The organism is Aestuariimicrobium sp. G57 (assembly GCF_050110855.1).
GTDB lineage: Bacteria > Actinomycetota > Actinomycetes > Propionibacteriales > Propionibacteriaceae > Aestuariimicrobium.
On record NZ_JBNINW010000003.1, the window covers coordinates 301,442 to 358,374 of the forward strand.

The following is a 56,933-nucleotide window of genomic DNA, read 5'->3' on the forward strand; positions in this document are numbered from 1 at the left end:
TGTGGTGCCCGAGAGGGTGGTGCCCGCGCCCCCCCCCTGTGGGGGGGCGGCCCCAAGGTCGGTGGCGGCATAGCGCGACTGCAGGCCCGAGGCGCTGGCGGCGCCGAACAGGGCCAGGCCCAGGAACAGCACGGCCAGCAGCCGGGCCTGCACACCCAGCAGGATCAGCACCGCCCCCAGCGCCCCGAGGCCGAACCCCAGGCCGAGCGCGGTGCGTCGTCCACGGCGGTGGGCCAGCCGCGACAGTGGGAACGCGAGCAGGCCCGCCCCGAGCACCGTCGCGGTCTGCGCGAAGCCGGCGATCTCGGTGCTGCCCGAGATCTCTTCGACCAGCAGCGCGCCGACGGCGACGCCAGACGCGATACCGATGCCCGAGAGCAGCTGGGCCATCGCCAGCCGCCACTGGTTCGGCTTGTAGGCCGGGTCAACGGGCGCGCCCACGACCGTCTCTGCCGCCACCTGGTGAGTCACGCCACTCCTTCCTGCCGCAGGGCTGCTGCCGTCAATTCTTCCTGCTCGCGCAGGTGGTCGGCCAGCCTTTTACCGGGGTAGTGGCATTCAACGCGGTGGTCGCCGTCAATGTGCACCGGCGGGGCCTCGGCGGCGCACAGGTCGGTCGCCAGTGGGCAGCGGGTGCGGAACCGGCAGCCACTGGGCGGGTTCATCGGCGAAGGGATCTCGCCCTTGAGCAGCACCCGCTTGCCCCGCTGCGACGGGTCGGGCTGCGGCGAGGCCTGCATCAGCGCCCTGGTGTAGGGGTGCTTGGGGTCGTTGAAGACCACGTCGGTCGTGCCCTGCTCGACCACCCGGCCCAGGTACATCACGCCGACACGGTCGGCCATCTGCCGCACGATCGGCAGGCCACGGGCGATGAACAGGTACGAGATGCCCATCTCTTTCTGCAGCTTGACCAGCAGGTTCGCGATCTGGGCCTGCACCGACACGTCGAGCGCCGACAGCGCCTCGTCGGCAAGGATCAGCTTCGGCTTCAGCGCGATGGCCCGGGCGATGCCGACACGCTGGCGCTGGCCGCCCGACAGGGCCCTCGGACGAGCAGTGCGGCGCTCGGGGTTGAGGCCCACGGATTCCATGAGTCGCACCACCTCATCGTCCAGCTCTTTGCCGGACATGCCCTTGAACACCTTCAACGGTTCGCCGATGATGTCCCCGATGCGCATGCGCGGGTTCAGCGAGCCGTAGGGGTCCTGGAAGATCACCTGGATGTCCTGGCGCAGCTTGCGCAGGTCGCCGTGCGATGCGGCCGAGATGTCCTGGCCATCGAAGATCACGGTGCCCTCGGTCGGGTGGTCGAGCCGCACGGCCACGCGGCCCAGCGTCGACTTGCCCGACCCCGACTCGCCCACCAGGGCATAGGTCTCGCCCGGCATGATGCGCAGCGTGGCACCGTCGACGGCGCGCAGCCGGTCATGCGGCTTGAACGGGTTGGCGTGCTTGATGTCGAAGACCTTGACCACGTCGTTCAGTTCGAGGACGGGCGTGGCCTTGGCAGTGGTGTCGGCGGCGGTGACGCCGGTGTCGGTGTGGGTCATGCCCGGGCTCCTTCGAGCAGTGCGGTCTGGTCCTCGGCGTGGCGGGGATGCCAGCAGGCGGCATGGGTGCCACCGAGCTTCAGCAGCGGCGGATCATCGGTGCGGCAACGGTCGCTGGCAAAGGCACAGCGCGGGTTGAAGGCGCAGCCACCGGGCAGCTTGGCCGGGTCGGGCACCGAGCCGGGGATGGCCGGCAGGATCTCGAGCCGCTGTCCGGTCATCGGCGGGATGCACCCCAGCAACCCCTCGGTGTAGGGGTGCTGCGCGGCGGTGAAGATGTCGCGTGGCGAGGAGTCCTCGACGACGCGACCGGCGTACATCACGACCACCCGGTCGGCGAGGTCGGCCGCCACGCCCATGTCGTGGGTGACGAGCAGCACTGACATGTCGTTCTCTTCGCGCAGCCGGTCGATCAGGTCGAGGATCTGGGCCTGGATGGTGACATCGAGTGCGGTGGTCGGCTCGTCCGCGATCAGCAGTCGGGGTGCGGACGAGAGCGCCGAGGCGATCATGACGCGCTGGCACATGCCACCCGAGAGCTGGTGCGGGAAGGAGTTGAGCACGCGGTCGGTGTCGCGGATGCCCACCTCGCGCAGCAGTTCTTCCATCTTGGCCTTCTCGGCCTGCTTCGAGCTCCTGCCGTGGGCGCGGCGCAGGCCCTCACGCATCTGGTCCTCGATGGGAAAGACGGGGTCGAGCGAGCTCAACGGCTCCTGGAAGACCATGGCCAGCTCGGTGCCCCGCAGCTTGGCGGTGGCCTCGGGGTGGCCCACCAGCTGCTGGCCGTCGAAGATGATCGAGCCGGTGGCACTGATGTTGCGGTCCAGCTGCATCAGGCCCATGATCGTCCGCGACGTGACGGACTTGCCCGAACCGGACTCGCCCACCAGGGTGACGATCTCGCCGGCCCGCACCTCGAAACCGACGCCGCGGATGAGGTCGACATCGCGGTCGCCCCTGTCGAGCGTGACGGTCAGGTCATTGACGGAAAGGATGGTCGACTTGGCCATCTCAGCCCTCCTCGAACTTGTCGCTCAGGGCATCGCCGAGGATGCTCAAGCAGATGACGGTGATGGTGACGGCCAGGCCTGAGAAGGTGCTGATCCACCAGGCCGAGCCCAGGTAGGGCTGGCCCTGGGCCAGCAGCTGGCCCCAGTCGGGGATGTCGCGCACCTCACCCAGCCCGAGATAGGACAGCGACGCGGCGAGCACGATGGCGACGCCGATGGTGAGCGTGCCGAGCACGACGATCGGGGCGATCGCGTTGGGCAGGATGTGGCGCAGGATGATGCGGGTCCGGCTGAACCCGCTGGCGCGGGCGGCCTCTACGTAGAGCCGGTCACGCACGGTCATCGTCTGGGAGCGCATGACGCGGGCGAACTGCGGGATGGCGGCGATGCCGACGGCCAGCACCAGATTGCGGGTGGTGGGGCCGAGCGCTGCGGCGATCACCAGCGCCATCAGCACCCCCGGGAACGACATCAGGATGTCGACGAGACGGCCGATGACCATGTCGACCCAGCCGCCCGCGTAGCCGGCGAGCAGACCGATGGTGGTGCCGATCACCAGGGCCAGTGCGGTGGCGCCGAGACCGATCAGCACGGCCGTGCGGGCACCGTGGATGAGCAGCGTGAGCACGCTGCGCCCGTACTGGTCGGTGCCGAGCAGCGTGTCGCCGGGTGCCTGCAGCACCCGCTCGGGGTGCAGCTGTGTCTGGTCGCCCGGGGCGATCAGGCCGGGGACGAGGGCAGCGATCACCACGATCGCGATCCAGACCGCGGCCACCCAGGTGATGACGCCGTTGACGGTGACGTTGCGGCGGCGGCGCTTGACCACGGGGATCTCGGTGGTGGCCACGGGGGTGGTGTCCGCGGGCGGCACGGGGGTGTCGGCGGCCTGCCCGGCCGCGACGATGGTGGCAGCCTGGTCAGACATGGCTGGGCTCCTCGTGGTTGAGCTGGGTGAAGGAATGCCGCTTGTTCATCGGCACGAGACCTTCGGGCAGCGGCGGGATCTCGGGCAGCACGTCGGGGATGAACCGCCGGCCACGCGCCACCACGTACTCGAGGTCTGCGGTGGCGGCGATGTCGTCCAGCGGGTTGCCGCGTACCGCGATCAAGTCGGCCTCGCAACCGGCGGCGAGCTGGCCGGTGACGCCGGCGAGGCCGAGCGCCTCGGCGGCCAGCACGGTGGTCGAGCGCAGCACCTCGGCGGTGGTCATGCCGAACTCGACATACAGCGGCAGCGACTGCGGGAACGCGAAGTGCGGGGTGTTGTCAATGCCCGAGTCGGTGCTGGTGATGATGCGTGCCCCCGCAGCCTTCAGCCCGGCGATGCGCACCCCGAATCGTTCGGGGTCGAAGTCGCGGGCGCGCACGTTGATCGTGGGTGAGACCCACGAGTCGCTGGCGGCAATCGCATCGGCCACCGCGGTGTCGAACTGCGATTCGCCACCCTCGATGACGAACGAGCAGTGTTCCAGGGTGTCGACCCCGGCAGCGACGGCGCGCCTGATGCCCTCGGTGCCGTGGCAATGGGCCGCGACGCGCTTGCCGACCCGGTGGGCCTCGTCGACGATGATGCGCAGTGCCTCGGTCTCGAACTGCGGGTACCAGGGCGCCGAACCGGCGGTCATGAAGCCCCCGGTCGACATCACCTTGATGTGGTCGACCTTGTGCTTGTGGTGCAGCCGCACCATCTTGCGCACCTCGTCGAGCGAGTCGGCCTCGCCGCCCATGTACCAGCAGTGGCCGCCGGTGCTGGTGAGCGGGGCCCCCGCGGTGAGCAGCCGGGGGCCCGCGATGGTGCCGTTGGCGATCGCGTCACGGACGACGACGTCGGTGTAGCCGCGGGCGCCGAGGTCTCGCGCGGTGGTCACGCCGACGCTGAGCAGTTCGCGGGCGCTGCGCACCATCAGGGCGACCTGCTGGGGGTCGGACTCGGCCTGCATGCGGGCGGCCGGGTCGGGGCCGCCGTCGAAGGCCAGGTGCACGTGGGCGTCGATGAGCCCGGGCATCAGGGTGACATCGCCCAGGTCGATGCGTGCCGCGGTCGCTGCCACCGGCAGGTGGCCGACGTCGTCCGCGCGTCCGACGAACTCGATCAGGGTGTCGGTGACGACGACCGCACCCTGGTGGATGATCTCGACATTCGGCTCGGTGACGAGCACCCGGTCGGCGGTGTAGATGGTGGTGGTCATGTGGTCCTCACTTGTTCAACGAGCGACGGATGCGCGGGTCGATGTAGGCGTAGGAGATGTCGACGACGATGTTGATCAGGATGTAGATCACGGCGATCACCAGCACCACGCCCTGGATGACCGGGAAGTCATTCGAGCCGATGCCCTGGACGAGCATCTGGCCCAGCCCCTGTCGGGCGAAGACGGCCTCGACGATCACCGCACCGGCGACCAGCGCGCCCAGCTGCAGGCCCACCACGGTCACGGTGGGGATGACGGCATTGCGCAGCACGTGCTTGTAGACGATCAGCTGGCGCGACAGACCCTTGGCGTGCAGTGCGGCCACGAAGTTCTCGCCCAGCACGTCGATGACCGAGTTGCGCACGAGCCGAGCCACCGTGCCACCGGCCGACAGGCCGAGTGCCAGCGCCGGCAGCACGAGGGTGGACAGGTCACCGGAGCCCGCGGCGGGGAACCAGTTGAGTTGGAACGAGAAGACCATGATCAGCAGCAGGCCGACCCAGAACGAGGGCATCGAGGTGTTGAGCAGGCTGAGCACCCGGATGACCGCATCGGGCCAGCGGCCCTTGTTCATGGCCGCGAACGCCCCGAAGAACAGTCCGGTGATGGCGCTGATCAGGGCCGCGGCCAGCGCCAGCTGCAGCGTCGGCCAGACCTGGCCGGCGATCATGCTGGTGACCTGCTCGCGGGTGGAATAACTGGTGCCGAAGTCGAGGGTCAGGGCATTGCCCAGGTAGTCGACGTACTGCTGCCACATGGGCTTGTCGAGCCCGAACTGGGCACGCAGCGCCGCCTCAACCTCGGGGGTGGCCGGGGCGCTGCCCAGGATCACCGAGACCGGGTCGCCGGGCAGCAGCCGCAGCGCGATGAACAGCACGATCGTCACGCCCAGCAGGGTGGGAATGGCCGCGGCGATTCGCTTGAGGATGAAGAACATGTCAGCTCACTCCTTCTCAGATGGGCTTGACGTCGTAGAACACCGGGTAGCCCTCGCCGTCGAAGCGCAGGCCATCGATGCCGCGGATGGCCATCGTGTAGGTGGGCACATAGGTCGGCAGCGAGACGGCATCGGCTGCAAGTTGTTTCTGGACGTCCTTGTACATCTGGATGCGGGTGGTCTCGTCCTGCTCGGCCTGGGCCTTCAGCAGCACGTCGTCGTACTTGGTGACGTGGGCAAAGTTGAAGCCGTTCTTCTTCGGCGCCGGCTGGAACGGCGAGCCCAGCACCGAATGGACGACGTTCGGGTCGACATTGACCAGGCTCAGGCCATAGATGTCGTAGTCGCCCGACTGCGACCGGGCGGTCAGTCCTGCGACCTGCTCGAGCACGATGTTGACCTCGAAGCCGACCTGGGTCGCATAGCTCTTGACGAACTGGGCAATGTCCTGGCGCTTCTCACGGTTGGGCGTCTGCTCGGCATAGGTGATGGTCAGCCGCTTGCCGTCCTTGACCCGCACGCCGTCCGGACCGGGCACCCAGCCGGCCTCGTCCAGCAGCTGCTTGGCCTTCTCGGGGTCGTAGGTGTAGAGGTCCTTGAGCGAGGGGTCGTGGCCGGGGGTGGTGGTCGACAGGTTGCCCGAGGCCTGCTGGTAGACCCCGAAGTACAGCGCCTTGACGATCGTCTCGACGTTCACGGAGTGCACGAAGGCCTGTCGCAGCTTCTCGTCGGCAAAGACGCGCTGCTGGTTGAAATAGAGCTGGTGTGGTGAACCGGACTGCGGTTGGGCGAAGAACTGCAGGCTCTTGTCACCCTTGGTGCGTTCCGCCTCGGTCTCTGGCACGTTGCCGAGCGCCTGGATGCGTCCGGTGCGCAGCGAGCCCAGTCGCACGGTGGGGTCGGGCATGATCTGGAAAGTGATCTTCTTCAGGTGTGCCGGGCCGTCATGCTTGGCGCTCCTGGGCGCCCAGTTGTAGTCGTCGTTGCGCTCGAGCACGATGCTGCCCATCGGCACGTACGACGTGAGCTTGAACGGGCCGGTGCCGACGGGCTTCAGGTTGAACGTCTCGGCACCCAGGGTCGTGACCGCGGTTGGTGAGACTAGGCCGAGGAACGGCGAGGTGAGCACCGACAGGAACGGCGCGTACGGCTGGCTCATGGTGATGATGGCCGTGTGCGGGTCGGGGGCCGCGCAGGATTTGTAGGGCCCGATCAGCGAGATCGCGTAGCGCGAGCCCGTCTTGGGGTTCTTGATGCGGTCGAAGTTGAAGCACACCGCTTCGGCGTTGAAGTCGGTGCCGTCGTGGTACGTGACCCCCTGGCGCAGGGTGAAGGTATAGGTGGTGCCGTCGTCCGAGACCTGCCACTTCTCGGCCAGGCTGGCGACAATTGTGCCGTCGTCCGCCTTCGAGACCAGGCCGTCGTAGATCTGGCGCATGACACGCGCGTCCTGGGCCGCGGGGGTCACGTTGGGGTCGAAGCCGAGGGTGGCTGAGTCGATGGCGTAGACGATCTCGTCGGACGCACTCGCCTGCGCGGCGCCTCCGCAGCCGGCCGCGGTCAGTGCCACGGCGAGCACCAGGGCGGCACCCTTGAATCGCTTTGCGATCACGTGTGTTCTCCTTCAACGGGATGTAGCCGACATCTTGCAGTACGAGTGAGGTTGCTTACAAGAGTTGTTGCAAACTTGTCACCCAACTGAGGCGCCTCAGGCGCGGGAGTGGCTCAGCTCACAGTTGATTTCAACAACTGGTTGGACAACCCGGCGTCTTCTTGACGAAGGTGCCATACTTGACACACCCAACGCCTCAACACGACGTGGAAGGAGTGCCGTGATCCTTGCAGACGACTCCCCGCCCTCAACCGGGACGGGCGCGCCCCGGGTGCGCCGCAGCCTCGACGGCGAGCGCCTGCTGGCCGTCTTCGGCCAGCTGGTCGAACCGCTGGGGCGCTCGTTGCCGGCGACGAGCGAGGTGGTGCTGCATGACCTGAGCCTGTTGCCGAACTCAATCGTGGCGATCCACGGCAATGTCACGGGACGGGTCGTGGGTGACCCCGCCACCGACCTGCTGCTCGAACGCATCGCAGCCAAGCAGGTGGCCGACAGCTTCGTGAACTACGAGACGGTGCTGCCGGACGGCCGCCGGTTGCGCTCATCGACGATGATCATTCGCGACGTGGCCCAGACGCCGGTCGCCGCGCTCTGCATCAACACCGACACCTCGGCCTGGCAGACGGTTGAGGTCGTGGCCAGGGCCATGCTGGGCACCCTTGCCCCCGACGATGCGCAGGCACTGGTGTCCCCGGACGTCCCGTCGCAGGTGCCAATGGTGGCCCAGGGCGGACCCGCTGCGGGCGGCGGTCCACATGAGACGTTCGTCCGCGACATCGACGAACTGGCCCAGGTGATCTTGACCAAGGCCATCGACGAGACCGGGGTGCCGGTCGAGCTGATGCACAAGCGGCACAAGGTCGACGTGGTGCGCCAGCTCGAGGCACGGGGGCTGTTCCTGCTCAAGGATGCGGTCGAACTCGCCGCCCACGCCTTGCAGGTGACCCGCTTCACGATCTACAACTACCTCAACGAGATCCACGACCAGGCCCAGGAAGAAGATGACCGGAAGGCAAGCAATGAGGTTTGACGACATCACCGCCGAGCAACTGTTCGCGCTCGGCGGCAGCAAGTGGAGCCGCTTCGGCGACGCCTACGGCGCGTTCGTGGCCGAGATGGACTTCGGGTTGGCCGAACCCATCCGCGCCGCGCTGCACAAGATGGTTGACGACGGCCTGTCGGGCTACATCTCGCCGGTGTGGGACCAGAAGTTGCGCGAGGCAACCACCGCCTTCGTCGAGCGCCGCTACGGCTGGACCGTCGACCCCGGGAACGTGCTGGCCAGCCCGGATGTGCTGACCGGGCTCATGGTCACCATGGAGCACCACATCAAGCCCGACGCTCGGGTGATCCTGCCGACACCGGCGTACATGCCCTTCATGTTCCTGCCCGGCAAGGCCAATCACGACCTGGTGCAGGTGCCGATGATCCGCACCGAGAACGAGTGGCTGCTCGACTTCGACGCCATCGACGAGGTGTTCCAGGACGGCGACCTGTTCATCCTGTGCAACCCGCACAACCCGATCGGCAAGGTCTACACCCGCGACGAGATGCAGCGGCTCAGCGAGATCGTCGACAAGCACCATGGCCGCGTGTTCAACGACGAGATCCATGCACCGCTGACGATGCCCGGCGTCGAGTTTGTGCCCTACCCCATGGTCAACGAGGTCGCCGCCGGGCACACGCTGACGGCGATGTCGGCGTCCAAGGCCTGGAACCTGGCCGGCTACAAGTGCGCCCAGCTGGTGCTGAACGATGAGGACCTGTCGCACTCGCACAAGTTCGCGTTCGACCTGCACGGCACCGCCACGCCCGGCATGCTCTCGAACATCGCCGCGTTCAACGAGGGCGAGGAGTGGCTGGCAGGAGTCAACGACTACCTCGCGGCCAACCAGCAGCGCCTCATCGAGCTGCTCGCCGAAGAGCTGCCCGGTGCGGTGTTCGTGCCCAACCAGGGCACCTACCTCGCCTGGCTCGACCTGGAGGCCCTCGAACTCGAGGGCAAGCCGAGCGACTTCTTCCTTGAGAAGGCACGGGTGGCGCTGACCGACGGCGGCGCCTGTGGCGACATCGGCAAGCACAGCGTGCGGCTGAACTTCGGCACGCCGCGCCCGGTGATGGAAGAGATGGTGCGCCGCATGGGCGAGGCGGTGCGCAGCCGCTGAGGCCGGCCAACCCCCTCAAGCCACTGACCCGGCACCCCGTCACGAGGGGCGCCGGGTTCAGTGCTGTGCGGCCTCAGCGCAGGAACAGCTGCCGCAGCCGTAGGGTGGTCGCTGAAACCCCCGCTGCCGACATGCCCACGAAGTACAGCATGTGGCCCAGCGTGGCCCAGGTCAGGTGGCCCACTGCCAGGTGGCGCATCATCTCGACCCCGTGCCACAACGGCAGCACCTTGACGAACCACTGCACTGCGGCGGGGAAGACCTCGATCGGGTAGAGCGTCGCCGAGAACAGGAACATCGGCAGCATCACGAAGATGATGATGTCGAGTTGCTGGAACGTCTTCATGTAGCTGGTGACCGCCATGCCCACGCTCGCGAACCCGAGCGCGATCAGCAGCGCCGCGGGCACCATGGCCAGCGCCCACCACGATGTCGCCAAGCCCATCACGCCCATCACGGCCAGGAAGGCTACGGCGTAGAGCAGACCGCGCAGCAACGCCAGCACGATCTCGCCGAGTGCCACGTCGAGCGGACCGAGCGCGGTCTGCAGCATCGTCTGGTACAGCTTGGCGTAGTTGAGCTTGAAGAACACATTCGTCGTCGAGTCGTACAGCGCCCCGTTCATGGCCGAGGTGGCCAGCAGCGCCGGGGCGATGTAGGCGGCATAGCTGATCGGACGTCCGCCCGGCCCGGAGACCTCACCGACCAGTGCGCCGACACCGATGCCCATGGCCAGCAGGTAGAGCACCGGCTCGACGAAGCCGCTGACGACGATCACCCAGTTCTGGGTGCGGATGGCGATCCAACCGCGCTCGAGCACCGCGACCAGGTTGCCGGAATACAGCCCCGGGAAGGGCCGCGGGCGCGCCAACCGCGTCGTGATGGCGTCGACGGCGTCATCCGTTCGGGTGGGTGCCGGGCTGGTGATGGGGGTGGTGTCCTGGCTGGTCAACTCCACAACCTCCGTCGGTAGGTGCGGCCCGCCATCGCGCCGCCGACCGCGACCATGCCCACCAGCACCACGACGTGGACGAGGCTGAGCCACAGCGGTTCAGACATGCCGTAGCTGGCGATGCGCGCAAGCTGGGCCCCATGCCACAGCGGCGAGATCCAGCCGATCCACTGCAGGTAGATGGGCATCGATTCGAGCGCATAGAACGTGCCCGAGAACAGGAACATCGGCATCAGCACGAACCGCTGCACCGTGACGAACTGTGCGCCCTCGTTCTCGAGGGTGGCCGCATAGGCCTGCATCGGGCAGGCGACCGCCAGTGCCGTCAGTGCCGCAATGGGGATCGAGACCCACGACCAGCCACTCGGCGCCGCCCCGAAGACGAGCATGATCACCCAGAAGATGACCGACTGCATCACGAACCTCAGCGTCACGCCCAGGATGTGCCCCCAGGCGATCTGGGCGGGGTCCATGGGGGTGGCGGCGGGGCCGTAATAGGTGCGGTGCCACTTGAAGCCGCCCATGATCGGGTAGGTGCTCTCGCCGAACGCCCCCTGCGATGCCGTGGCGACCATGATCGCGGGGGCGACGAAGACGAGGTAGCTGACGCCGTCGACAGTCGTGCCGGTGCGGTCGAGCAGGCCGCCGAGGCCGACGCCCATGGCGAGCATGTACAGCAACGGGGTACCGATCGCATTGATCAGCACCGTGCTCAAGTAGGCCCGTTCCCCCCGCAGGTAGGTCTCGGCGTAGTAGAGCACGCCCCACCGTCGGGTGCGCGCGGCCATCACCAGCGGGGGCGGCACCTGCCCCGACGCCGCGATCCTGGCGATGTCGAGGTCAGTCGAGTCGAGGTCTGTCGTGTCAGTCAACGAGCGACCTGCCCGTCAACCGCAGGAAGACGTCTTCGAGCGAACTGCGCCGCACCAACGACGTCACGGGGTGCAGCCCCGCCTCGGTCACCTGCGTCAGCGTCGCCTCACCGTCGTGCGAATAGAGCAGCACCCGGTCGGGCAGCACCTCGACCCGCTGCGCAAGGTGGCGCAGCTGGTCGACCACCGCAGCATTGCGGTCGGTGCCGAAGCGCAGTTCGAGCACCTCACGCGTCGAATAGGTCGCAATCAGCGACGCGGGCGACCCCTCGGCGCGGATCACCCCCTTGTCGACCACGATGAGCCGATCACACAGCTGTTCTGCCTCGTCCATGAAGTGGGTGGTGACGATCAGGGTGACCCCGGCCTCCTTGAGCCGGAACAGCCGGTCCCACAGGATGTGGCGCGCCTGCGGGTCGAGGCCGGTGGTCGGCTCGTCCAGCAGCAGGATGCGAGGTTCGTTGACCAGACCTCGTGCGATCGTCAGTCGCCGCTTCATGCCGCCCGACAGTTCGCGGACCTTGACGTCGGCCTTCTCGGTCAGTTGGGCGAAGGCGAGCAGTTCATCGGACTTCGGCACCAGGTAGCTGCGGTGCAGCCCGAAGTAGCGGCCATACATGATCAGGTTCTCGCGCACCCGCAGTTCTTCGTCGAGGTTGTCCTGCTGGGGCACGACGCCCAGGTGGGCGCGCACCTGTGGCCCGTGCGCTTCGGGGTCGAGGCCGTTGATGGTGAGCTCTCCCCCGCTGCGGGCCAGCGTGCCACCGATCATGCGCATGGTCGTGGACTTGCCGGCACCGTTGGGACCGAGCAGGCCGAACGACTCACCGGGTGCAACGTCGAAGTCGATGCCATCGACGGCGGTGAAGTCGCCATAGGCCTTGCGCAACCCGCGGGCCCGGATGACGGGAGCTGATGACGGGGAATGCAACACGCCGCCACACTAACTGGCGCCACCGACATTTTCGAGCGGGTTTGCCGGGCTCAGCCCACCCGGTGCGAGATCTCGGCGTCGACCAGGTGGCGCCATGACGCCACCAGCCCCGCGTCGACCCACGCCTTGTACGAACCCAGTGGACGAGCGCGTGCGCCGATGTGGAATGCCCGCACCCCGGCGCGCGCCAGCCACGGCACGTGCTCGGGCTGCAGGCCTCCCCCGGCCATGATCAGGTCGGCGGCCCCGGGCACCTCACGGGCCACTGTCAACAGGTCGTCCAGCCCGTGCTCGACGTCGCGCGCCGACCCGGCGGTGAGCACCTGGTCGAGTCGTGGCAGGCCCAGCAGCACCTGCCAGGCCCTGCGGGCGTCCAGCGCATGGTCGAGCGCGCGATGGAATGTCCAGGGGAAGTCGCCGTCGGCCACCAGCGCTGTGACGACCTCGGCGTCCACCTCGCCCAGCCCGTTCAGAAAGCCCAGCACCACGCCGTTGGCGCCGGCATCGAGGTAACTGGCGATCAGGCCGCGCAGACGGGTCGCCTCAGCCCCGTCGGTGCCGAAGCCCTCGCGCAGGCGCACCATGGGCCGCAGGTCGATGTCGATGCCATCGTGGTCGAGGGACGTGCGCACCTTGGCGACCAAGCCCGGCTCGGGCGACATGCCACCGTCGTCGAGCGAGCCCAGCAGTTCGACCCGGTCGGCACCGCCCTCGGCAGCGCGACGGGCGTCGTTCTCATGGAATGCAATCACCTCGAGCAACGCCGTCATAACAGAAGTGTGCCGCCAAAGTCGCGCTGAACACCCGCGACACGACACGCACAAACCCCACCCGGCGGGCCGAGTGGGGTTTGTGGTGGGGTTTGTGGATGCGTCAGGTCACTCGTAGGACCAGCCGCCGACGTCCTGGATGTCGGACTTCGTGCCCTTCGACGTGGGCTTCGGCCACTGGCCGGCGGGGAAGGCATTGCTGCGCAGCTTGCCGTCCACCTCGTTCTTCATGGTGGTGGTGACCTCGGTGTAGGCCTTGGCGAACCCGATCAGCCCGGCAATCACACCGCCGGCGAAGCTGATGCCCAGGGCGATCAGCGCAGCGCCTGCGGGCGTGGCCGGCGGGATCAGGCCAATCAGGCCCACGATCAGCTCGATCAGTGCCGCGATCAGCGCGCCGAGTGCGGTGAAGGTGGCGATCGTGGCGCCCAGGCCGGCATTCGAGATGCCGTCCTTCAGCGACTTCACGACCGACTCGGCATCGGCCGAGGCCGGGTTCTGCTTCTCGGCGATGTAGCCGTAGTAGGCGTCGACCGCGTCACCCTCCCAGTACTGGTCGGCGGGCATTGCCTCGCGGACGAGCGACTGCTTGCAGAGCGTGGCGTGGTCATACGGCCCCTGCAGGGCATTGGCCATGTCGGTGAGGTTGAACGGCGCCCAGACCCACTGGCACATATCGTTGTAGGCCTGGATCAGCACGTTGACCAGCGGCAGCACCCCACGGTAGGCGGCATAGCAGGCGACACCGATGTTGAAGGTCACGGGGTTCAGGCACAGCGCGATGCAGACGGTGCGAACCTCGGGCTCGTAGCCGAGCAGCTTCTGCTGGAACTCCTCGATCTTCGCCTTGGCGTCCATGAGGTCCTTCTCGACCTCTTTGTTGCCAAACCAGACCTGGACGGTGGGCAGTGCGGCGGGTGCGCTCATGGTCAGGGTCCTTCCACGTTCACAGTCAGGGCATTCTCGGTGTTGACGTAGTCCATGCGCGTCTGGGCGATCAGGTCCGCGACCTCATTGAGCGCCTGGCGCGACGATGAGACGGTCTCGTTGAACTGGTTGAAGGCCGAGGTGATGTGCGGCTGCAGCGAACCCCACGGCCCCCAGTTCGGCACCTGGCCGGGCATGCCGACGATGGCCTCGCTCAGGCTCGCCTGGGCCTCACCCATGTCGCGCAAGTAGGCCTCTTCTTTGACGAGGGCTTCGACAGCGATCTTGAAGTCACCCATGTACTGCTCCTAACTCGTCGTGTGTGGGTCTTGCAGGATCAGTGCGCCACATCGCCCAGGATCTCGCTGAGTTGCATGGTCAGGGACTTGCCCGACTGCTTGGCCGCCCAGACCTGCTTGGCCTCGGCGCCGGCCAGCATGCCGTTCGCGAACTTGAGGGTGAGTGTGCGCGAAGCGTTCGAGTAGTCGGTGGTGGTGGCGCTGGGCGCCTGCACCTCGATGGCGTTCAGCCGGTCCATCTGCTTCTTGAAGTCCTCGCGGGCCTCTTCGAGGGTTTTCGTCGCCACGGCCCGCTCGAGCTGCTGGACGAAGCCTGCGACATGCTGGTCCACTGCCTCGCGGTCGGCCGCGGTCACCTCGACCGATCGCTCGGCCTTGTCGCCGGCCTCGTCCAGGATCCTGTTGATCTCATCGACCGACTTCGGCACCTTGTCGACGGGCGCCGATGACAGCCCGAACCGACGCATCTGTGCGTCGGCCGCCGCTGCGGTGAGCGCGGTGGCCAGACCGTCCGCGTCCTGCAGGTCCGACAACCAGTCGTCGGCGACCCGAAGGCCCACCAGCCGGCCTGAGGCATCGAGCTGCGCGGTGACGGTGCCGGTCGGGTCGTTGCCCTCGACGTCACCGGTCGGCACCTCGCCCTGCTGTTCGCGGTTGACCCGCATCGTGGCCTGTGCCCGTGCGAGGTGTTCCATCAGCGAAGTGAACGAGGCGTCCTGGGTCATGGGCGCCATATTGCCATTTGCCCGGGTCAGCCCCTGCTCGCCTATCGTCGGGGGCATGACGTTCCCCCCGTCCCACCCATCCCGGCCCGTCGCGCCATCGCGCTCCCGGGTCAGCCTCGCGCTGTGGCTCGTCCTGAGTGTCGTCGTCGTGGTCGCCATCCCCGCCGTCCTGCTCGGCCGGTCCGCCTACCGGTCGAACCCGACGTGGCCGACCAGCCGGGTGCAGGCGATCCTCGCCGAGATGGACGACCACTCCGGGGACGAGCCGATCATGGCCGTGGAGCTGGACCGGCGCAACGTGCGGATGACCACGCTGACCGCCGACGGCGGGTCACGTCGACAGCTGTGGAATTCGGGAGAAATCGTGGAAACCACGTCGCAAGGTGCGTGGACCGGACGGGTCGGGTTCGAGCTGCGCCACCTGAACCTGGACCGTGCGGTCGAGCTGGTGCGTGAGAAGTCGACGACACAATTGACCATCGAGGCCGCCGGTGAGGGCGAGGACCCGACGATCCTGCTGAAGACAGCCACCGGTGAAACCCCGCTCAACCGCAACATGGAGCCTCGCTGAGCCCTGGACTGCGCATGTGCGACACCAGCGCACGAAGCGCACGTGGCCTTGCTCAGACCCGCTGGCCGTCCAGCGTCCAGGTGCTGACGCCAGATTCGGCGGTCACCACGATCCGGAACCCCGCGTCGGTCAGGGTGACCTGTGCGGACCGCATGCTCGCCCGGGGCACCTCGCGGTAGATCGCCGTCAGGGCGCTGGCGACCTTGCGTGGCGCCAGTTCGGAGACATCGAACGACTTGCCGGCCCCGGTGTCACCGGACGCGCAGGGCATTGTCAGACCCTGGCCGTGCTTGTGCCGGGTGTGCCAGTCGAGCACCGGCAGGCAGTGTTCCCCGTTGAGCTTCACCGCATCGGCCGAGAACACGGCCGCCCCCATGGTGCCGCCGGGGATGTAGGCGATCGACACGCCCGCCAGCTGACCACCATGGGTCGTCATGAACTGCTCGAACACGGCGTTCAGGCCCTCTGCCGTGTCGCCATCGGCGAGCACAGGCACGTCGAACCCGTCCAGGGTCTGGCTGATGATGTCGGACACGGTGGGCTGGTCGCGCAGGCAGCGGCCGGTGATCACCACGCTTCCGGCAGGGGTGACCTCGAGTTCGGCGATGGCCGGGACGCCGTCGCACGCTTCGGCGGCGGCGGTCTGGGCCGCGAGCAGGTTTTTCAGCGACAGCTCCGGGACCGGCTTGATGCCGTAGTAGTAGCCGGTGTCAGGGTTTCCCTCGGTACTGCCGGTCAGGCGGTAGGTCCGCTGGTCGCTGCCCTTGCGCACCGTCAACCCCGCATCGTCGGCCGTCACGCTGACCGCCGAGACACCGTCGGCGCCCAGTTCTTTCACCCGGGCTTCCAGCTGGGCCCGCAGGTCGGCCTCACGCGGGTCGGTCGGGGGCAGTTCTGCCGGGCTGCCGCTCTGCGACTCCGTGCTCTGCGAGCCAGTGGACGAGTCGCCGGTGGATCCACCACCGGTGCACCCGCCCAGCAGGGCCAGCGCGAGGCCGGCGGCGACCAGGGCATGACGGGGAGGGATCATGTCAGCAGGATAGGGACCCGCAGGACCAGGGCCGCCGGACGCCGAACGGGCGGCCCCTTTGCAGAGGGACCGCCCGTCCGGGTGTTGCTGGTGGTGCGTGTTGCTCGTGGTGCCGGGTGGGCTGGACTCAGAAGTCCATGCCGCCCATGCCGCCGTCGCCACCGCCGGGCATCGGGGCAGCCTTCTCGGGCTTGTCCGCGATGACGGCCTCGGTGGTCAGGAACAGGGCCGCGATCGAGGCCGCGTTCTGCAGCGCCGAACGGGTCACCTTGGCCGGGTCGATGATGCCGGCGTCCAGCATGTTGACGATCTCACCGGTCGCAGCGTTCAGGCCGAGCTCGGGCTCAAGGTTCGAGACCTTCTCGACGATCACGCCACCCTCGAGGCCGGCGTTGGTCGCGATCTGGCGCAGCGGGGCCGAGGCCGAGGTGAGCACGATCTGCGCACCGGTGGCCACGTCACCCTCGAGCGAGTCGAGGTTGACGGCCTTGGCAGCCTGCACGAGGGCGACGCCGCCACCGGCGACCAGACCCTCTTCGACAGCAGCCTTGGCGTTGCGCACGGCGTCCTCGATGCGGTGCTTGCGCTCCTTGAGCTCGACCTCGGTGGCCGCGCCGACCTTGATGACGGCCACGCCGCCGGCCAGCTTGGCGAGGCGCTCCTGCAGCTTCTCGCGGTCGTAGTCCGAGTCCGAGTTCTCAATCTCGTTGCGGATCTGCTGCACGCGCCCGGCGATGGCCTCGGAATCACCCGCGCCCTCGACGATGGTGGTCTCGTCCTTGGTGACGATGACCGAGCGGGCCTGGCCCAGCAGGTCGAGGGTTGCGGTCTCGAGCGACAGGCCGACCTCGGACGAGATCACGGTGCCGCCGGTGAGGGTGGCGATGTCCTGCAGCATGGCCTTGCGACGGTCACCGAAGCCGGGGGCCTTGACGGCGACCGACTTGAAGGTGCCACGGATCTTGTTGACGATCAGGCCGGCGAGGGCCTCGGAGTCGACATCCTCGGCGATGACCAGCAGCGGCTTCGAGGCCTGCATGACCTTTTCGAGCAGCGGCAGCAGCTCCTTGAGCGAGCTGGCCTTGGAGTTCACGATGAGGATGTAGGGATCCTCGAGCACGGCCTCCATGCGCTCGGTGTCGGTGACGAAGTAGGGCGAGATGTAGCCCTTGTCGAAGCGCATGCCCTCGGTGAGCTGCAGCTCGATGCCGAAGGTGTTCGACTCCTCGACGGTGATGACGCCTTCCTTGCCGACCTTGTCCATCGCCTCGGCGATGATGTCGCCAACGCTGGGGTCAGCAGCCGAGATCGACGCGGTGGCAGCGATCTGCTCGCGGGTCTCGACCGGACGGGCCTGCTTGCCGAGTTCGGCGATGATGGCCTCGACGGCCTTCTCGATACCCTTCTTCAGCTCAATGGGGTTCGCACCGGCGGTCACGTTGCGCAGACCCTCGCGGACCATTGCCTGGGCCAGCACGGTGGCGGTGGTGGTGCCGTCGCCGGCGACGTCGTCAGTCTTCTTGGCGACCTCCTTGACCAGCTCGGCGCCGATCTTCTCGTAGGGGTCGTCCAGCTCGATCTCCTTGGCGATCGAGACGCCGTCGTTGGTGATGGTGGGGGCGCCCCACTTCTTCTCCAGCACGACGTTGCGGCCCTTGGGGCCGAGCGTGACCTTGACCGCGTCGGCCAGGGTGTTCATGCCCCGCTCGAGGGCGCGGCGGGCCTCGACGTTGAATTCAATCAGCTTTGCCATGGTTGTTGGGGAATCCTCCCGCGTCAGGGGTCGTGAAACCCCGTGGTTGGTGATCGCCATGCCGGTGCCCGCGACGGACGGCCCATGGGGGCCTCACCAGACCTGGCTGCGGTAGCACTCTGACGCACTGAGTGCTAACACCATTCTTAGCACTCGACCCAAGAGAGTGCAAAGGGCAGAATGGTGGTCGTGACCCCGGTGATGGCGCGCGTGCGCAACTTCGCGAATTGGTGCAACCTCTCGACCCCGCTGGGGCTGGTCGTGGCGAGCATCGGGCGGGCCCGGGTCGTGCGCGGCGAGGACGGCATCTGGCTGGCCGAGGGCTATCGGCTGGGATTCCCCATGGCCAGCGCGTTCACCGTCGGGTCGGTGGTGCTCACCGCGGCACCGTCGTGGGCACAGATCGAGTCGCGTCGTCCGGGACTGCTGCGCCACGAGGTCAACCACACCTGGCAGTACGCCTATTCACTGGGGTTGTTGTACCTGCCCCTGTATGCCGGTGCCATGGGTTGGTCGTGGCTGCGCACGGGCGACAGGGCATCAGCGAACTTCTTCGAACAGTCGGCCGACCTCGCGCTGGGCGGCTACGAGGTCGCGCCCACCCGGCCGCTGGCGCAGGGGATCGCACAACTGCGCGGGTTGGTCGGGCACCGCCAGCGCTGAGCCCTGGGGGACGTATCAGGGCCGGCGCGGAAGTGCTCCTCCCCGTGGTCGCCCACGTCCGTGGACGCATTGCCCCAAAGGGGGGAGCCATGACCACCCACGCGTTCCAGGTCTCGGGTGGGGCCTACAACTCGTTCATGGGCCGCTATTCGAAGCCGCTGTCACCGCTGTTCGCCGATTTCGCCGGCGTGCCGCACAGCGGCGGACTGACTGCGCTTGACGTCGGCTGCGGCCCCGGCGCCCTGACCACCGAACTGGTCGCCCGGCTCGGCGCCGAGCATGTCACGGCCATCGACCCCTCCCCCGGTTTCGTCGCCGAGTGCCGTGCCGCCCACCCCGCCGCCGTCGTGCACCAGGCCTCTGCTGACTCGATCCCGCTGGCCGATGACACGGTCGATGTGGCCCTGTCGCAGCTGGTCTTCCACTTCATCCCCGACCCGGAGTCGGCCGTGCGCGAGCAATCGCGCGTGGTGCGTCCGGGCGGCATGATCGCGGCGTGTGTGTGGGACTACCAGGCAGGCATGCAACTGCTGCGCAGCTTCTGGGACGCGGCACTGTCGCTCAACCCGGACGCCCCGCAGGAGGCCCGGGTGCTGGTGCTGGGCGCGCCGGGCGAACTCACCGGATTGTTCAGCGCATGTGGGCTCGTCGACGTGCACGAGGACGTGTTGCGGGTGGCCAGCGACTATTCCTCGTTCGACGAGCTGTGGGGCACGTTCCTGGCCGGCGTCGGGCCAGCGGGGGCGCACACGAGGGCGCTCGGCGATGACGACCGTTCTGCCCTGCGCGCGGCATTGTTCGACAGACTTGGACGACCCGAGGGCGGGTTCACGCTGACGGCTGCAGCACGGGCCGCACGCGGGCGGGTGCCTGCGGCGTGAGATCAGCCGTGCTGCACCAGCCGGCTCGCGGACCGCTGGCGCTGGCGCTGGTCGCGCAGGCGGCGCAGTCGCTTCACGAGCAGCGGCTGCGCGGCAAGCGCGGCCGGGTCGTCCAACAGTGCATTGAGGATCTGGTGGTAGGCGGTGGTCGAGATGCCGAAGCGCTCACGGATCTCGCTCGTCTTCGAGGAGTCAGCGGCCCACCACGACTTCTCGAACTCGAGGATCGCCGCGTCACGCTCGCTCAGGTGGCCGGCTGCCGGGGCGCCGTGGGGGTCGGCGACGAGGCTGACGGTGCTGGCGTGGGCACGGCTGGCATGGCGGGACACTGACATGCGGGCCAGTCTAGCGAGCGAATGACAGTGATGTCATTCATCGTCGTGACGGTGCCGCGGCGTTTGGGCACGGCGGCCCTGATGGCTGATCACGCACCCGGATAGACTGTGCTCGCCAACGCCCGACCGGGCTGGCAGTGACGCCATCCGGGCGGTGCTGCCTGCCCCCGACCACGACAAGGCTGACCCTAGCGATGATGCTGCTCGAAGGCACAGTCCAGGCCTATGCGTGGGGGTCGCATGACGCGATCCCTGCGCTGCTCGGCATCGAACCGACCGGCGAGCCCCATGCTGAGCTCTGGCTCGGGGCGCACCCGAAGTCGCCGAGTACGCTGCCCGAACAGCAGGCAGACCTGTTGCGGGTGATCAACGCCCACCCCGAGTTGCTCGGCACGCGGTCGGTCGAGCAGTTCGGGCCGACGCTGCCGTTCATGATGAAGGTGCTGTCGGCCAGCCAGCCCCTCAGTCTGCAGGCCCACCCCAATCGCGCCCAGGCCGAGGCGGGTTTCGACGCCGAGAACGCCGCAGGCGTTTCCCTCGACGATCCCAGGCGCTCGTTCAAGGACCCGTGGCCCAAACCTGAGATGGCCGTCGCCCTCACCCCATTCAGCACCCTGAGCGGGTTTCGTCCTGCCTGCCAGACCGCCGACCTGCTCGAGAAGCTCGACGCCGGGCCAGAACTCAACCCCGTCATCGGGGCCCTCAAGAACCGTGTCGGCGAGGCGGCGTTGGCCGAGGTCTTCCTGGTGGCGCTGTCGCTCGCCGAACAGCACCAGGGGCTGGTCGACCAGGTCGTGGCCGCCGCCCTGCGCCATGTCGACGACCGCGGCGAGCTGGGCGTTTTTGCCCGCACGGCAATCGAGCTGGATGAGCATTTCCCCGGCGACCCGGGCATTCTGGCGGGCCTGCTGCTCAACCGCCTTGACCTCGAGCCGGGGCACGCGGTCTTCATGAACCCCGGCAACATGCACGCCCACCTCAAGGGCACCTGCATCGAGATCATGGCGAGCAGCGACAATGTGCTGCGCGCCGGGCTGACCCAGAAGCACATCGACGTCGACGGGCTGGTGCAGGTCGTCGAGTTCGTGGGGCAGCCGACGATGCTCGTCGACCCCGTCACCGAGGCGCCGGGGCTGTCGCGCTACCCCACCCCGAGCCCAGAGTTCGCACTGTGGCACATCGAGCTCGGACGTGGCGCCAGCAGCAACGAGCCGCTGCTGCTGCCGGCCAGCGAGGGCGCGCGCATCCTGCTCGTCGAGGACGGCTACCTGGCCTGTTCCGGTGCCGACGAGACGGTCGAGGTCGTCAAGGGCCGGTCGTTGTTCATCCCGGCGGGCGAGGTCGTGCGGGTCAACGGCGATGCCGTGGCATGGTTGGCCGCGGCGGGCATCTACGCGGGGGCGTGAGCGCGGGTCAGCCTGGAGCCCCCTGCGGGAGTCGAACCCGCGACCCTCTGTTTACAAGACAGATGCTCTGGCCGCTGAGCTAAGGGGGCATGCCTCTTGGGCTCCCCCAATTGTGCCGACCGTGCGCGTGTGGGGGAAATCGGCAGGCCCCACCCCGCCGCGTCGGCTGTGGGCCACGTCACTAGCATTGGCCGGGTGAGTGAACAACTGCAGGCCCCTGAGCCGTCCAAGTGGATCCGCATCATCGAGGCTGATCCCGACCACACCCAGCGCTACATCAACCGGTTCAAGGTGATGGCCGCCCAGGGTCAGGACCTGCACGGCGAGGCCCGCATGATCGACGCCATGGTGGGGCGTGGGGCGCACATCCTGGATGCGGGCTGCGGCCCGGGTCGGCTGACCGGCTACCTGCACAAGCTCGGCCACCGCGTCGTCGGCGTCGACGTCGACCCCGGGCTGATCGATGCCGCCGAGGCCGACCATGCAGGCCCGACCTACCTCGTGGGCGACCTGGCCGTGCTCGACCTGCCATCGCGTGGCATCACCGAGGGTTTCGACGCCATCGTGTGTGCGGGCAACGTGATGGGCTTTCTCGCCGAGTCGACCCGTGCCGAGGTGCTGCGCCGCTTCGCGACCCACCTGGCTCCCGGTGGACGAGCGGTGGTTGGGTTCGGCGCCGGCCGCGGCTATGACTTCAGTGAGTTCGTGCAGGACGCGACCTTTGCCGGGCTCACGCTCGACCTGGCGCTGTCGACCTGGGACCTGCGGCCCTATCGCGAGGGCGACAATTTCCTGGTGGCGGTGTTCAGCCTCGCCTGAGGCGGCACCTGCTTGTCCGAGACCGCGGCCAGCCCCTGCAGCAGAGCACCCGAGATCTCGCTGAGCTGGGCGACCTGCTCTTCGGTCAGGGCATCAAAGATGGCGGAGCGCACGTGGGTGACGTGCTTCGGCGCGGTCTCGACGACCAGCCCCAGGCCCGCGTCGGTGAGTCGGGCATTCGTCGAGCGGCCGTCCTCGGCACAGGGGAAGCGCTCGACGAGGCCGCGCTGCTCGAGCCGGCGCACAGCATGCGACAGCCGCGGCAGGGTCGCGTTGGTCATGGCGGCAAGTTCGCTCATGCGCAGCGTGCGGTCGTCCGCCTCTGACAGCATGGCGAGCACGTAGTACTCGAAATAGACGAGCTTCGCATCGTGGCGCAGCCTGGCGTCGAAGACGTTGGGCATCAGCTCAACGAGTGCCACCAGTCGGATCCACGCCTCGCGCTCCTCTGGATTCAGCCACTTCGTCGCCATCCTGCACCCCTCGTCCTCGTTTGCTCGTTCAATCATCCTATCAGTTGTTTGTTTAAGTAACCAGTCACGGGCGGATGTAGACCGCCGCGTTGTTGCCGCCCGTGCACACGGCGAGGGCGTCGAGGGTGCAGGTCATGGTGTAGGTCTGCTGGGTCACCGGACTGGTCGCCGTCACCGTCGTGGTGCCCGTGCGGGTGCCCGCCCGCCAGGCAGTTTCGACGTTGACCGCGAACTCACACGACGTGGCCCGGTTGGCACCCAGCGCCGGGGAACACTCCCGCACGCCGTCGGGGAACGGCACCGGCGGCGTGCTGGACGGGGCGGTGGGCGTGGGCTGGCTGGATGACCCCTCGGTGCTGGGCTGCTCGGTGCTGGGGGCGTCCGAGCTCTGGCGCGCGGACGACCGCTGGGCAGGGGCCGAGGTGGGCTGGGACGCTTGTGGGGTCGCCTGGTCACTGTCTGGCCGCAACAGCAAGTACGTCGCGGCAAGGCCGAACACGATGACGACAGCAAGGACTGCCAGCATGACGGCGTTGCGCCTGCCACCGGAGTCGGCGGCTTGTTGCTGCAAGCGGGCCCGGTCGAGGGCGTAGGGCTGGTTCGGGGCCTGCGGCCGCGACACGGCATACGGGTTGGCGGCCTGCGGTCCCTGGGCAGCAGGACTGGCGGTCGTCCGCGGCCGCAACGCGTAGGGGTTGCGGGGCCGTGGCGGGGTGCGCGGCGAACTGGGTGCCACCGGGCCCAGCGGTGCGGGCGGAACATCGATCGGGGTGGCGGCCGGCAGCCCCTGCACACGGTCGTGCACCTGGCCGAGTCGGCCTGCGACGTCGGCGGCGCTGGCCGGGCGCCACTGCGGGTCCTTGGCCAGCAACTCGGTGATCAGTTGCCAGATGGGGTCGGGAACGCCGGCCGGGCGACCGGGCGCCAGATTGGCGTGGGCGTGCAGCAACGCGTGCTTGTCGCCCGCAAAGGGGCGAACGCCGCAGCCCAGTTCATAGAGCAGCACCCCTAGGGCGTACAGGTCTGACCGTGGGGTGGGGGCCCCCATCTCTGGTGCGCGCCACGGCAGGTCGGCGTCTGCATCGGGGCCGGCAGCGATCAGCCGGTCGGCGCGCAGCCGGGGCTCGGCCCACCCGGTCAGCCCAGCGACCAGCAGGCCACCCGACTCGTGCAGCCAGACATTGTCGGCACACAGCGCGCCATGCGTGAGGCCGGCCTCGTGCAGCGCGGCGAGGCCCTGGGCCACCTGGGCGCCGACCGCAGTCAGTTCGCTGGGCGCGAGCGTGCCCTCATCAGCCAGCACGCCGGCCAGGGTGGGGCCGGCTGCCGGGTCGGTGACCACAGCCAACGTGCGGTCGTGAGTGGCCAGGTCGAGCACCGGCACGACGTTGGGGTGGACGACGCCGACCAACGCTCTTCGTACGGACTCGAGGCGCGCCGGCCAGTCGTGCACCGGATGGGCAGGCAGGTCGTGGGTCGAGAGCACGACGGAGCGACCCTGGGGGTCGACGGCCCGCCACTCGGTGGACGGGCCGAGCGGCCCGGCCACCAGGTAGCGGCCTGCGAAGACGTTGGCTGGTGCATCCATGACCGGACGAGCCTAGCTCGCGGCCGGGCTCAGCGGTCGGGGACGATGACGGCGACGAGTTCGCCGACGCGCAGAGGGGTGGCTGCGGTGCGGGGGATGGTGACGGTGCCGGTCTCGCCGAGGGCCTGCCAGGTGATCGACCAGGTGGTGGTCGCGCTGATCTGGTAGTTGCCCTTGGTCTGGTAGGTGTGGCCGCAGGTGGGCGAGGGGGTTGGCGGGTCGAGCACGGGCGGGCGCGGGGTCGTGGTGGTGCAGGTGATGGCGGTGCCGTCTCCGAAGCTCACGATGGTGGGGCCGGCGGTGGCGGTCATGGTGATGGTGATGCCCTGCTGGGTGGTGGTGTGGGTGAGCGTGGTGGGGTGGGTGGTCCAGATCCAGATCGGGAACCCGACGGGGATCATGTTCCACTGGTTGCGGGCAGGGTCGGGCCCGATCACCGGCTTGGGTGGAGGCAGTTGCATCGCCAGCGAGGCCTGCCGGGCCACCGCGGCGACGTTCACACCGGGGGCTGCACGGCAGGTGTCGAAGTTGGTCCTCGGGTCAGCGAGACACTCCCAGTCCTTCGGGGCCGCGGGGTCATTGGGGTTATCCGGGGTGGAAGTCTCCACAACGTCACAGACGAGCAGAACTCGACGAAGTGTCTTGACCAAGCGACAACCCTGCTCTGCAGCCGCCTGCGGAATGAACACGGCATGTCCCGCCCCCGCCACCAGGACAGAGGCCACGAGCACCGCAATCAGCCGACGCATGATTTCGCCTCACTTGCATCGAAGTCCGAGATTCTCAGTGCCCCCTGTGCCCACGCGAACTCCGCATGATGCGCGATGAACCCCGCCGAGAACCGCTTCCCGTCACGCTCCACCACCGTCACCGCCCGGGCATCCTCACAGAACTCGACGGAGATCAGCGCCGCACCGTTCAGGGTCGGGGGTTGAGACTTCACGAGCACAAAGGTCACCCGATCGGCGTTCTCGTACGTCGCACCTGCTTGATGCTGGTCTTGCAGGATCTGTTCGACAAAGCCCGCGGCGTTGCCCGTGAGGTACTTCTTGAGTGGATCGGGCAGTGGTCCGGCGACGCCGCCCTTGGCCTCGTAGGAGTACCGCAGCTTCATGTACTCCCGGAACACCCGGTCGGCCTCAGCAGTCAGCGCCGCGGTCTGTTCGGGGGTGGTCGGCTTCACCGACACCACCCACGTCGGCGTCGGGGTCGGGGTGGTGGCAGCCGAGCTGCTTGGCGCGGTCGGTGTGCGGCTGGGGCTGCTGCGGGTCGTCTGCAGGATCGGCGAGACCGTCGGCATCGGCGAGGTGCTGCCGCCGCTGGGTTGGCACCCCGCGAGCAGCACAGCACCGGCAACAACGATGCCGAGGGGGACGAGGGGGGCGCGGCGCAGGCGTCTGGACACGGCGCCATCATCACCCACCCAAGGGCCACCCGAAAGCCCGATTCCACGATCTGTGGACAACTACCCTGCCTGGACCGCCCCGGGGCATGCCGATGGCCCGCCAGCACCCATGCTGGCGGGTCACGACAAGAACCAGGGCCCTGCTGGTCAGGCGATCTGGGGTACTGCAGCGGTGCCGTGTTTCGGCAGGATCCGGCCGGTCGGGTCAGTGATCATCCAGGACTGGCTCGGGGTGACCAGGTAGCCGAACCCCAACGGCGAGGTCCACAAGAACACCCCCGACGCGGGCTGGGTCAACCGCCACCCGCCATGGGTTTTCGCCCGATTCACCCGCCGCGACAACGGCCCCAAATTGTCGGTCCTGGTCAACGGCTGCCCCACCACACCCTCACCGGCACCGACCGGGGAACCCTGCTGGTCGACCTACGCCCGCCTCGACGACTCCCACGGCCTCGTATGGTCCAGGTCCAACCCGAAACTCACCCGCTTCGCGAACGGGAACACCTCAACCGGGCTCCGCAAGCCCACCACCCGCCGCATGCTCGCCGGAACCTCGTACGAATCCACCGGTGCCACCCCATCCGGGTCCAACACCGGACGCACCACCACCCGCGCATGCCCCACCAGGTCCTTCACCCACCCCGCCAACAACGGACCCGCCACCAACCGCCCCGGCCCCGACGTCACACACCGCGCCAACCCTCACCCGACGCCAACGTCGCATCAGTGAGATGGACGACCAGGTCAACCTTCGGCAACAACCGGTCCGGGTCCACCGCCACCTGCCCACACACATGCCCCCGCTGCCCGCGCGCCGGGCACTCGGGGTCAAGACCCTCCGGCAACTCCTCGGTCAGGGAGGCCTGCAACAACTGCAACGCCCGCGCCGGCGAGGCCAACACCCCCAACGCCACCGCCCGCCGCACCTCCAGACTCTCGGCACTCCCACCCTCGCGCAGGATCCCCGCAATCCGCGACAACTGCGCATTCAGGAACACCGCATCACCCGCATCCAGGAACCCCACCACATCAGTGATGCCGTCCCCCGACTGGCCGAACTCCACCCGACGCCCCCGACGCGCAGCCCCACGCCCCTGCTGCGCAGCCCCGGGGTCCAGCTCCATCACCCGCGCCCGCAGCCCCTTCTCCAACCGCGACCACGGCATCGACCCCACCAACGCCGACAACTCCTCATCCACCCGGGCACACACCGCCCGCGACAGCTGGTGGGTGATCGACGCCGCCGCCCGGCCCTGCCACACCCGCAACCGACCCGCCATCACCAACTCATACGTCCGCGGCAACCGGTAACGCAGATCAAGCGCCGACGCCTTCGTCGCCCGCACATAATCCGTGGTCAACCCCAGCACCGGCGCCACCTCAACCACACAGAACTCCCCCACCAGCGGTACCCCCTCACCACCCAACGCCTCCAGACGCTCCCCAGCCAGCACCGACCCCGACCCACCACCGGGCACCACGAAATACAACCCCGCCACCTCAGTCATCAACCGGAACGACTCCGCCTCAGCCCTCCACTGCGCCACATGAGCCTCACGCAAACCAACCACCATCGCCCGCTTCACCGACTCGTCGACATCTTCACGCTCCACAACCAACCCCCACCCCAACCACGTCGAAACACCGCTGATTCGAACTCGTGTTCCACTCATAGACGCCCATCGAGCCCCACAAAAGCCCCACGACGAAGCTGTGCAGAACTTTTTGTCAGACCCCCTCCCTACCTTGAAATCACGGACGCAGCAGGGTCGACTTCCGGCCTTCCAGAAGGCCAGGAGCCAGCTGTCGCCCGCGATCCACTCCGGTTCCAGCAAAGGAAATCCCGATGGCCAACAATGGCGCTCCCACGCCGCCCCAGGGCGGCAACCAGTTCCCCATGTCGCCCCAGAGCGGCACCCCCTTCCCGGGCCAGCCCGGTCAGCAGTTCCGCCCCCAGCCGGGTCAGCAGTACGGCCCCCAGCCCGGCCAGCAGCAGCCCGGTCAGCAGTACCCCCAGCAGCCGCAGTTCCTGCAGGCGGCGCCCCAGCCGCCCAAGAAGAAGTCCCGCAAGGGCCTGGCCATCGTCGGCGGCATCGTGGCGGTCCTCGTGCTGTGGGGCATGATCAGCGGCGGCGGGGACGACGCCAGCACGGCCGCCCCCGCTTCGACCGCCGCGTCGACGGCCGAGACCAAGGCAGCCGAGACCAAGGCAGCCGAAACCAAGGCAGCCGAAACCAAGCCCGCCGAAACCAAGGCAGCCGAAACCAAGCCCGCCGAAACCAAGCCCGCCGAGAACAAGCTCGGTGTTGCCGTTACGTCGGGAGACCTGCAGTACACACTGTCCAACTTCAAGTGCGGCGTGACGGTCACCGACCTCACCGGCACCCTCAAGCCCCAGGGCAAGTTCTGTGTGGTCGACGTCGTCGTCAAGAATGTCGGCAAGAAGGCCACGTGGTTCACCGACGACGACATCAAGCTGCTCGACGGCAGCGACGTCGAATACTCCCCTTCGGATGACATCCTGTTCGTCGACGGCGCCATTGCCTTCGAAGAGATCAACCCGGGCAACACCATCAAGGGCAAGGTGTGGTTCGACATCCCGACTGATGCGAAGCCGGTTCAGGCCCAGGTCAAGGGCGGCCTGTTCGACAAGGGCCAGAAGATCTCGCTGGCCTGAGCGCTGCACCCCAGGCGTCGGTGGCCCCTCAGGCCACCGGCGCCTGTGGCCTCTTCTTCTGGCCGAACATCACCGTGCCCATGACGAAGACCACCAGCGCGATCGCCACGTAGTTGGCGTACTTGGCATACTCCTGCAGCAGTTTCACCGCCGGCTCACCGATCATCCAGCCCAGCCCGATGTAGAAGAGCAACCAGGTCGTGCTGGCCAGGAAATCGAGCACGACGAAGCGCTTGAGGCTCATCTTCGAGGCGCCGAACATCACGAAGATCACCTGCATCAGCGGCAGGGGGATCGGCACATAGGCGATGAACATGCCCAGCCAGCCCAATTTCTGGGCCCAGCGTTCTGCTCGTCCATAGCTCTTGGCGGCACGCTCGGACCGACCGGCCCAGACCTCGATCATGCCGCGGCCCCAGAGCTTGCCCGCCCACCAGAACACCCAGTCAAACTTGATCGACATGATGGTGCCGGCCAACAGGTACCAAACCCAGTGCGGCGCCAGACCCTGCGACGCCAGGGCCCCCACGGCTGCGGCGCCGCTGCGCGACCCCGTGATGCCGAGCAGCAGTTGCGGGTTGAGCCCCAGCAGCCACCCGCGCAGGGGCAGCATGGCCAGCCCGAACAAGCCCATGAAGGCGATCCAGCCCATGCACCAGTAGTCCTCACGGCCGGGCTTCTGCTTCCAGGGCATGCCCTCTTCCTCCCACCACTCCTTCTGTCGCGGTGCCGCGACGGACGAGGCAGGCACAGACGCATCAGAGGCGGAGGCATCGGCGCGAGGGGGCTCGGCGCGGGGGGTGGGATCCGACCCGCTGGAGTCGTGCTGCATGCACACGAGGGTACCCGGGGCAGCGCATCCCACGGAACTGCGCACGCACCGCGTGCGATCGCTCACCGACCCTGAACAACTGCTGAGAGCGCTCAAGGTGCAGTGATTCCTGCCCCCACTACCAAACACATCGTTACAAAACAAGTATCAGAGAAAAGGATTTCGCTCAATCCGTGCACACCCTGCACCTCCACGCCTAGCCTCACGACACCGCATCAACTGGGGGTCGACGTCGACCCCCCGGCAATCGAAATGAGGCATCGTGGCTTTCCTCGATTCATCCCTCAGCCGCCGCATCTTCCTGGCCGCCACGGCCGGGGTGGCTGGCGCAGCAGCCTGCTCGAACTACGCGAGCGCATCGCCCAAGAAGAACGAAACCCCCTGGGTCAAGTCCGCCATCGGACGCATGACCGAGGACCAGAAGATCGGCCAGCTCTTCATCCAGGAGGTCTACGGCTCGACCGCTGACGGCCCCGACAGGCGCAACCTGCCGCAGTACGGCTACGAGAAGCCCTCGGACGTCGTCTCGAAGCTGCACCTGGGCGGCGTCATCTACTTCGCCTGGACCGACTCCTACGGCCCCACCGGCACCACCATGGACCCCGTCCAGGTGGCCAAACTCAGCAACGGGCTGCAGCGCGCGGCGATCACTGCGTCCGGCAAGTCCGAAGTCCCCCTGCAGATCGCCACCGACCAGGAGATGGGTGTCGTCACCCGCTTCGGAGCACCCGCCACCCAGTTCCCCGGCTCGATGGCCCTCGGTGCCGGTCGTAGCGTCGCCGACGCCAAGCAGGCGGCCGACATCACCGGCAAAGAGCTGCGTGCTGTCGGCATCAATGTGAACTTCGCCCCCGATTCCGATGTCAACGTCAACCCGTTGAACCCGGTGATCGGCGTGCGGTCGTTCTCGTCCAACCCCGAACTGGTCGCGGCGATGGCCGGCGCCCAGGTCACGGGCTACCAGGAGGGCGGTCGGGTCTCGAGCTCGACCAAGCACTTCCCCGGTCACGGCGACACGGCCACCGACTCGCACTACGGCCTGCCGGTCATCGACCACAGCCGCGAGGAGTGGGAGACCATCGACGCCCCGCCGTTCCGGGCCGCGATCGCCGCCGGTGTCGACATGGTCATGACCGCGCACCTGCTGATGCCTGCCTTCGACGACTCGGGTGACCCCGCGACCCTGTCGAAGAAGATCCTCACGGGTCTGCTGCGCGAAGAACTCGGCTACAACGGTGTCGTCGTCACCGATGCGCTCACCATGGCGGGCGTCCGCGAAAAGTACGGCGACGACGAAGTGGCTGTCCGCGCCCTCGAGGCCGGCTGCGACCAGCTGCTGATGGCGCCCAAGCCGCTCGAGGCCATGGCCGCCATCAAGCAGGCCATCGCCGGGGGTCGCCTGACCTGGGAGCAGATCGACCAGAAGCTGGAACGCATCCTGCGCCTGAAGTACCGTCGCGGTTTCGTGCACCAGCCCTACGCGGACGAGGCAGCCGTGCCCGCCTACGTGGGCAATGCCGAGCACAAGGCCATTGCGGATGCGATCAGCGACCGCACTGTCACGCTGGTCACCAACGACGGCATCCTGCCACTGGCAGCCGGCAAGAAGGTGTTCGTGACGGGCTGGGGTGTCAGCACCACCGCCCTGGTCAGCGCACAGCTCACCAGCGCAGGGCACCCCAGCACCCACCTGCAGACCGGCACCCAGCCCAGCGCCACCACCATCGCGTCAGCGGTGACCCAGTCCGCGGATGCCGAGGTCATCGTCGTACTCACCAACAACCTGCGCTTCGGCAACAACGCCCGGCAGCAGACGCTCATCGCTGAGCTGCGCAACACCGGCAAGCCGGTCATCGTCGTGGCGATGCGTGACCCCTACGACCTGCCCTATGTCGAGGCCAACGCGAAGGTCGCGACCTACTCGTACTCGCCGGTCACCCCGGGCTCGCTCGTGCGCGTGCTCACCGGTGCGGTCAACCCGAGCGGCAAGCTGCCCGTCGACCTGCCCGCACGCGATGACGTCACCACGATCGTCTACCCCTACGGCCTCGGCCTCACCTACTGACCGCCTCACCTACTGACCGCCTCACCTACTGACAACGTCACCTACTGATAAGGGAAGACCACTCATGCCTCTCAATCGACGACTCCTGATCGGCGGCACCTCCGCCGCCGCGGTCGCCACCACGGCCGCAGCCTTTGCTGCCCCGACCACCTCGCACGCCGCAGTCACCGGTTCTGGCACCGTCGTCAAGACCGGCGCAGATGTCCAGGCCGCCCAGGGCTGGGCAGCGCTCACGGGCCGCAAGCTCGGCATCCTGTCCAATCCCACCGGCATCCTCGCCGACGGCACCCACATCGTCGACAACATGGCGGCTGCCAACCTCGACATCCTGGGCGTGTTCGGCCCCGAGCACGGCTTCCGCGGTACCGCCCAGGCCGGCGGGTCCGAGGGCACCAGCATCGACCCACGTACCGGGTTGACCGTCTATGACCTCTATGGCGCCAGTGTCTCCAGGATGACCACCATCTTCCAGACGTCCGGCATCGACACCATGGTCTTCGACATCCAGGACGTCGGCTCACGCTTCTACACCTACATCTGGACGATGTACAACGCCATGCGCGCCTGCGTACGCGCCGGCGTGCGGTTCATGGTGCTCGACCGTCCCAACCCCGTCGGCGGTGTCGCCAAGGGTCCCCTGATGACCCAGCCGTTCACCAGCTTCGTCGGCCTCGAGGCCATCGTCCAGCAGCACGGCATGACCGCCGGCGAGCTCGCCCAACTGTTCAACGGCGAGTTCCTGCCCGAGGACGAGGGCGGCGCCAAGCTCAGCGAACTCACCATCATCGCGGCCAAGGGCTGGGCGCCCCGCGACCTGTTCGCCGAGACCAACCTCAAGTTCGTGCCGCCGAGCCCGAACATGCCGACCCCCGACACCTCGCTGCTCTACCCCGGCACCTGCATGTTCGAGGGCACCACGCTGTCCGAGGGGCGTGGCACGACTCGTCCGTTCGAACTGGTCGGCGCGCCCTATGTCGACTACCGCTGGGCCGAGCGGCTCAATACCCGCAACATCCCGGGCGTGCTGTTCCGCGAGGCGTACTTCACCCCCACCTTCAGCAAGCACACCGGCGCGATCTGCGGTGGCGTGCAGGTGCACATCACCGACCCGCACGCCCTGGATGCCATCCGGGTCGGGGTCGAGATGCTGGTGGCACTGAAGTCGCTCTACCCGACCGATTTCGCCTGGCGCAGTGACAACTGGATTGACAAGCTCACCGGCTCGAGCCGGCTGCGCACCCAGATCAATGCCGGCGCCTCGGCCGACGAGGTGGTCGGGGCCTGGCAGGCCGAGCTGGCCGCGTTCGACGCCATGCGCCAGCAGTACCTGATCTACCCGGGCAAGAGGGGCTGACCCCATGACGAACCCCCTCACCACCCGGTCCACCACCCGCATGCGCACGAAGCGCTCCGCCGTCCGCATCGGCATCGCCCTGGCCGCCAGCCTGGGCCTGACCCTCGGGCTGGTCGCCCCGGCGGCCACGGCCGCCGACTTCACCACGTCGTACCAGGGCTACATGCCCCAGAACACCCAACTGACCACCGCCACCCCCGAGCAGAAGGGACTCAACCCGGCACCCATCGATGCTGCCAAGGCCAAACTCGACGGCTACACCCTGCCCCAGGCGAACGGGCACCCGCTCTACCCCGGCTACGTGGCCGTCATGGGCCACGACGGCGCCATCGTGAGCCAGGCCAAGAACGGCTACGCCCTGCTCTACAAGGACGCCACCACGATGCTGCCCGAGTCGGAGCGCATCCCGGTCGCCGATGACACCATCTATGACCTGGCCTCGGTCTCGAAGCTCTTCACCTCGCTGGTGGCGGTGCAGCTGATGGAAGAGGGCAAGCTCTCGCTCGACGAACCGGTGGCCACCTACCTGCCCGAGTTCGGCGTCAACGGCAAGGACGTCATCACCGTCCGCCAGCTGCTGACCCACACCTCGGGCCTGGTGGCCTGGCTGCCGCTGTGGTCACAGCCCGATTACGACGCGCGTATCGCGGCCGTCATGAATGCCACGCCAACCACCACTCCGGGCACCAATTACCTGTATTCCGACCTCAACCTGATCACCCTGGGCCTGATCGTCGAGAAGCTGCGTGGCCAGTCCCTCGACCAGGTGGTCGCCGACCACGTCACCGGTCCGCTCGGCATGGTCGACACCGGTTACAACCCCACCGAGCAGCGCCGCACCGCCGCCACCGAATACCAGGTTGTCCCCAACCGGGGCATGGTCTGGGGCTCGGTGCATGACGAGAACGCCTGGTCGCTGAACGGCGTCGCCGGGCATGCCGGCGTGTTCTCGACGGCCAAGGACCTCTCGATCCTGTCCCAGGCACTGCTGAACGGCGGCACCTACGCCGGCAAGCGCATCCTGGCGGCGTCCTCGGTCGACCTGCTGATCACCGACTTCAACGAGGCTTTCCCGGGCGACAACCACGGGCTGGGCTTCGAACTCGACCAGCGCTGGTACATGGCTGGACTGTCGGGCCCCGAGACCGCAGGCCACACCGGGTACACCGGCACCAGCCTGGTGATCGACTTCAGTTCGCGGTCGTTCGCCATCCTGTTGACCAACCGGGTGCACCCGTCGCGCAGCTGGGGCGGGGTCAATCCCCCGCGGCGTGACTGGGCACAGGGCATGGCGCTGGCCATGCCGGTGCGTCCCACCATGGGCGCCACGGCCTGGATGACCGGCACCACCGATCGCACCACGGCAACGATGGACCTGCCGCTGGCGCTGCCGGGTCAGGCGAAGCTGAGCTTCGACCTGTTCATCGACGTCGAGAATACCGACCCCTTCACCCTCGAGGTCTCGACCGATGGTGGCACCACCTTCCAGGCGTTGCCCTATCGACTCAAGGACCGCGAGTTCAAGCAGGCAGAAATCGACGGCATGCTGGCGATGAGCGGGCTGCGGCGGTGGCTGAAGGCCGAGGCGCAGGTGCCTGCGGGCGACCAGGTGGTCGTGCGCTGGCAGGTGAAGACCGACTCGTTGTACGTCGGGCGCGGCGTCTACGTCGACAACATCAAGGTGCGTGGCAGTGGGGTCAACATCTCACCCGAGGACGACGCATCGCTGCTGACCGTGACCAATTGGACGCCCTCCGCCCTCTGAGTCCACAGCGGGGCAACACTGCCGCCGGCGACACCTCCAGTGCCGCCGGCGGCAGTGTGTTCGTCCACCCCCCCCAAGCGCCCGACCGCGCCCGACACAAAGGGGCGGGTGGTCACAGAACGGTTTCACCTGGTGCGTAGGCTCTGTACACCGGCCGGTGGGTCGGTTATCGTTCCAACCCAGCGCTCCGGTTCGCCGGGGTGTCCGCCCCACAAGGGCGGGAAGGATGCCCGCGAGGTCGCGGGGATCGTTTTTCCACTACGGATCGTCGGGCACGTACCTGCCCGTGGAAAGGACAATTGGCATGGCCAAGGTCACATTCAATGATGCGACGCGCATCTATCCCGGCTCTGAGCGGCCGGCAGTTGACAAGCTCAACCTCGAGATTGGTGATGGCGAGTTCATGGTGCTCGTCGGTCCCTCGGGCTGTGGCAAGTCGACCAGCCTTCGCATGCTGGCGGGCCTCGAAGAGGTCAACGCCGGCAGCATCCACATCGGTGACCGTGACGTCACCGACCTGCCGCCCAAGGACCGCGACATCGCGATGGTCTTCCAGAACTACGCGCTCTACCCGCACATGACGGTCGCCGACAACATGGGCTTCGCACTGAAGATGCAGAACGTGCCCAAGGCTGACCGCCAGAAGCGCGTGCTCGAGGCCGCGAAGCTGCTGGGCCTCGAGGAATTCCTCACCCGCAAGCCGAAGAACCTGTCCGGTGGTCAGCGCCAGCGCGTGGCCATGGGCCGCGCCATTGTGCGTGACCCGCAGGTCTTCCTGATGGATGAGCCCCTGTCGAACCTCGATGCGAAGCTGCGTGTGCAGACCCGCACCCAGATCGCTGCCCTGCAGCAGCGCCTGGGCGTCACCACCGTCTACGTGACCCACGACCAGGTCGAGGCCATGACCATGGGCGACCGTGTCGCCGTCATGAGCGCCGGCAAGCTGCAGCAGGTCGACAGCCCGCTGGCCCTCTATGACACCCCGAAGAACCTGTTCGTCGCCGGCTTCATCGGTTCGCCGGCCATGAACCTGATGCAGGGCAAGGTCGTCGAGGGTGGCGTGCAGATCGGTGACTACGTCGTGCCGGTGGCCCGCGAGATCCTGGACAAGGCCAAGGGCGAAGAGACCCTGACCCTCGGCATCCGTCCCGAGACCTTCGTGCTCTCGGACACCGGCGAGGGTATCGGCCTCGACGTGGCCGTCGTCGAAGAGCTCGGCGCCGACGCCTACCTGTACGGCACGCTCTCGGGCCTCACCGAGGACGAGCGCATCACCGCCCAGCAGATCGTCGCCCGCATCTCGTCGCGCCGCCCACCGCAGCGCGGTGCCCAGGTGCGCCTCGGCGTCGACCAGGACCACGTGCACGTGTTCAGCAACGCCACCCAGGACCGCATCAGCTGACCAGGCTGATCGTCCAGGCGTGAACCCGCAGGGGGTCCGGCACCAGCAGGTGTCGGACCCCCTGCTTTGCGTCCGCCTCGAGCGTGCCCGTACATTGCCGTGGTGACTTGGACCTCGGCAGCGCTCACCTTCTTGTTGGTCATGGACCCGCTCGGCAATGTGCCGTTGTTCCTGGCCGCGCTGCGCCACACCGCCCCTGAGCGGCGCGTCAAGGTCATTCTGCGCGAACTGCTCATTGCGCTGTTCATCATGTTGGTGTTCATGGCGGCAGGTCGCACACTGCTCAACCTGCTGCACGTGTCGCAGGAGGCACTCACCGTCGCCGGTGGTGTGATCCTGCTGCTGATCGCGATCCGCATGGTGTTCCCGTCGCCGCAGGCGAACCTGGCCGAGCCGGTCACCAAGGGCGAGCCGTTCATCGTCCCGTTGGCGGTGCCCTACCTGGCCGGGCCGTCGCTGCTGGCCACCGAGATCCTGGTCGTCAGCTCTGCCCCTATCTCGCACATCGGCTGGTGGCTGCTGGCGCTGCTGCTCGCCTGGGGCGTGTCGGCCGTGGTGCTGCTCAGCGCCGGCTGGCTGCAGCGTTTCGTCGGCGACCGTGCGCTCGTCGCGACTGAGCGATTGATGGGCATGGTGCTCGTCATGATCGGCGTCCAGATGATGCTCGACGGCCTCAGGGCATTCTTCCAGGGCTGAGCCGTGGCGACACCGAAGATCCTGCTCTATTACCACTTCACACCGCTGGCCGACCCCGAGTCCGTGCGGCTGTGGCAATGGGAACTGTGCACCCGGCTCAAGCTCCGCGGCCGCATCCTGGTCAGCAGCCACGGCATCAACGGCACACTGGGCGGCACCGTCGAGGCGTGCAAGGCCTACGTCAAGGCCACCCGCCAGCACCCGGGCTTCAGCGGGCTCGACGTGAAGTGGTCGCAGGGTTCAGGCATCGACGCCGACGGCTACTCCGAGGACTTCCCAAAGCTGCGCGTGCGCGCCCGTGACGAGATCGTCAGCTTCGGCGCACCCGACGAACTCGTGGTCGACGAGTCCGGCGTGGTCGGCGGTGGCGTGCACCTGAGCCCCGACGAGGTGCACGAGCTGGTCGCTGCGCGCCCGGACGCCGTGTTCTTCGACGGGCGAAACGCCGTCGAGGCTGCCGTCGGCAGGTTCCGGGACGCGGTCGTCCCCGACACCTCGACCACCCACGACTTCATCACCGAACTCGACTCGGGCAAGTACGACCACCTCAAGCACAAGCCCGTCATCACCTATTGCACGGGCGGCATCCGGTGCGAGGTGCTCTCGGTGCTCATGAAGAACCGCGGCTTCACAGAGGTCTACCAGCTCGACGGCGGCATCGTCCGTTACGGGGAGCGGTTCGGCAACTCGGGCCTGTGGCAGGGTGCGTTGACGGTCTTCGATGGGCGCTCGGTGGTCGACCTTGGCCCCGACCCGACGGTGATCGGACGCTGCCACCGCTGTGGCGCGGCGACCTCGCGGCTGCAGAATTGCAGCCACCCGCCGTGCCAGGAACGCCTTGTCACGTGCCCCGACTGCGCGGACGACCAGAACTGGTGCACGGCGCACGCGGTCCAGGGGCGGTAGGGCTGCCCAGCAGCTCAGCGGCGGTGGAACCACGCGTGGGCGACATTGACGCCCACGATGCCCAGCACGGCGAGCACCAGGGCGAACAGCGCCCCGTTGACGCCCAGGGTGATGGCGATGGGCACCATCATCACCACCGAGATGATGCCGAGCGCTGTCTGCTGACCACCCCCACGGGGTGCGGGCTGGGGCAGGTTGCGACGGGCCACCTCGGCCGCGGCGCGGGCGTTGATGGTGTGTTCGATACGCTCTGTGAAGCTGTCGATCAGGGCCAGCTCGTAGTCGGCGCCGAGGTCACGGCGGGTGCCAATGAGGGCCTCGACGTCCTCATGGCTGATCTGGTCGGGCTGCGATGGCCGCGGGCGCGGGCTCGGCTGCTGCGGCCGGATCTGGCGAAAGCCGTGCGGCGGTTGAGGGGGTGTGGACATGGCGGCCTCCTGTACCCGATCAGCCTATGCCTGCCGGGCGGGCCCCGCCTCCGGGGTTTCCCCGGCTGCACCCGGACCACGCGCAGCTCACCCGTCCCGCGAACCCCGCGACTCACGCGGCAGACCCACCAACGCCAGCACCAGTGCGCACGCCACCAGCGACGCCGTCATCAGCACCGTCCCGGGCCAGCCCCAGCGCGTCAGGAATCCCCCACCGAGCCAGCCGAACAGGCTCGACCCGGCGTAATAGCTCAGCGTGTACAACGCCGCCGACTGGGCCCGCCCGCCGGTGGCTGCCGCCGACGACCAGCCCGAGGCCACCGCGTGCGCCGCGAAGAACCCGCCCGTGAACACCAGCGTCGCCACCAGCAGCACCGGCAACGAGGCGACCAGCGTGGCCAGCACCCCGACCAGCATCACCACCACTGAGGCCAGCAGCACCGGACGACGCCCCTTCCGCGCGGCGAGGCGCCCTGCCTGCGGCGAGGTCCAGGTGCCCGCCAGGTAGGCCAGGAAGACCAATGCGGTCAACCACAGCGGCAGGTTGAACGGCGGCCCCGACAGGTGGAAGCCCAGGTAGTTGTACATCGCCACGAACCCGCCCATCAGCAGGAATGCCTGGGCATAGAGCACCACCAGCCGTGGCGACTTCACGTTGTCGACCACGTCGGTGACCCCGCGCCGCCACGTGGTCGTGCGCGGGGTGAACCGCTTCGCCGGCGGTGCCACCACCACGAACGCGATCGCACACAGCGTCGCCACGACGACCACGGCCAGCTGGCCGATGTGCCAGCCGAACTGCTCCCCCACCGGCGCGGCGATGATGCGTCCTGACAGCCCGCCGATCGTGTTGCCCGAGATGTAGCTGCCCGCCGCGATCGGTGCCGCCATCACGTGCACCTCTTCGGTCAGGTAGGCCAGGGCCAACGCCGGGATGCCGCCGAGCGCGAAACCTTCCGCGAACCGCAGCCCCAGCATCAGCGGCCATGCCGTCGACGCGTCCCCCAGCACGGCCGAGACCATGAACACACCCAGCCCGAACACACACGCGGCGACCAGCGCCACCCCCATGCACTGCCGCCGCCCCCAGCGGTCGCCGGCGTATGACCAGGGCAGCACCCCGACGGTCAGGCCCAGCGTGCCCATCGACACCACCAGCGAGGCCTCGTCCGGGCTCATGCCCCGCTCAGCCGCGATCAGCGGCAGCAGGCCCTGCGGCGAGTACAACTGCGAAAAGGCGGCGACCCCGGCCAGGAACAACGCAGCCATCAATCGGCGGTAGCCGGTGCTGCCCGGACGATGGCCGGCCCATCGGGCTGCCTGCCCGGCCGCGTGTCCCGCCCCCGTCTCATCCACGCCCGTGACCATACGCCCGACGACTGCACGCTGCACTACCCTCGTGTCCCATGGATCTGCCCGAGCCCACCCTGGTGACCCGCGCCCTGCGCCAGGGGATCAGCAATGACACACAGCACGGCGCCGTGGTGCCGCCGTGGTACCCGTCGACGAACTTCGCCTTCCCCGTGATCGGTGAAGAACCCGACTATGCCTATTCGCGCTCGGGCAACCCCACCCGCGACCTGTTCGGGCAGGCACTCGCCACCCTCGAGAAGGGTGCGGGCACCGTCATCACCAGCTCGGGCATGTCGGCGGCCACGCTCGCCATCATGGCGTTCGTGCCCGCCGCCGGCCGCGTGGTCGCGGCCCACGACCTGTACGGGGGCACGTGGCGGCTGCTTGACCGGCTGGGCGCTGACGGCAAGCTGCAGGTCGACTGGGTCGACCTGTCCGATCCGGATGCCGCCCGCGCCGCGCTCTCCACCCCGGCCGACCTGGTCTGGGTCGAAACGCCCTCGAACCCGCTGCTGCGCATCACCGACATCGCCGCCGTCGCCGAGCTCGGCCATGCCGCCGGCGCGGTGGTGCTCGCCGACAACACGTTCTGTTCGCCGCTGCTGCAACAACCCCTCACGCTGGGTGCCGACGTGGTGCTGCATTCCACCACCAAGTTCATCAATGGGCATTCCGATGTGATCGGCGGCGCCCTGGTAGCCGGCACCGACGAGCTGGCCGAGCAGCTGGACTGGTGGGCCAACACCACCGGCGTCGCCGGGTCGAGCTTCGACGCCTGGCTGCAACTGCGCGGGTTGCGCACCCTGGACGTGCGACTGCGCATGCACGAGGCCAATGCCCGGGCGGTGGTCGCGCTGCTCGTCGACCACCCGGCCGTGGCCAGGGTGCACTACCCCGGCCTGCCCGACCACCCGGGCCACGACATCGCCACCCGCCAGCAGCACGGCTTCGGCTCGTTGGTCAGCTTCGACCTGGCCGGCGGGCGGGCAGCTGCCGACGCGATGTGCCACGGCCTGGACTGGTTCGTGCTGGCCGAGTCACTGGGCGGGGTCGAGTCATTGATCGTGCACCCGTCCTCAATGACGCACGGCGCGATGAGCGACGATGCCAAGCAGCTCGCCGGCATCGGCGAGGGATTGCTGCGCCTGTCGATCGGCATCGAACAGACCAGTGACCTGGTCGCCGACCTGACGGCCGGGCTCGACCGGGCGGCCGCGACCACGGTCTGATCCCGTCTGACCACTGTCTGACTAGGGGTGACAGCGTTCGGCGCGCCCTGTCACAATGGGTCCGTGCCACGATTCCTCTCCGCCCAGCCCGACTCCCGGCTGATCGCCCTGCCCTGGGCGACGCCACTCGAGGCGTGGCCCACCGGCCTGCTCGTGGCACTGCCGCGGGGCATCTCGCGCCACGTGGTGCGCTTCATCCGCGTCGGTGACGACGTCTATGCCGCCAAAGAGGTCATCGAGCACCTCGCGCTGCACGAGTACCGGCTGCTGCACGACCTGCGCCGACTCGGCGCCCACGGCGTCGAACCACTCGCCGTCGTCAGCGGCCGCACCACCGCGACCGGTGAGGCGCTCGACCCGATACTGATCACCAAGCACTTGTCGTTCTCGTTGCCCTACCGGTCGCTGTTCCATTCCGGTGTGCGCCAAGAGACGGTGCTGCGCCTGATCGATGCGCTGGTCGTGCTGCTGGCCCAGTTGCACCTGTTCGGGTTCCTGTGGGGCGACGTGTCGCTGTCGAACGTGCTGTTCCGCCGCGACGCCGAGTCGTTCGCCGCGCACCTGGTCGACGCCGAGACCGGCGAACTGCACGATGTGCTCACCAAGGGCCAGCGCATGCACGACCTCACCATCGCCCGCACCAATCTGTTCGGCGAGTTCCTCGACCTCGAGGCGGGCGGCCTGCTCGATTCGTCCCTTGACCCGCTCGCCCTGGTCGACACCATCGAGAAGCGTTACGAAGAACTGTGGCGCGAGCTGACCGGTGCCGAATCGTTCCATGGCAGTGAGGTGGGGCGCATCGAGGGACGCGTGCGCCGGCTCAACGCCCTGGGCTTCGACGTCGCTGAACTCGACATCCGCACCTCGCCCACCGGTGACCAGATCCGGATCCAGCCCAAGGTCGTCGACCCGGGGCACCATTCGCGCCGGTTGCTGCGCCTGACGGGTCTGGATGCCGAAGAGAACCAGGCCCGGCGCATGCTCAACGACCTCGACACCTTCCGCGCCGCCCGCAACCTGGGCCACATGGACGAGGCAGTCGTGGCGCACAAGTGGCTCACCGAGGTCTACGAGCCCGTGGTCGCCGCCATTCCCCCCGAACTGCGCGGCAAGCGCGACAATGCCCAGTTCTTCCACGAGGTGCTCGACCACCGCTGGTACCAGTCCCAGGAGTTCCACCGCGAGGTCAGCACACACGAGGCCGCGCACAGCTATGTCGACCAGTACCTGCGCGCGCTGCCCGACGAGGCCGTCTCGCAGGAGTCAATGGTGCAGGTCACCCAGACCGGGATGACCCCGGTGAACCCGTATGACCCGTCGAAGGGCTTCGCCGAGGACACCGACGAGATGCCCATCTTCGACCCCTGGGAAGAGTCCGCCGAAGAGGTGGACCTGGCCAGCGCCAACACCTTCGACATCGCCGCACTGCGTGCGAAGGCCAAGGGCAACCAGCAGTAGGATCACAACTCGGTCACGGTGACCCGGTTGCGGGAATCAGCGCAGTGTGGTTCATCATTGACTGAGTTGGGTAGTGGATCGCTTGTCGTGATCCTTGCCGCATCCGCGGCTGCCCGCCGCCATGCGCCCCCGGGCGGATGACGGCGACACACCACACGCCGTCCGACGGGGCGGCGGAGAAGGGGCTTGTTGCCCCTGAAGAAAGGAACACCCATGTTCAAGCGTTGGACCAAGTCCATCGTGGCGCTCACCGCTGCCACCGCCCTGCTGCTCGCGGGTTGCGGTTCGGACAGCGCCAACACCGTTGGCGATGGCGCTGACAAGCCGATCACCATCGGCGTCGTCGGCGCCTCGCAGGAGCAGTGGACGATCTACAAGCAGAAGGCCGAGGCCGCTGGTATCAAGGTCGAGATCAAGGACTTCACCGACTACACCACCGAGAACCCGGCGGTGAAGGACGGCTCGCTCGACTCGAACCAGTTCCAGCACATCCTCTATCTGGCCCGCTACAACAAGGACCAGAACGCCGACCTCGTGCCGATCGCCTCGACCGCGATCTACCCACTGGGCCTGTACTCGAAGAAGCACACCAAGCTCGAGGACATCCCGCAGGGCGGCCAGATCGCCGTTCCCAATGACGAGACCAACAAGTCACGTGCACTGCATGTGCTGCAGCAGGCCGGCCTGCTCAAGCTCAAGGACGGCACCGGTGTGGTCGCCGCTGAAGAGGACATCGACCAGGCTGCCTCGAAGGTCAAGGTCTCGCCGATGGATGCCCAGCAGACCGTGACCTCGCTCTCGTCGATCGACGGTGCCGTGGTCAACAACGACTTCGTCAATGACGCGGGCCTCGACCCGAAGACGGCGCTCTACGCCGATGATGCGTCGTCGAAGGCGGCCGAGCCCTACATCAACATCTTCGTCGTGCGCAAGGCTGACGCCGAGAACGTCCAGCTGAAGAAGCTCGCTGAGCTCTTCGCCGACAAGGACGTTCAGGCCGCACTGCAGAAGGACTCCGGCAACTCCGCAGTGCTGGTGACCAAGACCCCTGCGGAACTGCAGCAGATCCTTGCTGACGTCACCGCGTCGCTCAAGTGAGCTCGAGCTCCTGATCCGACAAGGTCCCTGATGACGGAACCCATCATCACGCTTGACGGCGTGCACAAGCGCTTCGAGGCTGCCTCGGGCAATGTGCACGCCGTCAACGGCGTCAACCTCGACATCTACCCGGGCGAGATCTTCGGCGTCATCGGATTCTCGGGGGCCGGCAAGTCGACGCTGGTGCGCCTGATCAACGGCCTCGAGCCGACGACCTCGGGGCGCCTCACGGTCAACGGCCACGAGGTCTCGGCGCTGCGCGAGAAGCAATTGCTGCCCGTGCGCCATGACATCGGCATGATCTTCCAGCAGTTCAACCTGTTCTCGTCGAAGACCGTGGCCGACAACGTCGCCTACCCGTTGCACATCGTCAACGCCAAGAACAGGTCATGGGACAAGGCCGCCCGCGACGCGCGCGTCGCCGAACTGCTGGCCTTCGTCGGCCTGTCCGACAAGGCGAAGGCCTACCCCGCCCAGCTTTCCGGTGGCCAGAAGCAGCGCGTTGGCATCGCCCGCGCGCTGGCCGCCAACCCGCGCATCCTGCTCGCGGACGAGTGCACCTCGGCCCTCGACCCCCAGACGACCGACGAGGTGCTCGACCTGCTGCGCCGCGCGAACAGCGAACTCGGCGTGACCATCGTGATCATCACCCACGAGATGGACGTCGTGCGCAACCTGTGCCACCGCGTCGCGGTGATGGAGGCCGGCAAGGTGATCGAACAGGGTGAGGTCTATGACATCTTCAGCAACCCCACCCACCCGACCACCCGCCGGTTCGTGAACACATCCCTGAAGGACCGCCCGACCGAGAAGACGCTCGAACGGCTCTCGCACCACTACAGCGGACGACTCGTGACGGTCACGATCCGCGACCGCGACACGGGTGGCCGCACCGTCGTGCACACCCTCGACGAGGCCGGCGTGCGCGCCGACCTGGTCTATGGCTCGATCGTCGAGATCACCGACCGGCCCTATGGCTCGCTGACGTTCGCGCTCACCGGCACCGACGATGACATCGACCACGCCCTGGGCCTGCTGCGCGACTTCACCGATGTCGAGGAACATGACGCGGCCGGCTACCGGGAGGCCCAGCGATGAAGTTCGACTTCGCCACCAACGGCGACGTGTTCGTCGAGGCCATCTTCACCACCCTGTACATGGTGGCCGTGGCGCTCGGTGTGGGCGGTGTGATCGGTCTGGTCTTCGGTCTGGTGCTCTACCTGACCCGCAAGGGTGGCCTGCTGCAGCACGGTGTCGTGTTCAACGTGTTGAACGTGATCATCAACTTCTTCAGGCCGATCCCGTTCATCATCTTCGTGGCCGCGCTGGGCCCGTTGACGCTGGCCGTGGTGGGCACGAGCATCGGCACCAATGCCTTCCTCTTCCCGATGTGCATCATGGTCTCGATGGCCACGGCACGCCTCGTGGAACAGTCGCTGATCTCGATCGACCCCGGTGTGGTCGAGGCCGCCCGCTCGATGGGCGCCTCGACGTGGCGCATCGTGCGCACCGTGCTGATCCCCGAGGCGCTGGCGCCACTGATCCTGGGCTACACGTTCCTGTTCGTCGCGATCGTCGACATGTCGGCGCTGGCCGGCATCGTCGCGGGCGGCGGTCTGGGCGCCTTCGCCCTTTCGTACGGATACCAACGTTTCGACTGGGCGATCACCTGGATCACGGTGCTGGTGATCGTGGTGTTCGTGCAGATCGTCCAGTTCTTCGGCAACTGGTTGGCCCGCAAGTCCCAGCACCGCTGAGCCCGCTCGTCGTACTTTCGGCCGATCCGCACGGGTGCGCCCCTGCCTAGACTGTGACCATGGCGATGACCGCCCTCGAGTCGCTGTGGGACGAACCCCGCCCCGGCCCATCGCCCGCCCGCGTGTGGCGGGACTGGGTGCTGGTGGCCGCGGTGCTGATCTGGTCGGTCGTCGAGGTGGCGCTGCGCGAGGACGAGGCGTGGCGCCCGTTGGCATTCGGCGTCAGCATCGTGGTGGCAGTGTGCGTCTGGTGGCGGCGCACCCACCCCCTTGCCGCGGTCGCCGTCTCGTTCGGCACATTGGCCGCGTTCGACGTCGCCCGGCTGCTGTGGGTCGACGTGACCGCGCTCAACAGCGTGGCGGCGGTGCTGCTGCTGCCGTATGCCTTGTTCCGTTGGGGGTCAGGCCGTGAGGCCACGCTCGGCCTGGGGCTCATCCTTGCCTGGCTGGGCCTGACCCTGGTCGTCACCGATGTCAGCGAGCCGCTGGGCGTGGCCGAGGTGGTGGCCGGGTACGGGTTCTTCCTGTTCTCGGCCGCATTGGGCGCGTTGGTCCGCTACTACGCGGGGGCCCGCAGCCGCGACATCGACCAGGCGAAACTGCGCCAGCGCAATGACCTGGCACGCGAGCTGCACGACACGGTCGGCCACCACGTCTCGGCCATTGCCATCACGGCCCAGGCCGGACGCATCGCGGCAGCCACCGATCCGGGGCGTGCACTGACAGCCCTCGAGATCATCGAGCAATCAGCGACGCGCACGCTCGACGAGATGCGCGTCATGGTGGGGGCCCTGCGGGACGGCAGTGAACCTGACCTCGCCCCGCAGCCGGGCGTGGCCGACATCGCCCGCCTCGCCGCCACCGCTGCCGGGCCGCTGCGGGTCGACGTGCGCCTGTCCGGTGAGTTCGAGGGCCTCAACCCCTCGGTGGGCACCGCCCTCTACCGAATCACCCAGGAAGCGCTCACCAACGTGGGGCGGCACGCCAACCGGGCAACCAGGGTCACCATCGACATCAGCGACGAGGGCAGCCAGGTGCGCCTGACCGTGCACGATGATGGCGAAGTGGGCACCGCCGTCGGTACCGGTGGGGGTTACGGGTTGCTGGGGATGACCGAGCGGGCAACCGTGCTGGGCGGCAGCCTGCGTGCCGGACCCGCCACCCGGGGCGGTTGGACGGTCGACGCGGTACTTCCGAAACCCGTCGCACTTCCGAAACTCGGGTCATCCGCATGACGATCCGCATCCTCATCGCCGACGACCAGGACATCGTCCGCGCAGGACTCACCATGATCCTTGATGCCCAACCCGGCATCGAGGTCGTCGCCCGGGCCAGCACCGGACACGAGGCAGTCACACTGGCGCGCAGGCTGCGGCCCGACGTCTGCCTGCTCGACATCCGTATGCCCGGCCTCGACGGCATCGCCGCCACCCGCCTGCTCGCCGGCCCGGGCGTCGAGGACCCGCTGGCAGTCGTCGTCATCACCACCTTCGACCTCGATGAGTACGTGCACGGGGCACTCAAGGCCGGTGCACGCGGCTTTCTGCTCAAGGACGCCGGCCCGGCCCTGCTCACCCAGGCCATCCATGCGGCCGCCCAGGGCGACGCCCTGATTGCCCCGAGCATCACCGCGCGGCTGCTCGCTGCCTTCGCCCGCAGCGACGCCGCAGCACCGCCCGTCCAGCCCCTTGAACCGCTGACCAGTCGCGAGGAGCAGGTGCTGATCCCGGTGGCCCGGGGCTGGACCAACACTGAGATCGCCGACGACCTGCACATCAGCCTCAGCACCGTCAAGACCCACCTCGCAGCCCTGATGCGCAAGCTCAACGCCCGCAACAGGGTCGAGATCGCCATGTGGGCCTACGAGACCGGGCGTATCAGGACGTGATCACCGCCGAACCACCAGCCGAAAGGATGAGGACCAGCCGTGCCGATGGCCGGGTGCGACCGGACTCCGGGGCTGATGTGCACGGCCCCCGGGCGCAGGGATCGTGGATGCATGATGAACACACCCCCCACCGCAACCACCACCGCCGCCGACACCATCGCCGCCGACACCATCGCCCCGCCGCAGCAGACAATCCCGCTGCAGGCCAAGCTCGCTGCCGCGTGGGCGAGCTTCATGTTCTTCTACATCTACGTCGACATCCTCGCGTTGTACAAGCCCGGTGTCGTCGATGACATCCTCGCCGGCATCGTCTGGCAGTTCGACATCACCCAGACCTGGGCGATCACGGCGCTGACGCTGCTGGCGGTCCCCATCCTGATGGTCTGGCTGTCGCTCACACTGCCGGTCAGGGCCAACCGCATCGCCAACCTCGTGGTCGGCTCGATCCAGATTCCCTTCGCGGCATTCAACGCAGTGGGCGAACTCGGACAGCCCTGGATGTACTTCTACCTGCTCGGCGTCGCGCTGGAACTCATGCTGCTGGCCTTCATCCTGCGCTCCGCCTGGGCATGGCCGCGACAGTCTGGCCCTAGACTGGCACGGTGAACTTCCGACTGTACGATTCGGCATCCGGCCAGGTGCATGACTTCCGACCCCTCGTCGAGGGCAAGGTCTCGATCTACCACTGCGGCCTGACCGTGCAGTCCTCGCCCCATCTGGGCCACATTCGCAAAGAGGTCGTCTTCGACGTGCTGCGTCGGTGGCTGACCCAGTCGGGCCACGACGTCACCGTCGTCGCCAATGTGACCGACATCGACGACAAGATCCTGGCCAAGTCGGCCGAGCGGGGTGTGCCCTGGTGGGCACACGCGTACGAGTTCGAGAACGAACTGCACGCCGCATACGCCTCGCTCGGCTGCCTGCCGCCGACCTATGAGCCGCGCGCCACCGGGCACATCCCCGAGATGGTCGAGCTCATCGAGACGCTCATCGAGCGTGGCCACGCCTATGCCGCCCCCGATGAGTCGGGCGATGTGTACTTCGACGTGAAGTCGTGGCCGCGCTATGGCGAGTTGTCGCACCAGAAGGTCGACGACATGGAGGATGCGGCCGACGCCGACCCCCGCGGCAAGCGTGACCCGCGCGACTTCGCCCTGTGGAAGGGCTGGAAGACCACCGAGCCCGAGACCGCCTGCTGGTCCAGCCCGTGGGGGCGCGGTCGTCCGGGTTGGCACATCGAATGCTCGGCGATGGCGGGCAAATACCTGGGCGATGCCTTCGACATCCACGGTGGGGGCATCGACCTGCGCTTTCCGCACCACGAGAACGAGCTCGCCCAGTCGCAGGCTGTGGGTCGTCCGTTCGCCACGTACTGGATGCACAACGCCTGGGTCACGATGGCCGGCGAGAAGATGAGCAAGTCGCTCGGCAACACCGCGAAGGTCACCGAGGTCACCCAGCAGTACGACCCGCGCGCCGTCCGATTCTTCCTGCTCGCGCCGCACTACCGATCGATGATCGAGTTCTCACCCTCGGACGAGGCCACCCGCGGTTCACTTGACGAGGCCACGAAGGCCATCGAGCGCATCGACTCGTTCCTGGCCCGGGCGGCCGAGGTGCTCGGCGAGGGCACTGCGGGCACTGGCAACGACACCCCCCAGTGGGACGCGTTCACGTCCTCCATGGACGACGACCTGGGCACGCCCGGTGCCGTGGCGGCCCTGTTCACCGCCGTGACCGAGGGCAACAAGGCGATCACCGCGGGTGACGCGCAGGCGGTGGCCGACCATGCCGCGACCGTGCGGCGCATGCTCGACGTGTTCGGGCTCAACCCCGACGCCCCGGAATGGGCACACCTGAAGGCGGCGTCATCCAGCGACCTCGAGCCGGTGGTCGACGGGCTCGTGACCGCGCTGCTCGACCAGCGCGCCGACGCGCGGGCCCGCAAGGACTGGGCGGCGGCCGACAGCATCCGTGACACCCTGGCCGGGCTTGGCCTCAAGATCACCGACACCCCGCAGGGTGCGCGGTGGGAACTGGAGAACTGACACATGGCCGGAAACAGCCAACGCCGCGGCGCAACCACCAAGGGCAAGGGCCGCACGGCCGGATCGGGCGGGCGCGTGCGCCGCGGCCTCGAGGGCAAGGGCCCGACCCCCAAGGCCGAGGAGCGCACCTACCACAAGGCCTACAAGGCCAAGCAGGCTGCGGCCAAGCGGGCCACCGGCCGTCCGGCACGCACCACTTCCGGCGGCAAGGGCCGCCCCGGCGCCGGCCCGGAATGGGTCGCGGGCCGCAACCCTGTGCTCGAGGCGCTGCAGGCCGGGCTGCCCGTCAAGACTGCCTACATCGCCGACGGCGCCGAGCGTGACGACCGACTGCGTGACATCCTCAAGTTCGCGGCTGAACACACCATCCCGATGATGCAGGTGCACCGCCTCGAGCTCGACCGGCTGACCGGCGGCGCACTGCACCAGGGCGTGGCGCTGCAGCTGCCCAACTACGAGTACGCCCACCCCGACGACGTGCTCGCCGATGCGCTGGACGACGAGGGCTCCGAAGCACTGGTCGTGTTCCTCGACCAGATCACCGACCCGCGCAACCTCGGGGCGGTGATCCGCTCGGCGGCAGCATTCGGTGCGCACGGCGTGGTCATTCCCGAACGCCGCTCGGCATCGATGACCGCGGCCGCGTGGAAGACGTCGGCGGGTGCCGCCGCGCGCATCCCCGTGGCGATGGCCACCAACCTGAACCGGGCCCTCGAGACCTACGCCAAGGCCGGCTTCACGATCGTCGGCCTGGCCGGTGAAGGTGACGTCGACGTCGCAGGCATCCCCGGGGTGGACGGCCCCCTGGTGGTGGTGATCGGGTCTGAGGGTGAGGGCCTGTCGCGGCTGGTGCGTGAGCACTGCGACCACCTCGTCTCGATCCCGATCAGCAGCGACGTCGAATCGCTGAACGCCTCGGTCGCGGCGTCGATCGCGCTGTACGAGATCAACCGCTGCCGCGGCTGACGCCGGTCGGGGTTCACACCCCCGCGTGCTGGGCCTCGAGTGCGGACACCTGCTCGACGTCGGCACTGGGCATCGCCTGCGGCTTCGGCGCGGGTGCGGGCAATTGGCGGGCGGCGTCGGCTTGCCCCAGCTCCATGGCCCGGTCGAGCCACGCCTGTCGCTGCTCGGGCGTCGTCCACCGCACGCCCCCGAACCGGGTGACCCGCACGGGGGCGATGCCGCAGAAGCCCAGCACGTGGTTCTTGAGCATGCGGGCCGCGTGGTCACCGGTCGGGCGCAGCAGCCAGGCGGGAGTGTCCGAGGTGATCAGCACGCGACCGCGTCGTCCTGACAGCAGCCCCTCGGGGGCACCACCCGGCAGCCCGAGCGGCAGCTTGTTGTAGCGGTAGGCCCAGCCCGGGGTGAAGACCCGGTCGAAGAAGCCCTTCAGCATGGGCGGGATCGATGACCACCAGGTCGGGGTGACCACGACGATGCGTGCGGCCCCCTCGATCAGTTCACGCGCGCGCAGCACATCGGGCTCATCGCGCTGGGTGCGGGTCATGCCATGGGCCAGGTCGGCAGCGAAGTCCAGGTCGCGCACGGCGAGCAGCATGGCGTCGGGGTTGCCGGCGTGGTAGCTGCGGGCGAGCGCCGCGCAGAGGGAGTCCGGGTTCGGGTGGCCGTCGATGATGAGCGTGGTCATGGTCAGTTCTCCTCGGGCGAGATCGTGCAACATGTTGGCACTGTCAAGAATGTGGGCATTGCCCAGATGTGCGCACGACCAGCTTCGCCTAGGATGTTGCGGGTGTCAAGATCCAGCTACCACCACGGTGACCTTGCCCACGCACTCGAAGTCGCGGCGATGGAATTGCTCGACGAGCAACCCGCCCAGGCGATCAGCCTGCGCGAGGTGGCCCGCCGCGCCGGCGTGAGCCACAACGCGCCGTACCACCACTTCGGCGATCGCACCCAGTTGCTGAAGGTGCTGGCGGAACGGTCGATGGCCGACCTGCTGGCCCGGCAGCTGCGGGTCGCCGACGCCCACCCCGACCCACGCGCCGGGGCCCGCGCGGTGGCCGAGGACTACGTGGACTTCGCCCTGACCCGCCCCCATGCCTTCGCTGCCATCTATGACCCGACCATCTGCGTGCCGGGCCGGCCCACCGAGACGATGGCGCCGCTGATCGCCCGCGAGGAACAACTGGTCGCCGACATTGCCCGGGCACTGCACCCGGCATACTCCCCCGACCAGGTCGAGGCCTCGGCGTCTGCGATGTGGGGTGCGGCGCACGGCATTGCCGAGTTGGGACGAGCCGGGCACCTCACCCGCGAGCAATGCATGGCGTCCATCGCCGTGCTGTTTGGCTGACCACCCCCAAATCAGGCGAGCGCCGGCCCGCCGCAGCGCGGTAGATTGACCCCACACAACCACTCCCGAGGAGCACCCGTGTCGAACGTGAATGCTGAATTGGCCAGCGCCTACAAGACCATCCTTGACGTCGTCGGCCGCACCGAGCCGCGCATCGCAGATGCCACCCGCCAGGAACTGACCGACCAGCGAGGTTCGCTGAAGCTGATCGCTTCTGAGAACTACGCGTCGCTGCCGGTGCTCGCCACCATGGGCACGTGGCTCAGCGACAAGTACGCCGAGGGAACCGTCGGCCACCGCTTCTATGCCGGTTGCCAGAACGTCGACACCGTTGAGTCGGTCGCTGCCGAGCATGCCCGCGAACTGTTCGGCGCCGAATACGCCTATGTGCAGCCCCACTCGGGCATCGACGCCAATCTCGTGGCCTACTGGGCGATCCTGGCCAACCGGGTCGAGTCCCCCGCCCTCGAGCAGGTCGGCGCCAAGACGGTGAACGACCTCACCGAAGAGGACTGGGAGGCCCTGCGCCGTGCCTTCGGCGAACAGCGCATCATGGGCATGTCGCTCGATGCCGGCGGCCACCTCACCCACGGCTTCCGCCACAACATCTCGGGCAAGATGTTCCACCAGCGCTCCTACGGCACCGACCCCGAGACCGGCCTGATCGACTACGACGCCCTGGCTGCCTCGGCCAAGGAGTTCAAGCCGCTCATCCTGGTTGCCGGCTATTCGGCCTATCCCCGCCGCGTGAACTTCGCCAGGATGCGTGAGATCGCCGATTCCGTCGGCGCCGTGCTGATGGTCGACATGGCGCACTTCGCCGGCCTGGTCGCGGGCAAGGTGTTCACCGGGGACGAGAACCCGGTGCCGCACGCCCACGTCGTCACCACCACCACCCACAAGTCGCTCCGCGGCCCCCGCGGCGGCATGGTGCTCGCCACCAAGGAGTTCGCGGCCGACATCGACCGCGGCTGCCCCATGGTGCTCGGCGGCCCGCTGGCCCACATGATGGCCGCCAAGGCCGTGGCGCTGGCCGAGGCCCGCACGACCGAGTTCCAGACCTATGCCCAGAACGTGGCTGACAATGCCAAGGCGCTGGCGGACGGCTTCCTCAAGCGCGGCACCCGCCTGGTCACCGGCGGCACCGACAACCACCTGGTGCTGCTGGACGTCACCAGCTACGGTCTGACCGGTCGCCAGGCAGAGTCGGCCCTGATCGATGCCGGTGTGATCTCGAACCGCAACTCGATCCCGCAGGACCCGAATGGAGCCTGGTACACCAGCGGCGTCCGTCTGGGCACCCCGGCCCTGACCAGCCGTGGCTTCGGCGCCGATGACTTCGACCGCGTGGCCGAGCTCATCGTCGACGTGCTGTCGAACACCACCCCGGCCGCCACCTCGACCGGCGCACCGGGCAAGGCCAAGTATGTGCTCGCCGATGGGGTTGCCGACCGGACGAAGGCTGCCGCCGCCGAGCTGCTCGACGCGCACCCGCTGTACCCGGGCCTCGAGCTCTGAGGGGCTGCCGCCTGCCGGTTTGCCCCTGAACGCAACAGTTGCCCTGGCTCCGGAGCCAGGGCAAATGTTTCGTTCAGGGGCAGTGAGGGGTTTGACCCCGCGGGGGGTGCAGGGGGCCTCCCCCGCAGGCAGTTCAGCGCGGGGGGTGCAGGGGGTCCTCCCCCGCAGGCAGTTCAGCGCGAGAACAACCTGCCCTGGACGGCGGTGATGAACGCGTCCAGCGACGCCGGCAGGTGGTGCAGGTGCCAGTCGGCGGGCGCGTGGTACCAGTCGAGCTTCGTCGAGTCGGCCTCGTCGTCCCCGTCGGCCGCAACCAACGCCTGGATCCAGCGGTCCTTGCCGCCGAGCACGACCGCATAGGGCAGCAGCTGTGAGATCTCGCTGAGTTCACGACCCTTCGGCATCTGGTCGGTGCGGTGGTGCTGCAGCAGCGAGGCGAAGCCGTGCAGACCGGCCAGCAGCTCTGAACCGCGGGCCGAGCGGCGCGGCATCTGCTGTGAGACCCACAGCAGCCCGACCGCGATGACCACCAGCGCCAGTCCCACCAGCCCGTACTCGGTGAAGGCCACCAACAGTCCCAGCACCACGAGCGCCACGACCAGGGCGATCCAACCGGCCATCACGAAGGTGTTGCGCGCGGTGTCGGGGCGCTTGTCGAACCAGCCGCTGGCCACGACGTCGTCGTACAGCTCATCCTGCACCGTGTCGACGACGGGGCCGACGGCCTCGGCGATGCCCGAGACCTTGATGGGGTCCCCTTCGGCGGGCGCCACGGCGTCCAGCAATGTCTTTTCATAGGGCCGCAGCTCGCCCGTACCCCCGCCGAGCCTGGTGAACGACCAGTCCATCGGCGCGTGCTCGCCGACGGGCAGCTGCACGATGCGCAGGTGACCCCGCACCGCCAGGTCGAGCAGGGTGCCGGTCACGTCAACGGGGTCGACCCGTTCGTCGGCAACCGTGCCGATCTGACCGGGGCGCACATCGGTGACCATCGCGAACTCCGACTCACCCTCGGCCACCGGGCTGAACTCGGCGATCATCGTCGGGTGGTTCATGGCAGCGACGTCACGACCGGCGCGCCGGTGCAGGCCCCACAGCGCCAGGCCACCGAGCAGCAGTGCGCCCAGCGCGGCCAGCGCGGTGGGCCAGCTGACGGTGAAGGCCCTGTCCAAGCTCCAGTCGTGGCCGATCTTCTCGTTGGCGGCCAGCGCGCTCGCCGGGGTGATGAAGGTCAGCATGACGACCTCACCTGCGCCGCGGGGCCCGTCGTTGAAGGTTGGCATCGGCGCATCGTGGGTTCCGGCCTGCCAGTTGGTGCAGGCACCGGGAGCAACCGGGTTGCCCGCACGGCAGTCGATCCACGAGGTCGGCGCCGCTGAGGCGATGGTGCCGCTGACCTCTTCGACACCGACGCTGAGGCCCTGCAGGAAATACCAGGCGAACGTCGTGGTGGCCTCATGCTGGTCGGCCTTCGGGTTGGCGTGCACCGCGCCCACCACCGAATAGCTGATGACGATCGGCTTGCCCGCCGCCTTGGCGGTGTCGATGGTGATGATCTTCTGCCGGTCCTCATCGGTGACGCTGGCACCCAGGTCGGTGCCCTCGGCGGTGGCCTTGAGCCCGGTGATCTCGTACTCGTAATAGCTCGACGTGCCGGCAGAACGCCGCGTGTCAAACTTCTGGACGAGCTGTGCAGGCGGCGCATCCCCGAGCGTGACGGTGGCCTCAACGCTCAGGGTGCCGAACGGATCGAGCTTCGCGTCCACTGCATACGACTTGGCGGTATCGGCAGCATGGGCGGACAGTGCGGCGGGACCGAGCAGCAGCGCAAGGCCCAGGGCAAGGGCCGTGAGCACGCGCGGCAGCGTCGACGGCCGCGTGTGGGTCGAGGGGTTGGACATGTGTCGCCTTCCTGCGGGTGGAGAATGACGTGCGCTGTCGGCCACTATTCCACAGCAGCGGCTCTATCGGCAGACCCCCTGCGTCACCTATGGTTACCGTGTTATGGATTGGCCCCGGGTGTCCCCACCCAGGCATCGGCCGCTCCGCCGTCCCCTCACCAGCTGGAGTCCACGTGTCAGTTCAGCATCCATCCCCTTGGCCGGGGCAGCGCCCCCAGCACCCCGGGCAGCCGCAGTGGGGCAACCCGCAGTGGGGCAACCCGCAGCGGGGTCAGCAGCAGTTCAGCCAACCGCAGTTCGGCCAACCGCAGCGCCCCCAGCAGCAGTGGGGACAGCCGCAGTGGGGCCCGCCCCAACAACAGCTCCAGCCCGGCGGTTGGCGACCCCAGCAGCAGCCACCGCAGAAGAAGTCGGTGCTTCCGGTGGTGATTGTCTGCGTCGTCGCCCTCGTGGCCGTGCTGGGTGTCACCGCACTGCTGTCAGACAGGGGCGGCGACGGGCCGGTCGTCAACCCCCAGCGCACCTACAAGAACGAGGACTACAAGGTCCCGACCGCCCCGGACAGCCCGCCCCCGTTTCCCCGGATCACCTACGGCGATGTCGAGGACGTGTTGCTGAGGAACAAGCTCTACGACCAGGAACTGCCGGTGCCGGTGCGTTGCGAGCTCACTGCTGCGCCGGCCCCCGGGCTTGCCGCCGACCCCGAAGCGCTGATGCAGCGCCTCGACGCCACGCTCGATTGCCTGCTGCGGGTCTGGGGGCCGAGCATCGAGGCGGCCGGATACACCGTGGTGCGCCCCAAGCTCTTCGTCTATGACAGCCCCATGCAGAACGGTTGCGGCAAGACCGAGATGGGAAATGCCCAGTACTGCGGCGCGAAGGACGACCAGAACATCTACTTCGCCACCGACCTGCCCACGATCTTCCCCGAGCAGGTGGCCACTGGCCCCTGGGTGTTCGAGGCCGTGATGGCCCACGAGTTCGCCCACGCGCTCCAGGGCCGCGCCGCCATCCTGCTGGCGCGCGGCGCCAAGTATGAACAGGCCGAGACCAAAACCGCACAGACTTTCCAGGTGAAGCGCACCGAGGCCCAGGCCGACTGCTTCAGCGGGGCCTTCTTCCGCTCGGTCGAGCAGTCGCTGAATCTTGGCGCCGAGGGCAAGACCACGGTGCTCAACGTGTTCGGCAACCTGGGACGTTCCACGCCCACCCCCGAGAGCACCCACCCCTACCAACAGAACCGTCGGATGTGGGCGACCCGAGGCTGGGACTCCACTCCCCTGGGCGTGTGTGGCACCTGGGCGGCCACCGACGATGAGGTGATCTGACCGCGGGTTACTGTGGAAAGGTGACCAGCAACCACGAGCCACCCCGACCCGCCGACGAAACGGTGCGACGCGCCAGTGGCAGCGCCGCCACGGGGCGCCAGTCGAGCGGTTTCGGCACGCAGTCCCAGTGGCGGCGTCAGCCACCAGCCGGCTGGACGCCTGGGCAGGCGCAGCCGGGACCCGTGGGGCAGCCCGTGCACGCTTCGTTGCAGCAGCAGCCGCAGCTGCGCCCCGATTTCGCGCCCGGCCAGCAGGCCCCGCAGTTCGGCCAGCAGGCCCCGCAGTTCGGCCAGCCGGCCCCGCAGTTCGGCCCGCCCCAGCCCTACGGCCAGCAGCCCCAGCCCTACGGCCAGCAGCCCCCGCAGTACGGCCAGCCCCAGCCCTACGGCCAACCCCAGCCCTACGGCAAGCAGCCCCAGCCCTACGGCCAGCAGCCCCAGCCCTACGGCCAGTACGGCCAGCCCCGGCCCTATGGCGGCGCCCCCTACCACGGCTACCAACCCCAGCAGCAACCCCGGAAGAAGTCGGTGCTGCCGGTTGTCATCGTCTGCGTCGTGGCACTGGTCGCGGTGCTCGGTGGCGTGTCCTACCTGCAGAATCGCGGCGGCACCGAGACCACCGGTGGCTACAAGAACGAGGACTACCAACTGCCGGTCGTCGCCGGCAAGGCCCCGGCGATGCCGAGCCCCCCGTCGTCCGAAGTCGACACCTGGCTCGAGAAGAACAAGTTCTATGAGGTCACCGTCAACACGCCGGTGCGCTGTGACATCAAACCCTTCGACTGGGCAGCCGCCTCGGACGAGGAGTGGAAGACGAACCTCAACGCGCAGCTCGACTGCCTGCTGCGGGTGTGGGGGCCCGCGATCGAAGCGGCCGGCTACACCGCGACCCGCCCGAATGTGTACGTCATGGACACACCGAAGCAGACCGCGTGCGGCAAGATGCAGATGAAGAACGCGATGTTCTGCGGCAATGACCAGAACCTGTATTTCGCGAGCGACGTGCACACCATCTTTCCCAGCGACCTGCGGGGCAAGGCATGGGTTG

General features: G+C 68.0%; 55 protein-coding genes, 1 tRNA gene and 1 pseudogene (1 of these 57 cut by a window edge). 28 read left to right on the forward strand and 29 right to left on the reverse strand.

Annotated elements, in window-relative coordinates:
• The 7 genes and pseudogenes from ACQCX5_RS08460 to ACQCX5_RS08490 all read right to left on the reverse strand — a co-directional run.
• A pseudogene (locus tag ACQCX5_RS08460) lies at positions 1–471 on the reverse strand (hypothetical protein); the annotation flags it as partial.
• Positions 468–1,550: an ABC transporter ATP-binding protein gene (locus ACQCX5_RS08465; protein ID WP_434541589.1), complete on the reverse strand. Its 1,083-nt coding sequence runs from the start codon at positions 1,548–1,550 to the stop codon at positions 468–470. The gene ACQCX5_RS08465 and the pseudogene ACQCX5_RS08460, both read right to left, overlap by 4 nt.
• Positions 1,547–2,560, reverse strand: coding sequence for an ABC transporter ATP-binding protein (locus ACQCX5_RS08470; protein ID WP_434541590.1), 1,014 nt, complete (start codon positions 2,558–2,560; stop codon positions 1,547–1,549). The genes ACQCX5_RS08465 and ACQCX5_RS08470 overlap by 4 nt, the downstream gene beginning before the upstream one ends.
• A gap of 1 nt (position 2,561) precedes the next feature.
• Positions 2,562–3,485 carry an ABC transporter permease gene (locus tag ACQCX5_RS08475; protein WP_434541591.1) on the reverse strand — a complete coding sequence of 308 codons (924 nt, stop codon included), beginning with the start codon at positions 3,483–3,485 and terminating at the stop codon, positions 2,562–2,564.
• Positions 3,478–4,749, reverse strand: a complete 1,272-nt coding sequence (locus tag ACQCX5_RS08480; protein ID WP_434541592.1) for an amidohydrolase family protein — start codon at positions 4,747–4,749, stop codon at positions 3,478–3,480. The genes ACQCX5_RS08475 and ACQCX5_RS08480 overlap by 8 nt, the downstream gene beginning before the upstream one ends.
• Positions 4,750–4,756: 7 nt before the next feature.
• Positions 4,757–5,686 carry an ABC transporter permease gene (locus tag ACQCX5_RS08485; RefSeq protein WP_434541593.1) on the reverse strand — a complete coding sequence of 310 codons (930 nt, stop codon included), beginning with the start codon at positions 5,684–5,686 and terminating at the stop codon, positions 4,757–4,759.
• Between the two features lie 16 nt (positions 5,687–5,702).
• Positions 5,703–7,298: an ABC transporter substrate-binding protein gene (locus tag ACQCX5_RS08490; protein ID WP_434541594.1), complete on the reverse strand. Its 1,596-nt coding sequence runs from the start codon at positions 7,296–7,298 to the stop codon at positions 5,703–5,705.
• 220 nt (positions 7,299–7,518) lie between these two features.
• Between ACQCX5_RS08490 and ACQCX5_RS08495 the strand changes: the two genes are divergently transcribed.
• On the forward strand, positions 7,519–8,328 hold the full coding sequence (locus ACQCX5_RS08495) for a helix-turn-helix transcriptional regulator (protein WP_434541595.1): 810 nt from the start codon (positions 7,519–7,521) through the stop codon (positions 8,326–8,328).
• Positions 8,318–9,463, forward strand: a complete 1,146-nt coding sequence (locus ACQCX5_RS08500; protein WP_434541596.1) for a MalY/PatB family protein — start codon at positions 8,318–8,320, stop codon at positions 9,461–9,463. Before ACQCX5_RS08495 ends, ACQCX5_RS08500 begins: the two co-directional genes overlap by 11 nt.
• A 73-nt stretch (positions 9,464–9,536) precedes the next feature.
• Here the strand turns inward: ACQCX5_RS08500 and ACQCX5_RS08505 are convergent, their stop codons facing one another.
• The 7 genes from ACQCX5_RS08505 to ACQCX5_RS08535 form a co-directional block, all read right to left on the reverse strand.
• A complete protein-coding gene (locus tag ACQCX5_RS08505) occupies positions 9,537–10,415 on the reverse strand; it encodes an ABC transporter permease (RefSeq protein ID WP_434541597.1) in 879 nt (292 codons plus the stop codon).
• Positions 10,412–11,287: an ABC transporter permease gene (locus ACQCX5_RS08510; RefSeq protein WP_434541598.1), complete on the reverse strand. Its 876-nt coding sequence runs from the start codon at positions 11,285–11,287 to the stop codon at positions 10,412–10,414. The genes ACQCX5_RS08505 and ACQCX5_RS08510 overlap by 4 nt, the downstream gene beginning before the upstream one ends.
• Positions 11,280–12,221 carry an ABC transporter ATP-binding protein gene (locus ACQCX5_RS08515; protein WP_434541599.1) on the reverse strand — a complete coding sequence of 314 codons (942 nt, stop codon included), beginning with the start codon at positions 12,219–12,221 and terminating at the stop codon, positions 11,280–11,282. The genes ACQCX5_RS08510 and ACQCX5_RS08515 overlap by 8 nt, the downstream gene beginning before the upstream one ends.
• Before the next feature lie 50 nt (positions 12,222–12,271).
• A complete protein-coding gene (locus ACQCX5_RS08520; RefSeq protein ID WP_434541600.1) occupies positions 12,272–12,991 on the reverse strand; it encodes a copper homeostasis protein CutC in 720 nt (239 codons plus the stop codon).
• A 108-nt stretch (positions 12,992–13,099) separates the two neighbouring features.
• Positions 13,100–13,918 (reverse strand): hypothetical protein, encoded by an 819-nt coding sequence (locus tag ACQCX5_RS08525; RefSeq protein ID WP_434541601.1) that lies wholly within the window; start codon positions 13,916–13,918, stop codon positions 13,100–13,102.
• A 2-nt stretch (positions 13,919–13,920) separates the two neighbouring features.
• Positions 13,921–14,217 (reverse strand): hypothetical protein, encoded by a 297-nt coding sequence (locus tag ACQCX5_RS08530; RefSeq protein ID WP_434541602.1) that lies wholly within the window; start codon positions 14,215–14,217, stop codon positions 13,921–13,923.
• 38 nt (positions 14,218–14,255) lie between these two features.
• Positions 14,256–14,942, reverse strand: coding sequence for a hypothetical protein (locus ACQCX5_RS08535; protein ID WP_434541603.1), 687 nt, complete (start codon positions 14,940–14,942; stop codon positions 14,256–14,258).
• A gap of 55 nt (positions 14,943–14,997) precedes the next feature.
• Here ACQCX5_RS08535 and ACQCX5_RS08540 point away from each other — a divergent pair, with 55 nt between their 5' ends.
• Positions 14,998–15,513 carry a hypothetical protein gene (locus ACQCX5_RS08540; RefSeq protein ID WP_434541604.1) on the forward strand — a complete coding sequence of 172 codons (516 nt, stop codon included), beginning with the start codon at positions 14,998–15,000 and terminating at the stop codon, positions 15,511–15,513.
• A 52-nt stretch (positions 15,514–15,565) separates the two neighbouring features.
• Here the strand turns inward: ACQCX5_RS08540 and ACQCX5_RS08545 are convergent, their stop codons facing one another.
• Both ACQCX5_RS08545 and groL read right to left on the reverse strand, forming a co-directional pair.
• Complete coding sequence (locus ACQCX5_RS08545; protein ID WP_434541605.1) at positions 15,566–16,543, reverse strand: hypothetical protein; 978 nt, start codon at positions 16,541–16,543, stop codon at positions 15,566–15,568.
• Positions 16,544–16,670: 127 nt separating this feature from the next.
• Complete coding sequence (gene groL / locus ACQCX5_RS08550; protein ID WP_434541606.1) at positions 16,671–18,296, reverse strand: chaperonin GroEL; 1,626 nt, start codon at positions 18,294–18,296, stop codon at positions 16,671–16,673.
• 189 nt (positions 18,297–18,485) lie between these two features.
• Between groL and ACQCX5_RS08555 the strand changes: the two genes are divergently transcribed.
• Positions 18,486–18,959, forward strand: coding sequence for a hypothetical protein (locus ACQCX5_RS08555; protein ID WP_434541607.1), 474 nt, complete (start codon positions 18,486–18,488; stop codon positions 18,957–18,959).
• An 89-nt stretch (positions 18,960–19,048) separates the two neighbouring features.
• Complete coding sequence (locus tag ACQCX5_RS08560) at positions 19,049–19,840, forward strand: class I SAM-dependent methyltransferase (protein ID WP_434541608.1); 792 nt, start codon at positions 19,049–19,051, stop codon at positions 19,838–19,840.
• A 2-nt stretch (positions 19,841–19,842) separates the two neighbouring features.
• Here the strand turns inward: ACQCX5_RS08560 and ACQCX5_RS08565 are convergent, their stop codons facing one another.
• Positions 19,843–20,175 (reverse strand): DUF3263 domain-containing protein, encoded by a 333-nt coding sequence (locus tag ACQCX5_RS08565; protein ID WP_434541609.1) that lies wholly within the window; start codon positions 20,173–20,175, stop codon positions 19,843–19,845.
• A gap of 194 nt (positions 20,176–20,369) precedes the next feature.
• Between ACQCX5_RS08565 and manA the strand changes: the two genes are divergently transcribed.
• Complete coding sequence (manA, locus tag ACQCX5_RS08570) at positions 20,370–21,581, forward strand: mannose-6-phosphate isomerase, class I (protein WP_434541610.1); 1,212 nt, start codon at positions 20,370–20,372, stop codon at positions 21,579–21,581.
• A 13-nt stretch (positions 21,582–21,594) separates the two neighbouring features.
• Here the strand turns inward: manA and ACQCX5_RS08575 are convergent.
• Positions 21,595–21,670, reverse strand: a tRNA-Thr gene (locus ACQCX5_RS08575).
• Positions 21,671–21,776: 106 nt separating this feature from the next.
• Here ACQCX5_RS08575 and ACQCX5_RS08580 point away from each other — a divergent pair.
• Positions 21,777–22,400, forward strand: a complete 624-nt coding sequence (locus ACQCX5_RS08580; protein ID WP_434541611.1) for a class I SAM-dependent methyltransferase — start codon at positions 21,777–21,779, stop codon at positions 22,398–22,400.
• Here ACQCX5_RS08580 and ACQCX5_RS08585 read toward each other — a convergent pair.
• The 6 genes from ACQCX5_RS08585 to ACQCX5_RS08610 form a co-directional block, all read right to left on the reverse strand.
• Entirely contained in the window at positions 22,352–22,873 is a 522-nt protein-coding gene (locus tag ACQCX5_RS08585; protein ID WP_434541612.1) for a MarR family winged helix-turn-helix transcriptional regulator, read from the reverse strand. The two genes, ACQCX5_RS08580 and ACQCX5_RS08585, sit on opposite strands and share 49 nt — an antisense overlap.
• A 64-nt stretch (positions 22,874–22,937) precedes the next feature.
• A complete protein-coding gene (locus ACQCX5_RS08590) occupies positions 22,938–24,461 on the reverse strand; it encodes a serine/threonine protein kinase (protein ID WP_434541613.1) in 1,524 nt (507 codons plus the stop codon).
• 29 nt (positions 24,462–24,490) lie between these two features.
• Complete coding sequence (locus tag ACQCX5_RS08595; RefSeq protein ID WP_434541614.1) at positions 24,491–24,961, reverse strand: hypothetical protein; 471 nt, start codon at positions 24,959–24,961, stop codon at positions 24,491–24,493.
• A gap of 236 nt (positions 24,962–25,197) precedes the next feature.
• The gene (locus tag ACQCX5_RS08600; RefSeq protein ID WP_434541615.1) at positions 25,198–25,866 is read right to left on the reverse strand and encodes a hypothetical protein; all 669 of its coding nucleotides are present in this window, start codon (positions 25,864–25,866) and stop codon (positions 25,198–25,200) included.
• A gap of 147 nt (positions 25,867–26,013) precedes the next feature.
• Positions 26,014–26,163 carry a hypothetical protein gene (locus ACQCX5_RS08605; RefSeq protein WP_434541616.1) on the reverse strand — a complete coding sequence of 50 codons (150 nt, stop codon included), beginning with the start codon at positions 26,161–26,163 and terminating at the stop codon, positions 26,014–26,016.
• 386 nt (positions 26,164–26,549) lie between these two features.
• On the reverse strand, positions 26,550–27,479 hold the full coding sequence (locus tag ACQCX5_RS08610) for a DUF222 domain-containing protein (RefSeq protein WP_434541617.1): 930 nt from the start codon (positions 27,477–27,479) through the stop codon (positions 26,550–26,552).
• 233 nt (positions 27,480–27,712) lie between these two features.
• On the opposite strand from ACQCX5_RS08610, the gene ACQCX5_RS08615 reads away from it, so the two are divergent.
• Positions 27,713–28,543 (forward strand): DUF4352 domain-containing protein, encoded by an 831-nt coding sequence (locus tag ACQCX5_RS08615; protein ID WP_434541618.1) that lies wholly within the window; start codon positions 27,713–27,715, stop codon positions 28,541–28,543.
• A 28-nt stretch (positions 28,544–28,571) separates the two neighbouring features.
• Here the strand turns inward: ACQCX5_RS08615 and ACQCX5_RS08620 are convergent, their stop codons facing one another.
• Complete coding sequence (locus ACQCX5_RS08620; RefSeq protein ID WP_434541619.1) at positions 28,572–29,375, reverse strand: DedA family protein; 804 nt, start codon at positions 29,373–29,375, stop codon at positions 28,572–28,574.
• A 262-nt stretch (positions 29,376–29,637) separates the two neighbouring features.
• Between ACQCX5_RS08620 and ACQCX5_RS08625 the strand changes: the two genes are divergently transcribed.
• From ACQCX5_RS08625 to ACQCX5_RS08650, 6 genes are all read left to right on the forward strand, one after another.
• Positions 29,638–31,440: a glycoside hydrolase family 3 protein gene (locus tag ACQCX5_RS08625; protein ID WP_434541620.1), complete on the forward strand. Its 1,803-nt coding sequence runs from the start codon at positions 29,638–29,640 to the stop codon at positions 31,438–31,440.
• A 64-nt stretch (positions 31,441–31,504) separates the two neighbouring features.
• Positions 31,505–32,794, forward strand: a complete 1,290-nt coding sequence (locus ACQCX5_RS08630; RefSeq protein ID WP_434541621.1) for an exo-beta-N-acetylmuramidase NamZ family protein — start codon at positions 31,505–31,507, stop codon at positions 32,792–32,794.
• A gap of 4 nt (positions 32,795–32,798) precedes the next feature.
• Positions 32,799–34,559 (forward strand): serine hydrolase, encoded by a 1,761-nt coding sequence (locus tag ACQCX5_RS08635; RefSeq protein WP_434541622.1) that lies wholly within the window; start codon positions 32,799–32,801, stop codon positions 34,557–34,559.
• Positions 34,560–34,863: 304 nt separating this feature from the next.
• Entirely contained in the window at positions 34,864–35,961 is a 1,098-nt protein-coding gene (locus ACQCX5_RS08640) for an ABC transporter ATP-binding protein (RefSeq protein WP_434541623.1), read from the forward strand.
• Between the two features lie 102 nt (positions 35,962–36,063).
• Positions 36,064–36,657, forward strand: a complete 594-nt coding sequence (locus ACQCX5_RS08645; protein WP_434541624.1) for a MarC family protein — start codon at positions 36,064–36,066, stop codon at positions 36,655–36,657.
• Between the two features lie 3 nt (positions 36,658–36,660).
• Positions 36,661–37,563, forward strand: a complete 903-nt coding sequence (locus ACQCX5_RS08650) for a rhodanese-related sulfurtransferase (protein WP_434541625.1) — start codon at positions 36,661–36,663, stop codon at positions 37,561–37,563.
• A gap of 14 nt (positions 37,564–37,577) precedes the next feature.
• Here ACQCX5_RS08650 and ACQCX5_RS08655 read toward each other — a convergent pair whose 3' ends face one another.
• Positions 37,578–37,991: a hypothetical protein gene (locus tag ACQCX5_RS08655; protein ID WP_434541626.1), complete on the reverse strand. Its 414-nt coding sequence runs from the start codon at positions 37,989–37,991 to the stop codon at positions 37,578–37,580.
• Between the two features lie 87 nt (positions 37,992–38,078).
• On the reverse strand, positions 38,079–39,347 hold the full coding sequence (locus ACQCX5_RS08660; protein ID WP_434541627.1) for an MFS transporter: 1,269 nt from the start codon (positions 39,345–39,347) through the stop codon (positions 38,079–38,081).
• Positions 39,348–39,397: 50 nt separating this feature from the next.
• Between ACQCX5_RS08660 and metB the strand changes: the two genes are divergently transcribed.
• The 10 genes from metB (at position 39,398) to rlmB (ending at position 49,788) form a co-directional block, all read left to right on the forward strand.
• Positions 39,398–40,573, forward strand: a complete 1,176-nt coding sequence (metB, locus tag ACQCX5_RS08665; RefSeq protein ID WP_434541628.1) for a cystathionine gamma-synthase — start codon at positions 39,398–39,400, stop codon at positions 40,571–40,573.
• Between the two features lie 63 nt (positions 40,574–40,636).
• On the forward strand, positions 40,637–42,031 hold the full coding sequence (locus ACQCX5_RS08670; RefSeq protein ID WP_434541629.1) for a DUF4032 domain-containing protein: 1,395 nt from the start codon (positions 40,637–40,639) through the stop codon (positions 42,029–42,031).
• A 213-nt stretch (positions 42,032–42,244) separates the two neighbouring features.
• A complete protein-coding gene (locus ACQCX5_RS08675; protein WP_434541630.1) occupies positions 42,245–43,129 on the forward strand; it encodes a MetQ/NlpA family ABC transporter substrate-binding protein in 885 nt (294 codons plus the stop codon).
• A 30-nt stretch (positions 43,130–43,159) separates the two neighbouring features.
• Positions 43,160–44,227, forward strand: a complete 1,068-nt coding sequence (locus ACQCX5_RS08680; RefSeq protein ID WP_434541631.1) for a methionine ABC transporter ATP-binding protein — start codon at positions 43,160–43,162, stop codon at positions 44,225–44,227.
• Positions 44,224–44,886, forward strand: a complete 663-nt coding sequence (locus ACQCX5_RS08685; RefSeq protein WP_434541632.1) for a methionine ABC transporter permease — start codon at positions 44,224–44,226, stop codon at positions 44,884–44,886. The genes ACQCX5_RS08680 and ACQCX5_RS08685 overlap by 4 nt, the downstream gene beginning before the upstream one ends.
• Before the next feature lie 59 nt (positions 44,887–44,945).
• The gene (locus ACQCX5_RS08690; protein WP_434541633.1) at positions 44,946–46,121 is read left to right on the forward strand and encodes a sensor histidine kinase; all 1,176 of its coding nucleotides are present in this window, start codon (positions 44,946–44,948) and stop codon (positions 46,119–46,121) included.
• The gene (locus tag ACQCX5_RS08695) at positions 46,118–46,774 is read left to right on the forward strand and encodes a response regulator (protein ID WP_434541634.1); all 657 of its coding nucleotides are present in this window, start codon (positions 46,118–46,120) and stop codon (positions 46,772–46,774) included. Before ACQCX5_RS08690 ends, ACQCX5_RS08695 begins: the two co-directional genes overlap by 4 nt.
• A gap of 114 nt (positions 46,775–46,888) precedes the next feature.
• On the forward strand, positions 46,889–47,380 hold the full coding sequence (locus ACQCX5_RS08700; protein ID WP_434541635.1) for a DUF6326 family protein: 492 nt from the start codon (positions 46,889–46,891) through the stop codon (positions 47,378–47,380).
• Entirely contained in the window at positions 47,377–48,822 is a 1,446-nt protein-coding gene (gene cysS, locus ACQCX5_RS08705) for a cysteine--tRNA ligase (protein ID WP_434541636.1), read from the forward strand. Before ACQCX5_RS08700 ends, cysS begins: the two co-directional genes overlap by 4 nt.
• Positions 48,823–48,825: 3 nt before the next feature.
• Positions 48,826–49,788, forward strand: a complete 963-nt coding sequence (gene rlmB, locus ACQCX5_RS08710; protein WP_434541637.1) for a 23S rRNA (guanosine(2251)-2'-O)-methyltransferase RlmB — start codon at positions 48,826–48,828, stop codon at positions 49,786–49,788.
• Between the two features lie 13 nt (positions 49,789–49,801).
• Here the strand turns inward: rlmB and ACQCX5_RS08715 are convergent, their stop codons facing one another.
• Positions 49,802–50,473 (reverse strand): NAD(P)H-dependent oxidoreductase, encoded by a 672-nt coding sequence (locus ACQCX5_RS08715; protein WP_434541638.1) that lies wholly within the window; start codon positions 50,471–50,473, stop codon positions 49,802–49,804.
• A gap of 102 nt (positions 50,474–50,575) precedes the next feature.
• Here ACQCX5_RS08715 and ACQCX5_RS08720 point away from each other — a divergent pair, with 102 nt between their 5' ends.
• Complete coding sequence (locus tag ACQCX5_RS08720; protein WP_434541639.1) at positions 50,576–51,139, forward strand: TetR/AcrR family transcriptional regulator; 564 nt, start codon at positions 50,576–50,578, stop codon at positions 51,137–51,139.
• 78 nt (positions 51,140–51,217) lie between these two features.
• Positions 51,218–52,657, forward strand: a complete 1,440-nt coding sequence (locus ACQCX5_RS08725; protein WP_434541640.1) for a glycine hydroxymethyltransferase — start codon at positions 51,218–51,220, stop codon at positions 52,655–52,657.
• 173 nt (positions 52,658–52,830) lie between these two features.
• Here the strand turns inward: ACQCX5_RS08725 and ACQCX5_RS08730 are convergent, their stop codons facing one another.
• The gene (locus ACQCX5_RS08730; protein ID WP_434541641.1) at positions 52,831–54,558 is read right to left on the reverse strand and encodes a DUF2207 family protein; all 1,728 of its coding nucleotides are present in this window, start codon (positions 54,556–54,558) and stop codon (positions 52,831–52,833) included.
• Between the two features lie 173 nt (positions 54,559–54,731).
• On the opposite strand from ACQCX5_RS08730, the gene ACQCX5_RS08735 reads away from it, so the two are divergent.
• Both ACQCX5_RS08735 and ACQCX5_RS08740 read left to right on the forward strand, forming a co-directional pair.
• Entirely contained in the window at positions 54,732–55,886 is a 1,155-nt protein-coding gene (locus tag ACQCX5_RS08735; RefSeq protein WP_434541642.1) for a neutral zinc metallopeptidase, read from the forward strand.
• Between the two features lie 20 nt (positions 55,887–55,906).
• Positions 55,907–56,933, forward strand: partial view of a neutral zinc metallopeptidase gene (locus ACQCX5_RS08740; protein ID WP_434541643.1) — the 5' portion only. It continues 377 nt past the right edge of the window; 1,027 of the gene's 1,404 nt are visible here — the first part of the coding sequence; its start codon is at positions 55,907–55,909; its stop codon lies beyond the right edge, outside the window.

Bases quoted from the DNA above. Each gene is read 5' to 3' on its own strand.
- ACQCX5_RS08655 (WP_434541626.1), bottom strand. From the start codon at position 37,991: ATGTCCACACCCCCTCAACCGCCGCACGGCTTTCGCCAGATCCGGCCG.
- ACQCX5_RS08700 (WP_434541635.1), top strand. From the start codon at position 46,889: ATGAACACACCCCCCACCGCAACCACCACCGCCGCCGACACCATCGCC.
- ACQCX5_RS08475 (WP_434541591.1), bottom strand. From the start codon at position 3,485: ATGTCTGACCAGGCTGCCACCATCGTCGCGGCCGGGCAGGCCGCCGAC.
- ACQCX5_RS08640 (WP_434541623.1), top strand. From the start codon at position 34,864: ATGGCCAAGGTCACATTCAATGATGCGACGCGCATCTATCCCGGCTCT.
- ACQCX5_RS08715 (WP_434541638.1), bottom strand. From the start codon at position 50,473: ATGACCACGCTCATCATCGACGGCCACCCGAACCCGGACTCCCTCTGC.
- ACQCX5_RS08675 (WP_434541630.1), top strand. From the start codon at position 42,245: ATGTTCAAGCGTTGGACCAAGTCCATCGTGGCGCTCACCGCTGCCACC.
- ACQCX5_RS08530 (WP_434541602.1), bottom strand. From the start codon at position 14,217: ATGGGTGACTTCAAGATCGCTGTCGAAGCCCTCGTCAAAGAAGAGGCC.
- ACQCX5_RS08680 (WP_434541631.1), top strand. From the start codon at position 43,160: ATGACGGAACCCATCATCACGCTTGACGGCGTGCACAAGCGCTTCGAG.
- ACQCX5_RS08485 (WP_434541593.1), bottom strand. From the start codon at position 5,686: ATGTTCTTCATCCTCAAGCGAATCGCCGCGGCCATTCCCACCCTGCTG.
- ACQCX5_RS08590 (WP_434541613.1), bottom strand. From the start codon at position 24,461: ATGGATGCACCAGCCAACGTCTTCGCAGGCCGCTACCTGGTGGCCGGG.
- ACQCX5_RS08535 (WP_434541603.1), bottom strand. From the start codon at position 14,942: ATGACCCAGGACGCCTCGTTCACTTCGCTGATGGAACACCTCGCACGG.
- manA (WP_434541610.1), top strand. From the start codon at position 20,370: ATGATGCTGCTCGAAGGCACAGTCCAGGCCTATGCGTGGGGGTCGCAT.
- ACQCX5_RS08560 (WP_434541608.1), top strand. From the start codon at position 19,049: ATGACCACCCACGCGTTCCAGGTCTCGGGTGGGGCCTACAACTCGTTC.
- ACQCX5_RS08470 (WP_434541590.1), bottom strand. From the start codon at position 2,560: ATGGCCAAGTCGACCATCCTTTCCGTCAATGACCTGACCGTCACGCTC.
- ACQCX5_RS08695 (WP_434541634.1), top strand. From the start codon at position 46,118: ATGACGATCCGCATCCTCATCGCCGACGACCAGGACATCGTCCGCGCA.
- ACQCX5_RS08520 (WP_434541600.1), bottom strand. From the start codon at position 12,991: ATGACGGCGTTGCTCGAGGTGATTGCATTCCATGAGAACGACGCCCGT.
- metB (WP_434541628.1), top strand. From the start codon at position 39,398: ATGGATCTGCCCGAGCCCACCCTGGTGACCCGCGCCCTGCGCCAGGGG.
- ACQCX5_RS08615 (WP_434541618.1), top strand. From the start codon at position 27,713: ATGGCCAACAATGGCGCTCCCACGCCGCCCCAGGGCGGCAACCAGTTC.
- ACQCX5_RS08730 (WP_434541641.1), bottom strand. From the start codon at position 54,558: ATGTCCAACCCCTCGACCCACACGCGGCCGTCGACGCTGCCGCGCGTG.
- rlmB (WP_434541637.1), top strand. From the start codon at position 48,826: ATGGCCGGAAACAGCCAACGCCGCGGCGCAACCACCAAGGGCAAGGGC.
- ACQCX5_RS08500 (WP_434541596.1), top strand. From the start codon at position 8,318: ATGAGGTTTGACGACATCACCGCCGAGCAACTGTTCGCGCTCGGCGGC.
- ACQCX5_RS08620 (WP_434541619.1), bottom strand. From the start codon at position 29,375: ATGCAGCACGACTCCAGCGGGTCGGATCCCACCCCCCGCGCCGAGCCC.
- ACQCX5_RS08480 (WP_434541592.1), bottom strand. From the start codon at position 4,749: ATGACCACCACCATCTACACCGCCGACCGGGTGCTCGTCACCGAGCCG.
- ACQCX5_RS08525 (WP_434541601.1), bottom strand. From the start codon at position 13,918: ATGAGCGCACCCGCCGCACTGCCCACCGTCCAGGTCTGGTTTGGCAAC.
- ACQCX5_RS08630 (WP_434541621.1), top strand. From the start codon at position 31,505: ATGCCTCTCAATCGACGACTCCTGATCGGCGGCACCTCCGCCGCCGCG.
- ACQCX5_RS08685 (WP_434541632.1), top strand. From the start codon at position 44,224: ATGAAGTTCGACTTCGCCACCAACGGCGACGTGTTCGTCGAGGCCATC.
- ACQCX5_RS08585 (WP_434541612.1), bottom strand. From the start codon at position 22,873: ATGGCGACGAAGTGGCTGAATCCAGAGGAGCGCGAGGCGTGGATCCGA.
- ACQCX5_RS08690 (WP_434541633.1), top strand. From the start codon at position 44,946: ATGGCGATGACCGCCCTCGAGTCGCTGTGGGACGAACCCCGCCCCGGC.
- ACQCX5_RS08545 (WP_434541605.1), bottom strand. From the start codon at position 16,543: ATGATCCCTCCCCGTCATGCCCTGGTCGCCGCCGGCCTCGCGCTGGCC.
- ACQCX5_RS08635 (WP_434541622.1), top strand. From the start codon at position 32,799: ATGACGAACCCCCTCACCACCCGGTCCACCACCCGCATGCGCACGAAG.
- groL (WP_434541606.1), bottom strand. From the start codon at position 18,296: ATGGCAAAGCTGATTGAATTCAACGTCGAGGCCCGCCGCGCCCTCGAG.
- ACQCX5_RS08465 (WP_434541589.1), bottom strand. From the start codon at position 1,550: ATGACCCACACCGACACCGGCGTCACCGCCGCCGACACCACTGCCAAG.
- ACQCX5_RS08540 (WP_434541604.1), top strand. From the start codon at position 14,998: ATGACGTTCCCCCCGTCCCACCCATCCCGGCCCGTCGCGCCATCGCGC.
- ACQCX5_RS08565 (WP_434541609.1), bottom strand. From the start codon at position 20,175: ATGTCAGTGTCCCGCCATGCCAGCCGTGCCCACGCCAGCACCGTCAGC.